This is a genomic window from Kitasatospora sp. NPDC059160, from assembly GCF_042755465.1.
Lineage (GTDB): Bacteria > Actinomycetota > Actinomycetes > Streptomycetales > Streptomycetaceae > Kitasatospora.
This window is the reverse complement of sequence record NZ_JBHZCN010000004.1, coordinates 1-57,184: the sequence shown is the minus strand read 5'-3', so window position 1 is coordinate 57,184 and position 57,184 is coordinate 1. Positions and strand designations below refer to the sequence as shown.

Here is a 57,184-nt window from a genome sequence, read left to right as displayed (position 1 = left end):
CTGCTTGAACGACTCGATCGCGCCGGTCAGGGCGTCGACGGTGCCGTCGGCCAGCAGGCCGGTCTCGACGATGCCGGCGAGCAGGTCCTTGTGCTGCAGGCGGACGAAGTCGAGGAACTCGCGCTCGAAGCGGCGGATCTCCGCGACCGGGACGTCGTCCAGCTTGCCGGTGGTGCCGGCCCAGATGGAGACGACCTGCTCCTCGACCGGGAACGGCTGGTACTGGCCCTGCTTGAGCAGCTCGACCATGCGCGCACCGCGCTCCAGCTGGGCCTTGGAGGCCGCGTCCAGGTCTGAGCCGAAGCCGGCGAAGGCCTCCAGCTCACGGTACTGGGCGAGGTCCAGGCGCAGACGGCCGGCGACCGAGCGCATGGCCTTGATCTGGGCGGAGCCACCGACGCGGGAGACCGAGATGCCGACGTTCACGGCCGGGCGGATGCCGGCGTTGAACAGGTCGGACTCCAGGAAGCACTGGCCGTCGGTGATGGAGATGACGTTGGTCGGGATGTACGCCGAGACGTCGTTGGCCTTGGTCTCGATGATCGGCAGACCGGTCATCGAGCCGCCGCCGAGGGCGTCGTTCAGCTTCGCGCAGCGCTCCAGCAGGCGGGAGTGCAGGTAGAAGACGTCACCCGGGTAGGCCTCGCGCCCCGGCGGGCGGCGCAGCAGCAGGGAGACGGAACGGTAGGCCTCGGCCTGCTTCGACAGGTCGTCGAAGATGATCAGGACGTGCTTGCCGTCGTACATCCACTCCTGGCCGATGGCCGAACCGGTGTACGGCGCCAGGTACTTGAAGCCGGCCGGGTCGGACGCGGGAGCGGCCACGATGGTGGTGTACTCCAGCGCGCCGGCCTCCTCCAGGGCGCCGCGGACGGACGCGATGGTGGAGCCCTTCTGGCCCACGGCGACGTAGATGCAGCGGACCTGCTTCTCCGGGTCGCCCGAGCGCCAGTTGTCGCGCTGGTTGATGATCGTGTCGACGGCCACCGCGGTCTTGCCGGTCTGGCGGTCACCGATGATCAGCTGACGCTGGCCACGGCCGATCGGGGTCATCGCGTCGATGGCCTTGATACCGGTCTGCAGCGGCTGCTTGACCGACTTGCGGGCCATGACGCCGGGGGCCTGCAGCTCAAGGGCGCGACGGCCGCTGGCGGCGATCTCGCCGAGGCCGTCGATCGGGTTGCCCAGCGGGTCCACGACGCGGCCGAGGTAGCCGTCGCCGACCGGAACCGAGAGGACCTCGCCGGTGCGGCGCACGGTCTGGCCCTCTTCGATACCGCCGAACTCACCGAGGACGACGACACCGATCTCGCGGGTGTCGAGGTTCAGCGCGAGGCCGAGCGTGCCGTCCTCGAACTTCAGCAGCTCGTTCGCCATGACCGAGGGCAGGCCCTCGACATGCGCGATGCCGTCCGCCGCGTCAGTGACCGTGCCGACCTCTTCCACAGAAGCGGCGTCCGGCTGGTACGACTGGACAAAGTCGGCCAGCGCGTCCCGGATCTCCTCCGGACGGATCGTAAGCTCCGCCATCAGGCTTCCCTGCTCTCCTAGTTTGCGATCCTCGGCCCGCCGTTGAGGGCCGGCCGCAAGTACTCGACTCTCGGCCGGGTCGTATGAACCGGCCGTACGTTTTGCCGACTCCTTGGGGAGCCGGTTTCCCGACCGAGGGTCGGATGTGCTGCTCGGTCCTGCTCAGCCTTCGAGCGACTGGCGAGCGCCTTCGAGGCGGCTCGACACGGTGCCGTCGATGATCTCGTCGCCGATCTGCACCCGGACACCACCGACGACCTCGGGGTCGACGTCGATGTTCAGGTGGACCTGGCGGCCGTACATCCGGCCCAGAGCACCGCTGAGACGCTCCTTCTGGGTGTCCGACAGCGGCACCGCGCTGGTGACCAGGGCCACCATGCGGCCGCGACGCGCGGAGGCGAGCTTCGAGTAGGACTCGAGGCCCTGCTCCAGGCTACGACCACGCGGCGCGTTGACGAGGGCGGTGACCAGCCGCACGGTGCCCGCGTTGGCGCGGCCGCCGAGCAGCTTGTTGATCAGCGCGGTCTTCGCGACGGCGCCGGCCTTCGGCTCGGTGAGCGCGGCGCGCAGCTCGTGCGAGCCGCTCACCACCCGGCCGAAGCGGAACAGCTCGTCCTCGACGTCGTCCAGGGTGCCGGCCTTGTCCGCGGCGATGACCTCGGCGTAGGCGGCGAGCTCCTCGGTCGCGTCCACCAGGTCACGCGCACCCGACCAGCGGGACCGGACCAGGCCGGAGACCAGGTCGACGGTCTCGCCCGAGACCTGACCGGTCAGCAGCGAGGTGACCAGCTGGGCCTTGTCCTGACCCGACCGGGACGGGTCGGTCAGGACGCGGCGCAGCGACACCTCGCGGTCCAGCACGACCGTGACGGCGGCGAGCTCCTCGGCCAGCTTCGCCGCGTCCACCGAGGTGGAGTCGGTCAGGCTGTCCAGGTTCTTCCGGCCGGCGGCGAGCGCCTCGCGGCTGGCGCCGATCACTTGGCCGCGCCCTGAGCCACGGTGGCCTTGGCCTCGAGCTCGTTCAGGAAGCGGTCGATCACGCCGCTCTGCCGGGCGTTGTCCTCGAGGGACTCGCCGACGATGCGGGAAGCCAGCTGGGTGGCCAGCGAACCCACGTCCTGACGCAGGGCGGCAGTCGCCTGCTTCTTGTCGGCCTCGATCTGGGCGTGGCCGGCGGCGACGATGGCCTCGCGCTGACGCTGGCCCTCCTCGCGCATCTCGGTGAGCTGGGCGGCGCCCTGCTCGCGAGCCTGCTCGACGATGCGGGCGGCCTCGTGGCGCGCCTCGGCGAGCTCGGCGCGGTACTGCTCAAGCAGGGCCTGGGCCTCGGCCTGAGCGGCCTCGGCACGCTCCATGCCGCCTTCGATGGCGTCCCGACGCTCCGACAGCACCTTCTCGATGCTGGGGAGGAGCTTCTTGCCGAGCAGACCGAAGACGATGAAGAAGCAGAGCAGGCCGATGATGACCTCGGGCCACGCGGGAAGCAGGGGGTTCATCTTCTCCCCCTCCTCCGCGAGGTTAGCCACGAAACTCATATCTGGACCTTCCTCGAAAGGGTCTAACGGCGGGGAATTACTTGCCGGCGCCGAAGACGAACGGCATGACGATGCCGATGAGGGCGAGCGCCTCGGTCAGCGCGAAGCCGATGAACATGTTGGAGCGGATCAGGCCGGCAGCCTCGGGCTGACGGGCCATGGCCTGGACACCGTTACCGAAGATGAGACCAACACCGATGCCGGGGCCGATCGCGGCGAGGCCGTAACCGATCGAGGCGACGGAACCGTAGACCTCAGCGAGGTTCTGCATTTCAGCTTGTCCTTTGCGGGGTGGTGGACCGGTGGTGGTTGGCCACCGGGCGTTCGGGAGGGGAAGCAGCCGGGGCTGCGAGGCTCAGTGCGCTTCTTCCAGGGCACCGGCGATGTAGCTGCTGGCCAGCATCACGAAGATGTAGGCCTGCAGGAACTGCACCAGCAGCTCGAAGGCGGTGAGGCCGACGGCGACCACGAAGGAGGCCGAGCCGTACAGCGCGCCCAGGGTCGGGCTGAGCAGGTACCAGGAGGCGACGGAGAACATCACGACCAGCAGGTGGCCCGCGAACATGTTCGCGAAGGCTCGGACCGCCAGGGTGAAGGGGCGCACGAAGATGTTCGAGAAGAACTCGATCGGGACCAGGATGAACATGACCCAGCCGGGGATGCCCGACGGCCAGCAGAGGTTCTTCAGACCGCCGACGAAGCCGTGCTTCTTGAAGGTCAGCGTCATGTAGGTGATCCACACGACCGCGGCCAGGCCCGCGGGGAAGGCGATCGACGCCGTCACCGGGAACTGCGCGAACGGGATGATCGACATGATGTTCATCAACCAGACGAAGAAGAACATCGAGACCAGCATCGGAACGTACTTCTCGCCGTTCTTGCCGATCGTCTCCATCACGATGGAGCGCTTGACGAAGTCGTAACCGATCTCGCCGACCAGCTGCAGCTTGCCGGGGACCAGTCGCGGCTTGGCGAAGGCGGCCCAGAAGAACACGACGACCAGCAGCGCGACGATGATCGACAGCAGCATCGGCTTGTTGAAGTCGATGCCGCCGACCGAGAAGATCGGCTTGAACTGGAACTCGTTCAGACCCGGGGCCGGGAAGCCGCAGCCAGCGTCCCCGAAGTGGCAACTGCCTGAGGCGAGGGACGTGAGTTCAGCACTCACCACGGACTCCTTCGTCGTGACGCATGGTTACGGCAACCTCGGTGTGTCGGCGTGGCCTGCGACCACGGAGCGGCACTGGAACTTGATGGGTATCTCGCCGACCCCGCACGACGGCGCGCTGCGCTGCTGCGGGATCATCGAAGACTGCGCGGGTCCGGGGGGCGATCAGTCCGCGATCCGGACAGACCAGGCCTCTTCCCGTACTCCGTTGTTGCGACGGACGATAGCAGCCCGTCAGTGCGGCATAAACACCGCCCCCCTCGTTGGGGGGACAGTTGGGCCTCGTCACTGTTGACGACCCTTGTCGGAGGGCTTGTCACCCTTGCTTTCCGAGGCGTGAGGGTCGACGTAGAACATCTTGGCCTTGAGTGCGCCGCGCACCTGGAAGCCGGTGAAGATCAGCACGCAGCCGATCAGCGTGAACGCGAAGGTCTGCCGGTTGAAGAGGTCGGTGTCCTTGAAGACCGCCAGGACGATGCCGACCAGCAGGATCTGGGTGGTGTACACCAGCAGCGCCGCGGCCATCATGATCTGCGGGTTCGACCTGGTCAGCCGGTCGAGCGCGATCTGGCCGGAGCTGAAGAAGGCCAGGACGAGCAGGGCGCCGAAGAGGGCGCCGAGCAGGCCCTTCCCACCGGCGACGGCGAAGGAGATCGCCATGGCGATGATCCCGGCGACCGCAGTGGGAATCGCGGCGCCTCGGAGGACCCGGGCGTCGGGGGACGGCATGTCGGCAGCTCCGGCGGCATGTCGATGTGGCGGGGGACGGGCACAGATGGTGGCGGGGTGACACCGGACCGAGTGGCCGCCGCCGGACCGCCCGCGGTGAGCGGCGGATCCGTCGAAGGAGACCGACCAGGGACGGAAGTCCTCCACCTGTCAGGTCTTTCGGCGCGTTCTCGGTACTCGTGAACGGTATCACAAACTATTTGATGAGAGCTTTACCATGAATGTGTGGCTCCTGTCACACCGATGGCGCAACGAATCCGCCGTACGGGTGAGCCCATTTGACGGATCGTCAACTTCGGTGTCACCGGCGGCCGGTGGCCTTGTGGTGGTCGGCGGACGCGGAGGACCCGTGGCCCGCTTCACCCAGAAGTTGCTTGTCCTTCGCCGACAGTTCGGCCATCGGGGCGGACGACGAGCGCCGCCGGTACCGCGGCGGGACGAAGGACTGCACCGCCCGGGGCGCCCGCGGCCGGAACCGCGGCGTCAGCAGGACCACCAGGCCGACCAGGCAGAGCCCGGCGAGGGTCAGCACCACCGTGCGGCCGGTCTTGGTCACCGAGAAGGCGACCGTGCCGAAGGCGATCAGCGCGGCCCAGAAGTACATGATCAGCACGGCCCGGCTGTGCGAGTGCCCGACCTGGAGCAGCCGGTGGTGCAGGTGGCGCTTGTCGGCGGCGAACGGGGACTGGCCGGCCCAGGTGCGGCGCACCACCGCGAGCAGCAGGTCGGCCAGCGGCAGCGCGATGACCGTCAGCGGCAGCAGCAGCGGGATGTAGATCGGCACCAGGGTGTGCACGGTGGCGGTCTGCGAACCGGTCTCGCTGTTGATCAGGTCCGGGTCGACCCGGCCGGTGATCGAGATCGCGGCGACGGCCAGCATCAGGCCGAGCATCATCGAGCCGGAGTCGCCCATGAAGATCCGCGCGGGGTGCATGTTGTGCGCCAGGAAGCCCAGGCACATGCCGATCAGCAGCACGCTGAACAGCACGGCGGGGGCCGCGTCGGAGATCGTGTAGCCGTACCAGAGCCGGTAGCTGTACAGGAAGAAGGCCATCGCGGCGATGCAGACCATGCCGCCCGCCAGGCCGTCCAGCCCGTCGATGAAGTTCACCGCGTTGACCATGACGACGACCAGGGTGACCGAGATGACCATGCCCTGGGTCGGGCTCACCGCGACCGAACCGACGCCGGGCACCGGGAGGCTGATCACCGTGACGCCCTGCCAGACCATCACGCCGGCGGCGATCATCTGGCCGCCCAGCTTGACCAGGGCGTCCACGCCCCACTTGTCGTCCAGCACCCCCAGCAGGAACATGATCCCGGCGCCGGACAGCAGCGCGCGGATGTCACTGCCCCCGTTGAACACCTTGCTCAGGTTGTCCAGCTGGGAGGCGACCAGGATGCCCGCGCACAGTCCGCCGAACATCGCGATGCCGCCGAGCCGCGGAGTGGGCTCGCGGTGCACGTCGCGGGCGCGGACCGGGGGCATCGCGCCCGCCGCGATGGCGAACTTCCGGACCGGACCGGTCAACAGGTAGGTGACGGCAGCGGTGCAGAACAGCACCAGCAGATACTCACGCACCACTGGCCTCCTGCATCACTGTCGAACGGGGAGGTACCGAAGGTACTCCCCTGCCTTCCCGGGGTTCGAGGTGCGTCGCCACGGCACACACCTTATTGAGTCGGACGCCCGTGACGTGCATCGCGGTTCGCTCTCCCGGGTAGGAGATCCGAATACCTGTGGACCCGCGGGCCTCAGACTCCCCCGGCGAAGGCCGCCGCCAGCTCCCGGACCCGCGCCGCGACCGGCCCCGGGGCCTCCCCGGCGAGCAGCCGGGCGATCAGGGCGGCGATCGCGGTCAGCTCCGCCTCCCCCATCCCCTGGCTGGTCACGGTGCCCGTGCCCAGCCTGATCCCGGAGGTGTCGGCGGCCGGCGCCGGGTCGTACGGCAGTGCGCACTTGCCGAGCAGCAACCCGGCCGCCGCGCAGCGCCGTTCGGCCTCCGCGCCGGTCACGCCGAGCGGGCTGACGTCGGCGGTCACCAGGTGGGTGTCGGTACCGCCCGTCAGAGGGCGCATTCCGGCCTCTGCGAGCCCCCTGGCGAGCGCCTGCGCCCCGGACACCGCCCGCTGGGCGTACGCCCGGTAGGCGGGCGTCCCGGCCTCCGCGAGGGCCACCGCCTTGCCGGCCACCTCGTTCATCGCCGCGCCGCCCTGGCTGAACGGGAACACCGCCCGGTCGATCCGCTCGGCCAGCTCCGCGGTGGACAGCAGCAGACCGCCGCGCGGGCCGCGCAGCAGCTTGTGGGTGGCGGCCACCGTGACGTCCGCGTACGGCACCGGGGAGGGCGCCACACCGGCCGCGACCAGGCCGGTGGTCTGCGCGACGGAGGCGATCAGATAGGCGTCCACCTCGTCGGCGATCTCCCGGAAGGCCGCCCAGTCCGGGTGCCGGGGGTGGGAGATCGAGCCCGCCACGACGGCCTTCGGGCGGTGCCGCCGGGCCAGCTCGCGCACCTGGTCGAGGTCGATCAGGCCGTCGTCCGCGCGCACGCCGTAGCCGGTGAACTCGAACCAGCGGCCGGAGAAGTTGGCCCGCGAGCCGCAGCTGAGGTGGCCGCCGTGCTCCAGCGACATCGCCAGCACCCCGTCACCGGGCCGCAGCAGCGCCGCGTAGGCCGCGAGCATCGCCGAAGTCGCCGAGCGGGGCTGGACGTTGGCGTGCGGCGCGGCGAACAGCGCGCGGGCCCGGTCGATCGCCAGCAGCTCCGCGGCGTCCGCCAGCGCGCAGCCGGTGTGGTGCCGGCGGCCGGGGTAGCCCTCGGCGTACTTGTCGATCAGCGGCCCGGTCAGCGCCGCCAGCACGGCGGGCGAGGTGAGGTTCTCCCCCGCCAGCAGCTGGATCGTTTCGGCGCGCCGCTCGGACTCGGCGGCCAGCAGGTCGGCGATCTGCGGATCCGCCCGGTGCAGCGCCTCGGACGCCCACGGGCGCCCCGTCGTCGTGGTCGGGCCGGTCGCGGCATCGGTGACGGTCATGGCAGGGCTCCCGGGCGCGGCAGGGACGGTGCCCCCAGCGTAGGACCGCCGCCCCCGTACGGCCCGCCGAGAAGGGGCCGTTCGGGCCCGCTATCTGGCGCTCGGCTCGCCTCCGGGCCGCTCTCACCCGGTGCCGACGGTCGGCGCTCCAATGCCCCTCTCCCCCAGCCTTCGGCCGGGGGTACCCCCATCTCGGGGCCTCCTCGCTTCTCCCTTTCGGCACCGGCGCGGCCCTTCGGCTCGCTCGCGCGGCTCGCTCGCGCGGCTCGCTCGGGCGCGTCAGCGCGGCGCGGGCACACCCGTCAGCGCGGTGACCACCGGGTCGACCGCGTGGAATATCTCCTCGCCGCAGTTGCGGAACATGCCGATCGGAGCGCCGTACGGGTCGTCCACCTCGTCGGACTCCGGGGTCGCGGCCAGCAGCCAGCCGCGCAGCGCGGCGGCGGCCCGCACCAGGGCGCGGGCCCGCTCGGTGACGTCGGCGCCGCGGCGCGGGTCGGGCAGGGTGCCCGGGTCGATCGTCCGGACCAGCCGGGTGAACTCCTTCATCGTGAAGGTGCGCAGGCCCGCCTCGTGGCCCATCGAGATCACCTGGGCGCGGTGGTCCAGGGTCGCGGTCAGCACCAGGTCGGCCTCGACCACGTGCTCGTCCAGCAGCTCCCGGCCGGTGAAGCCACCGCTGTCGGCGCCGTACTCGTCGAGCACGGTCGCCGCGTGGTCCTCCATCGGCGCCCCCACGTGGCCCCAGGTGCCGGCGCTCTCCACCAGGATCCGCCCGGCCACCCGGGGACTCAGCCGGGTGTCCAGCTCACGCCGGGTGAGCCGCTCGGCTATCGGCGAGCGGCAGATGTTCCCCGTACAGACGAACAGGATCCGGAAGTGGTCCAGCGGCCTGGGACCCACGCTCAGGTACGGCGCTATGCCGGGCCCGTCATGGAGCGAGGCGGTGGGTGTCAACTTCCGGCCTCCAGGTCGGGGACGACCTCCCTCAGCTGCTCGATGCTGATCGCCCCGGCCCGCAGGAGCACGGGCACCTTGCCGGTCACGTCGACGATGGACGAGGCGGTGGCGTGGTCGGCCCTGCCGCCGTCCAGGTAGACCGAGATCGCGTCGCCCAGCTGGGCCTGCGCCTCGTCACAGGTCGCCGGGGACGGGCCGCCGGTCTTGTTGGCGCTGGAGACCGCGAGCGGGCCCGTGCTGTTCAGCAGCTCGATGGCGACCGGGTGCAGCGGCATCCGGACCGCGACGGTGCCGCGGGTCTCGCCGAGGTCCCAGCGCAGCGAGGGCTGGTGCTTGGCGACCAGGGTGAGGCCGCCGGGCCAGAACGCGTCGACCAGTTCCCAGGCCTGCTCGGAGAAGTCGGTGACCAGGCCGTGCAGGGTGGTCGGCGAGCCGACCAGGACGGGCGAGGGCATGTTGCGGCCACGGCCCTTGGCGGCCAGCAGCTCGCCGACGGCCTCCGGGGAGAAGGCGTCCGCACCGACCCCGTACAGGGTGTCGGTGGGCAGCACGACGAGTTCGCCGCGGCGGATGGCCGATGCGGCCTCCCGCAGGCCGGTGGGGCGGTCCCCGGCGTCGGCACAGTCGTAGCGGCGGCTCATCGGTGCGGTCCCCTTCCGGAAAGGCTCATGACGTTCACGGCGAGCTTCACAGCGCGGCCCTGCGGGCGGTCGTGCTGTGCTCGATCGTTCACAACCCGACCCTTCGGGCGGTTGTGCTCTGCTCGATCGTTCACAACCCGACCCTTCGGGCGGTTGTGAAGCGCGGTCGGTTGTTCAGGTCGCGGTGGTCGGCGGTGTCCGTCCACCCGCGTTCCTCGTTGAAGATCCACGGCACCTGGCCGCCCTGCTGGTCGGCGTGCTCGATCACCACCGCGCCGCCCGGGCGCAGCAGCCGGGCGGCCACCCGCTCGATGCCGCGGATGGTGTCCAGGCCGTCCTCGCCGGAGAACAGGGACATCTGCGGGTCGTGGTCGCGGGCCTCCGGCGCGACGTACTCCCACTCGGTGAGCGGGATGTACGGCGGGTTGGAGATCACCAGGTCGAAGCGGCCGTCCCAGGAGCGGTCGTCCTCGAAGGCCTTGGTGGCGTCACCGGCGTGCAGGGTGACCCGGGCGCGGTCCGGGCTGGCCTCGATGTTGCGCCGGGTGTACTCCAGCGCCCCCTCGTCCAGCTCGAAGGCGTGCACGGTCGAGCGCGGCAGCTCCTGGGCCAGGGCGAGCGCGATGGCGCCGGAGCCGGAGCACAGGTCGACCACCAGCGGCTCGGCGACGTCCATGTCGCGCACGGCGTCTATGGCCCACTCGACGACCGTCTCGGTCTCCGGCCGGGGCACGAACACCCCGGGGCCGACCGCCAGTTCGAGGTAGCGGAAGAACGCCCGCCCGGTGATGTGCTGCAGCGGCTCGCGGGCCTCGCGGCGCGAGACCGCCTCCCAGTAGCGGGCGTCGAAGTCGGCGTCCTGCACGGTGTGCAGCTGGCTGCGCTTGACGTTGTGGACGTAGGCGGCGAGTTCCTCCGCGTCGAAGCGCGGCGACGGCACGCCGGCCGCGGCCAACCGCTGGGTGGCCTGGGCCACCTCGGCGAGCAGCAGGTTCATCCGTACGACCTCATGTTTCTGCGCTCCGGCTCCGGTCTTGCGTCGGGCCGGGGCGCGCCGGTCTCAGTTCTCTTGGGCCGCGGCGAGCTTGGCCGCCGCGTCCTTGTCGACACAGGACTGGATCACGGCGTTCAGGTCGCCGTCCAGGACCTGGTCCAGGTTGTACGACTTGAACCCCGTGCGGTGGTCCGAGATGCGGTTCTCCGGGTAGTTGTACGTCCGGATCCGCTCGGAGCGGTCCACCGTGCGGACCTGGCTGCGACGCGCGTCCGAGGCCTCCCGCTCGGCCTCCTCCTGCGCGGCGGCCAGCAGCCGCGAACGCAGGATGCGCATCGCCTGCTCCTTGTTCTGCAGCTGGCTCTTCTCGTTCTGGCAGGACGCCACGATACCGGTCGGCAGGTGGGTGATCCGGACCGCCGAGTCGGTGGTGTTGACCGACTGGCCGCCGGGGCCGGAGGAGCGGTAGACGTCGATCCGCAGGTCGTTCGCGACGATCTCGACCTCGACCTCCTCCGCCTCGGGGGTGACCAGCACGCCCGCCGCGGAGGTGTGGATGCGGCCCTGCGACTCGGTGGCGGGGACGCGCTGCACGCGGTGCACGCCGCCCTCGTACTTCAACCGGGCCCAGACGCCCTGGCCGGGCTCGCTGTTGCCCTTGGTCTTCACGGCGACCGAGACGTCCTTGTAGCCGCCGAGGTCGGACTCGTTGGAGTCGATGATCTCGGTCTTCCAGCCGATCCGCTCGGCGTAGCGCAGGTACATCCGGAGCAGGTCGCCGGCGAACAGCGCGGACTCCTCGCCGCCCTCACCCGCCTTGATCTCCAGGATGACGTCCTTGTCGTCGCTCGGGTCGCGCGGGACGAGCAGCAGCCGCAGTTCCTCGGTCAGCTCGTCGCGGCGCGCCTCGGACTCCTTCACCTCGGAGAGGAACTCCGGCTCCTCGGCGGCGAGTTCGCGCGCGGCCTCGATGTCCTCGCCGGCCTGCTTCCACTGCCGGTAGACCCGGGTGATCGGGGTCAGCTCGGCGTACCGCTTGGCCAGCTTGCGGGCGTTGTTCTGGTCCGCGTGGACGGACGGGTCGGCCAGCCTCGTTTCGAGGTCGGCGTGCTCGACGAGGAGCTCTTCGACTGCCTCGAACATGGGGTGGCCTTCTTCCCGGTGACTCGGATCGTGCGGAGGGCGGAACGGGGCGGAGCTGTGCGGTACGCGCTGGGACGCGAACGGCGCCGGCCCCCAGCGCCCCCGACAACGAGTACGGGGGCACCGGGAACCGGCGCCGAGGGAGCGCTAGGCCTTCGCGCTGTGCTGCTTGCCGAAGCGGGCCTCGAAGCGGGCCACGCGGCCGCCGGTGTCGAGGATCTTCTGCTTGCCGGTGTAGAACGGGTGGCACTGCGAGCAGACCTCGGCGCGGATCACGCCACTGGTCTCGGTCGAGCGGGTGGTGAACTCGGCGCCGCAGGTGCAGGTCACGTTGGTGACCACGTACTCCGGGTGAACGTTGGGCTTCAAGGGGTTCTCCTAGTTTTCGGGAGGGCACCGGGTCGGCGACTGGAGTGCCGCACGTGAACCGGGACCGACGGACCAGTCTGCCAGGACCGGCCGCATCTTCCCAAACCGGGGCCCGCCGCGGCTTATTCCGGGGGACATTCCGGACGCTTCGCACCGGCCTCCCGGAGGGTGGCGCAGGCGCGCGGGCCGGCGGCTCAGCGGACGGCGGAGGCCTTCGCGGTGGGCTGCACGGACGACTTCACGGACGGCTTCACGGACGGCCCGGCGGCGCCCGCCGCCGGGGCCGTGGGGGCCGCCTGGGCGGGGTTCTCCGGCTGGGCCGAGACGACCGCCTGCGGGAGGGGCTGGTCGGCCTTGAGCGCCGCCCAGACGTTCCCGGCCTGCGGCTGCTGCTCGACCACCCGGTTGGGGTCGCTGGGCGCGGTCACCACCGGCAGGGTGACCATGGACAGCTGGTCCGGCCCGATCCCCTTGAGCTCCTGCACCAGCCCGACCAGGGAGTTCACCGAACCGAGCGCGGAGTCGGTGGTGACGCTCTTGGTCATGGTGTCGCCGATCGACCACAGCTTGACCGGGTTGGAGAACAGTCCGATCCCGCCGGCCTGCTGGAGCAGCGACTTGACCATCTGCTTCTGCAGCTCGATCCGGCCGAGGTCGCTGCCGTCGCCGACGCCGTGCCGGGTGCGCACGAAGGCCAGCGCCTGCTGCCCGTCCAGGTGGTGCTCGCCGGCCGGCAGGTCGAGCCCGCTGTCCTTGTCGTGGATGGCCACCGTGGTGGTCACGGTGGCCCCGCCTATCGCGTCCACGACCCGGGCGAAGCCGGCGAAGTCCACCTGGAGGTAGTGGTCCATCCGCAGCCCGGTGAGCTGCTCGGTGGTCTTGACGGCGCAGGTCGCGCCGCCCGCCTCGAAGGCGCTGTTGTACATCGCGCGCTTGGCCGCCGGGACGGCCTTGCCGGCGCCGTCGGTGCACTGCGGGCGGTCGACCAGGGTGTCGCGCGGGATCGAGACGATCGAGGCCCTGGAGTGGTCCTGGTAGACGTGGACCACCATCGCGGTGTCGGACCGGGCGGAGTCGCCGGTGTCCCCGCCGGCCAGGTCGCCGTTCTCGCCGACCCGCGAGTCGGAGCCCAGCACCAGGATGTTGAAGGAGCCGTCGGTGGCGGCCGGGGGCCGCGCCTCGCCGAGGCGGGAGTCGATGTCGACGCTCTTGATGTTGCCGTTGAGCTTCAGGTACGCGTACGCCCCCGCGCCGCCGCCGGCGACGACGAGCGCGGCGACCGCGCAGGCGGACCACCGCAGGACCTTGCGGCGGCGACTCGGGACCCTCTTGTGCTCGGCCATACGGTCCAGAGTAAATCGGACAAGAAGATCAAATAGTCCCAAGCTGTCCCAACTCTGGAACAAAGCGGCCCTGAACGCACGGAACCCCGGACCGCTCGCGCGATCCGGGGTTCCGTGCTGCAGCGGAGTCCGCCTACGGTCAGTCGCCCGAACCGGGGGTGGTCTTGGCGATCTGCATCAGGAACTCGGCGTTGCTCTTGGTCTGCTTCATCTTGTCCAGGAGCAGCTCGATCGCCTGCTGCGAGTCGAGCGCGTGCAGCACCCGGCGCAGCTTCCAGACGATGGCCAGCTCCTCGCTGCCGAGCAGGATCTCCTCCTTGCGGGTGCTGGAGGCGTCCACGTCGACGGCCGGGAAGATGCGCTTGTCCGAGAGCTTCCGGTCGAGCTTGAGCTCCATGTTGCCGGTGCCCTTGAACTCCTCGAAGATCACCTCGTCCATCCGCGAGCCGGTCTCGACCAGCGCGGTGGCCAGGATGGTCAGCGAGCCGCCGTTCTCGATGTTGCGCGCGGCACCGAAGAACTTCTTCGGCGGGTACAGCGCGGTCGAGTCGACACCACCGGACAGGATGCGGCCGGAGGCCGGCGCCGCCAGGTTGTAGGCGCGGCCCAGGCGGGTGATCGAGTCCAGCAGGATGACCACGTCGTGGCCCAGCTCGACCAGGCGCTTGGCGCGCTCGATGGCCAGCTCGGCGACGGTGGTGTGGTCCTCGGCCGGGCGGTCGAAGGTCGAGGAGATGACCTCGCCCTTGACCGACCGCTGCATGTCGGTGACCTCTTCCGGACGCTCGTCGACCAGGACGACCATCAGGTGGCACTCGGGGTTGTTGTGGGTGATCGCGTTGGCGACCGCCTGGAGCACCATGGTCTTGCCGGTCTTCGGCGGCGCGACGATCAGACCGCGCTGGCCCTTGCCGATCGGCGACACCAGGTCGATGATCCGGGTGGTCAGCACGCCCGGGTCGGTCTCCAGGCGCAGCCGCTCCTGCGGGTACAGCGGGGTGAGCTTGTTGAACTCGGGGCGGCCGCGGCCGGTCTCCGGGTCCATGCCGTTGACGGAGTCCAGCCGCACCATGGCGTTGAACTTCTCGCGGCGCTCGCCCTCGCGCGGCTGGCGCACGGCACCGGTGATGGCGTCACCCTTGCGCAGGCCGTTCTTGCGGACCTGGGCGAGCGAGACGTAGACGTCGTTCTGGCCCGGCAGGTAGCCGGAGGTGCGCACGAAGGCGTAGTTGTCGAGGATGTCGAGGATGCCCGCGACCGGGATCAGGACGTCGTCGTCGCCGATCTGCGTGTCGACCGCCGGACCGGCCTCGAAGCCGTCACGGCCGCGACGGCCCCGACGGTCGCGGTAACGGCCCCGACGGCCGCGACGGCCGTCGCCGAACTCGTCGTCGTCGTAGCCGCCCTGCTGGACCTGCGGCTGCTGGGCCTGCTGGCCCTGGCCGCCCTCGCGGCGCTGCTGGCCGTCGCCCTGGGCCTGCTGCTGGCCCTGCTGGCCCTGGCGGTCGGTGCGCTCGCGGCGGTTGCGGCGGTCGCGACGCGACTCGCGGCCGTCGGCGTCCTGCCCGGCCTGGGCCTCGCCGGCGTCCTGACGCTCGGTGCGCTCGGTGCGCTCCGTACGCTCGGTGCGCTCGCCGCCGTCCCGGCGGTCACGGCGCTCGCGGCGGTCGCGACGGGTCTCGCGACCCTCCTCGCGGCCCTCGAAGGCGCGGGTCTCGGCCGGACGGTCGGCCTGCTTGGGCTCGGCCACGGCGACGGTGGCGGCCTCGGCGACGGCCTCCGCGGCCGCGACGGGCGCGGTCGGGGCGCCGGCGGCCGAGGTGGCGCGGCGGCGGGTGCGCTCGGCACGGGCCGGCGCGGCGGTCTCGGCGGCGGCCTGGACCGGGATCTCGATCTGGGCCTGCGGCTCGGCGGCCGGGGCCGCGGCAGCGGCGGCCTTGGTGCGGCGGGCCGGCTTCTCGGCCGGGGCCTCGGCGTCCGCCTTGGCGGCGGTGCGCTTGGCGGCCGGGGCGCCACCGGCGGCGAGCAGCGGGTCCCCGCCGCTCTTCTCCTTGATGGTCTCGATCAGCTGGCTCTTGCGCATGCGTCCGGTACCGGTGATGCCCAGGTCCGCGGCGAGCTTCTGCAGCTCGGCGAGGACCATGCCGTCCAGGCCAGCGGCGGCACTGCGGCGGCGGCGAGCCGGGGCAGCGGGGGCGGCGGTCGCGTCCGACGCTTCGGCGTCCGGGCGCGCGCCCATCAGATCGGTGGAGTCGCTCACTAAGGGTCCTTCCCTGGAGCGGACGTCGGCCTGTCTGGCTCGGCGACCGGTTGTGCTGTCCTGACCAACGCTCGACTGCGTCGGTCCGAGGCGGTGATCCCTCGAATGGCGGGAGCCCGTCGAGGGAGAGCTGCGAGGTGCGGTGCGTGAAGCACGGTGGTGCTGAGGTGGCGCGTGGGCCGGTCGTGTGTCGACCTCCCCAGAGGGCGTTGCGCCCACGCTGCCTGCGAATCCCGGGCCCCCGTCGCGTGACGGTGGCCCGCGCTCCGCCCGTCCTGGCCCCTAGTGGGAGGCCGCGGGTGGGAGTCAGGTGCCGTCACGGCTTCGGGATGCGACCGCTTGTCGCGCAGGCAGGCTGCGTACGCGCTGCGGTGGGCTCCCGGAGAATCGTCGCCCCGGACCTCGCGGCGGTTCCACGGCAGTGGAACGCTGGGATCGGGACGCGGCGCACCTAGCCCCGGAGGGCACCTGGTGCAGCAATGAGGTTAACACTACCGACCCCCTCAGACATTCCCCGACCTCGAGCTTGCCAATCGTGTCCGGACGGCCCGGCTCTGCACCGGGCCGAACCGGCAGCTCAGACGCCCAGTGGGAGCACGGTGGCCCCGGTGCGGTCGACGTCGAGCCGGTGCGCGGCGAACGCCGGGTCGCCGCCGTGGCCGTGGTGCCCGGCGAAGGAGAGCACCTTGTCGACGCCCGCCTCGTCGGTGAGCGCCAGCACGGTCGGGCCGGCCCCGGAGATGACCGCGGGGACGCCCTCCGCGCGCAGCGCGCCGACCAGCGCGGCGCTGTCCGGCATGGCGGAGGAGCGGTAGTCCTGGTGCAGCCGGTCCTCGGTGGCGGCGAGGAGCAGTTCGGGGCGCCTGGTCAGGGCCTCCACCAGCAGGCCGGAGCGGCCCGCGTTGACGGCGGCGTCGGCCAGCGGGACGGTCTTGGGCAGCAGGCCGCGGGCGGTCTCGGTGAGCACCTCGCCGGCCGGCACGAACACCACCGGGACGACCTGCGCGGAGGGCTCCAGGGCGACCGCCTTGGCCGACTCCTCGTCGGTCCAGGCGATGGTGAAGTTGCCGCGCAGGCAGGCCGCGACGTTGTCCGGGTGGCCCTCCAGCTCGGAGGCGAGGGCCAGCAGCGCGTCGTCGTCCAGCGCGGACGGGCCGCCGATGGTGACGGCGCGGGCGGCCACGATCCCGGCGCAGATGGCGGCCGAGGAGGAGCCCAGGCCACGGCCGTGCGGTATCCGGTTGGCACAGACCACTTCGAGGCCGCGCGGCTGGCCGCCGAGCCGGTCGAAGGCGGCCCGCATCGAGCGGACCAGCAGGTGGCGCTCGTCCCGCGGCAGCGTCTGCGCGCCCTCGCCGGCGATGTCGACGGAGAGGCCGGAGTCGGAGACCCGGACGACGACGTCGTCGTACAGGCCCAGCGCGAGCCCGAAGGCATCGAAGCCCGGGCCGAGGTTGGCGCTGGTCGCGGGAACCCGGACCCGGACGGCGGCGGCACGGAACGCAGGACCGGCCATGCGGTGGACTCTCCTGGGGAAATCGGGCGGCGCGGAGCGCGTCGTCGGTGCGAGGTGGGGAAAGGGCCGCGGCCTCTCGGGCCTGGCGGTCGCTGTCGTCGGCGCGGCCCGTACCAGGACGGGCCCGGGGCATGTGCCACACGGCCGGTCCCAGAGTATCGAAGAGAGGTTCCCCAGTGGTACACCCCGTGGGCCTTCGATCTGGTGTGTTGCCGGTTCTGGCCGGAATGCGCACCCCCCCGCGGTCAGGGAGTGGGGTGGAATCGGATCGGAATGCGCAGCGGAATTGACACAAAAGTGTCACCGGAGAACTGTGACGGGCCGACCCCCGAAAGGGTCGGCCCGTCGAACTGTCAGGCCCCGCCGTCAGTCCAGCAGTCCGAGCCGCTGGGCCGCGGCCTCCGGGTCGACCGGGACGACCTGCGGCTGCGGCGCGCCGGCCACCGCCCAGTCCGGGTCCTTGAGGCCGTTGCCGGTCACCGTGCAGACGATCCGCTGGCCCGGGTCGACCAGGCCGGCCTCCGCCTTGGCCAGCAGGCCGGCCACCGAGGCGGCCGAGGCGGGCTCCACGAAGACGCCCTCCTGCGCGGCCAACAGCCGGTAGGCGGCGAGGATCTGACGATCCGTCACCTTGTCGATGAGGCCGCCGGACTCGTCCCGCGCGGCGAGCGCGAAGTCCCAGGAGGCCGGGTTGCCGATCCGGATCGCGGTGGCGATGGTCTGCGGCTTGAGGACGGGCGCGCCGTCCACGATCGGGGCCGAGCCGGCGGCCTGGAAGCCCCACATCCGCGGGGTGCGGGCGGCCATCCCGTCGGCGGCGTACTCCCGGTAGCCCTTCCAGTAGGCGGTGATGTTGCCCGCGTTGCCGACCGGCAGGACGTGGATGTCCGGGGCGTCGCCGAGCATGTCGACGATCTCGAAGGCCGCCGTCTTCTGGCCCTCGATCCGCACCGGGTTCACCGAGTTGACCAGCGCCACCGGGTACTTCTCGGACAGTTCGCGGGCGAGCGTCAGGCAGTCGTCGAAGTTCCCGTCGACCTGGAGGATCTTGGCGCCGTGCACCAGCGCCTGGCCCATCTTGCCCAGGGCGATCTTGCCCTGCGGGACGAGCACGGCGGAGACCATCCCGGCCCGCACCGCGTAGGCGGCGGCGGAGGCCGAGGTGTTGCCGGTGGAGGCGCAGATGACGGCCTGGGCGCCCTCCTCCTTGGCCTTGGAGATGGCCATCGTCATCCCGCGGTCCTTGAAGGAACCGGTCGGGTTGGCGCCCTCGACCTTGAGGTAGACCTCGCAGCCGGTGCGCTCGGAGAGCACCTGGGCCGGTACCAGGGGCGTGCCGCCCTCCAGCAGGGTGACCACCGGGGTGGCCGCGGTGACCGGCAGGCGGTCCCGGTACTCCTCGATCAGGCCGCGCCACTGGTGGGTGTGCGCGCCTCGGACGACGTTCTCGGCAACGGCGTTCATGGCTGGTTCCTTATTCCCCTTCGACCCGCATGATGCTGGCCACGTCCCGCACGCTGTCCAGCGCGCGGAGCTTGTCGACCGTCGCCGACAGCGCGGCGTCGGTGGCACGGTGGGTGACCACGACGAGCGAGGCGTCGCCGTCGCGGCCCTGCTGGCGCACGGTGTCGATGGAGACGCCGTGCTCGGCGAAGACGGACGCGACCTGGGCGAGCACGCCCGCCCGGTCGTCCACGTCCAGGCTGACGTGGTAGCGGGTGACCACCTCGTCCATCGGCTTGGCGGGCAGCTGCGTGTACACGGAGTCACCGGGACCGGTGGACCCGGCCAGCTTGTTGCGGCAGACCGCGACCAGGTCGCCGAGCACCGCGGAGGCGGTCGGCGAGCCGCCCGCGCCCGGGCCGTAGAACATCAGCCGGCCGGCCGCCTCGGCCTCGACGAACACCGCGTTGTACGCCTCGCGGACGGACGCCAGCGGGTGCGAGAGCGGGATCATCGCCGGGTGGACCCGCGCGGTGACGGACGCGCCGTCGGCGGCCCGCTCGCAGATCGCCAGCAGCTTGACCACGCAGCCCATCGCCTTGGCGGAGGCGATGTCGGCGGCGGTCACCTCGGTGATGCCCTCGCGGTAGACGTCCGCCGCGGTGACCTCGGTGTGGAACGCGATCCCGGCCAGGATGGCGGCCTTGGCGGCGGCGTCGAAGCCCTCGACGTCGGCCGTCGGGTCCGCCTCGGCGTAGCCGAGCGCGGTGGCCTCCTCCAGCGCCTCCGAGTAGCCGGCGCCGGTGGTGTCCATCTTGTCGAGGATGAAGTTGGTGGTGCCGTTGACGATGCCCAGCACCCGGTTGACCTTGTCCCCCGCGAGGGACTCGCGCAGCGGGCGCAGCAGCGGGATCGCGCCCGCCACCGCGGCCTCGTAGTACAGGTCCACGCCGGCCGCGGCGGCCGCCGCGTGCAGCTCGGTGCCGTCCTTGGCGAGCAGCGCCTTGTTGGCGCTGACCACCGAGGCGCCCTTCGCGAAGGCGGACAGGATCAGCGATTTGGACGGCTCGATGCCGCCCACCACCTCGACCACGACGTCGATGTCACCGCGGCCCACCAGGGCCTCGGCGTCGGTGGTGATCAGGTGCTCGGGCACCCCGGGGCGCACCCGGCCGGCCCGGCGGACCGCGATCCCGGCGAGCTCGACCGGGGCACCGATGCGAGCGGCGAGGTCGTCGGCCGTCGTCGTCATGATGCGCGCCACCTCGGAGCCCACCACACCACAACCCAGCAACGCCACCTTCAGCGGGCGCGTACGCATCATCCGACTCCGCTCTGCATTCTTCGTGCTTCGGTATTTCCGGCGGTTTTCAGGGGCCGCCGGTCACTTCGGTCCGTACCAGTCTCGGGGACTTTCCGCACGGATCTACGGTCGTTCCATGATCTGAGACGAGAATTTCGTCATCCGATATCCAGGCGCAGGAGATCCTCCTCCGTCTCGCGCCGGACGATCACCCGGGCCGCGCCGTCCTTGACGGCGAGCACCGGAGGCCTGAGGGCGTGGTTGTAGTTGCTCGCCATCGAGCGGCAGTAGGCGCCGGTGGCGGGCACCGCGATCAGGTCGCCCGCGGCCAGGTCGGACGGCAGGAAGGCGTCCCGGACGACGATGTCGCCGGACTCGCAGTGCTTTCCGACCACCCGCACCAGCATCGGCTCGGCGTCGCTGGTGCGCGACACCAGCGCCACCGAGTACTCGGCGTCGTACAGCGCGGTGCGGATGTTGTCGGACATCCCGCCGTCCACGCTGACGTAGGTGCGCAGGCCCTCCAGCGGCTTGACCGTGCCGACCTCGTACAGCGTGAACGCCGTCGGGCCGACGATCGCCCGGCCCGGCTCCACGCTCAGCCGGGGGGCGTTCAGGTCGGCGGCGGCGCACTCCCGGCGGACGATCTCGGCCAGCGCGGCGGCGATCTCGGCCGGCTCGCGCGGGTCGTCCTCGCTGGTGTAGGCGATGCCCAGGCCGCCGCCCAGGTCGATCTCGGGCAGCTCGACGCCGTGCTCGTCCCGGATCCCGGCCAGCAGGCCGACCACCCGGCGGGCGGCGACCTCGAAGCCCGCCATGTCGAAGATCTGCGAGCCGATGTGCGAGTGGATGCCGCGCAGCTCCAGGCTGTCGTGGCCGAGCACCCGGCGCACCGCCTCGGCGGCCGCTCCCCCGGTGAGGGACAGGCCGAACTTCTGGTCCTCGTGTGCCGTGGCGATGAACTCGTGGGTGTGCGCCTCGACGCCGACGGTGATCCGGATCAGCACCTGCTGGCGCACGCCCTGGCGGGCGGCGATCGCGGCCAGCCGCTCGATCTCCTCGTAGGAGTCGACCACGATGTGCCCGACGCCGGTCTTCACGGCGTGCTCCAGCTCGTCCACCGACTTGTTGTTGCCGTGCAGCGCGATCCGCTCCGCCGGCATCCCGGCGGCCAGCGCCACCGCCAACTCCCCGGCGCTGCACACGTCGAGGTTGAGGCCCTCCTCGTGCAGCCAGCGCACGACCGCCTTGGAGAGGAAGGCCTTGCCGGCGTAGTAGACGTCCGCGTCGGCGCCGAAGGCGTCCCGCCAGGCGCGGGCCCGGCTGCGGAAGTCCTCCTCGTCCAGCACGTAGGCCGGGGTGCCGAACTCGGCCGCCAGCCGCTTGACGTCGATCCCGCCGACGGTGGCCACGCCCTCGGCGTCGCGGGCGACGGTGCGCGACCAGACCTTGGGGTCGAGCGCGTTCAGATCGGCCGGCGGGGCCTGGTAGTGGCCCTCGGGCAGGACATCACCGTGACGGGGGCCTGCGGGGTGTGCGGAGCGACTCATGTCCAAAGTCCTTCGAGACCTATGGCGAGGGGCGGCGACGGTCCTCGTTGACCGTCAGCCGCCCCCGCTGTGCGCTTGGGGGTGGTGCTTACATCCGCTCGGGCGCCGTCACGCCCAGGAGCGTGAGGCCGTTGGCGAGCACGGTGCGCGTCGCCTCGACCAGCCAGAGGCGGGCCCGGTGCGTGTCGTTGAGCTCCTCGTCGCCCTTGGGCAGGAACATGCAGTTCTCGTACAGGCGGTGGTACTTGCCCGCGAGCTTCTCCAGGTAGACGGCGACGCGGTGCGGCTCGCGCAGCTCGCCGGCCGTGGCCAGCACGCGCGGGAACTCGGCGAGGTGGCCGAGCACGTCGGACTCCCACTCGGTGGCGAGCAGCTCGGGTTTGAACTGCTCGGCCGTGCCCTTGTCCACGCCCAGCTCGGCCGCCTTGCGGGCGACACCGCACATCCGGGTGTGGGCGTACTGGACGTAGTAGACCGGGTTCTCGTTGGTCTGGCTGGTCAGGATGTTGATGTCGAGCGTGATCGTCGAGTCCGTGGAGGAGCGCGCCAGGGTGTAGCGGGCGGCGTCGACGCCGATCCAGTCGACCACGTCGTCGATCGTGATGATGTTGCCGGCCCGCTTGGACATGCGGACCTCTTCGCCGTCGCGAAGCATCTTCACGAACTGGCCGATCTTCACCTCGATGTTGTGGTTCATGTCGTCGCCCGCGCAGGCCGCGATGGCCTTGAGGCGGTTGACGTAGCCGTGGTGGTCGGCGCCCAGCATGTAGAGCGCGACCTCGGCGCCGCGGTCCCGCTTGGACAGGTAGTACGCGGCGTCGGCGGCGAAGTAGGTCTTGTCGCCGTCGGCCTTGATCAGGACGCGGTCCTTGTCGTCACCGAAGTCGGTGGTGCGCAGGAAGACCGCGCCGTCCTGGTCGAAGACGTGGCCCTGCTCGCGCAGCCGCTCGATGGCCTTCTCGACGGCGCCCGAGTCGTGCAGCGTCTTCTCCGAGAACCACACGTCGAAGTGGGTGCCGAACTCGTCCATCGAGCGCTTGATCTCGGCGACCATGAGCTTGAGGCCCTCGGTGCGGAAGACCTCCAGCTGCTCGGCCTCGGGCAGGTCGAGCACGCCCGGGACCGCGTCGGTGAGCGCCTTGGCGATGTCGACGATGTACTCGCCGACGTAGCCGCCCTCGGGCACCTCGCGGCCGTTCGCGGCGGCCTGGAGCGAGGCGGCGAACTTGCTGATCTGCACGCCGGCGTCGTTGAGGTAGTACTCGGTGGTGACGTCGGCGCCGGAGGCCCGCAGCACGCGCGCCAGCGAGTCGCCGACGGCCGCCCAGCGGACGCCGCCGATGTGGATCGGGCCGGTCGGGTTGGCGGAGACGAACTCCAGGTTGATCTTGAGGCCCTTGAGGGCCTCGTTGCGGCCGTAGGCCTCGCCCGCCTCGACGACGGTGCGGGCGAGCGCACCGGCGGTGGCGGTGTCCAGGGTGATGTTCAGGAAGCCCGGACCGGCGATGTCGACCTTGGCGACGCCGGTGATCCCTCGCAGGCGCTCGGCCAGGGCCTCGGCAACGGCTCGCGGCGGCTTGCCGGCCGCCTTGGCGAGCTGGAGGGCCACGTTCGTCGCGTAGTCGCCGTGGTCCCGGTTCTTGGGCCGCTCGACCGTCACGTGCTCGGGCACGGCGACGGCCAGCTCGCCCGCCTCGACGGCGGAGCTCACTGCGGCCTGGATTGCCTGGGAAAGGTCTGCGGGGGTCACGACGCCAAGCGTAGGCGAGACGGGGTACCCGCCCGCCACCCGGTTTGCCGGTTGAGACGCCGCGGGACGGCGCCCCCTGGGGTGTCAGCCGCGATCCGCACGCCCTGTTCGCTCAGGGCGAAACCCGGCGGGCCGTTCCACGGCCGGCATCAGGCGCCGGACCAGGGCCACCAGGTCGGCGGGGTCGAAGGGCTTGCCGAGGTAGCCGTCCACCCCGACCGCCTCCCCCAGATCGAGGTCCGCCGGGGTGCAGGCGCTCACGATCGCGATCGGCAGCCCGCTGGTGTCCGGGGTCGCGCGCAGCCGGGCCGCCGTCCGCAGGCCGTCCAGCCGCGGCATCACCACGTCCAGCGTCACCACGTCGGGCTTCACCCGGCGGACGACCTCCAGGCACTCGGCGCCGTCGGCGGCGGTCACCACCTCGAAGCCCTCGAGCTCCAGGTTGACCCTGATCAGCTGGCGGATCACCTCGCTGTCGTCCACCACGAGGACCCGCCCGGACACGACCGACACCTCACCGAGGGTATCGGCGGCCCCGCCGCCCCGTCCGGCCTTTGGACACTTCCGCCCGCCGGGCGGCCGCCCGGCGCCCCGACGATCTTTCCGGAAACCCGTGCACGGACCCTGCTGGAAGCCTGGTAGTGTTCATCCCGTCGGAACGCGCGAGTGACCGACAGGCCAACCGGCCCCCGTAGCTCAGGGGATAGAGCACCGCCCTCCGGAGGCGGGTGCGTAGGTTCGAATCCTACCGGGGGCACTTCGCAGGAAGTGCAATCGAGGCCCAGATCAGTGGAGTTGATCCACGGATCTGGGCCTTCGTCATGTCCGGGCGCGGACGCCCGGGACGGGGTGCCGACGGGCCCGGGCCCCGGGGGGAGGGGCCCGGACCCGTCGGGTCAGGGGGCGCTGCCCTCGACCTGGGTGTACAGGGTCGCGATGGTGTGGTCGAAGTAGGCGCTGTACGAGGTGTCGTCGCTGTCGCCGCCCTGCTGGTAGCCGCCGATTGCGCCGACCACGTCCCCGGTCGCGGTGTTGATCCAGGGGCCGCCGCTGGTGCCGGACGGGTACGCCGGGCAGTCGATCACCCGCTGGTAGGCGCTCTGCTGGGCGGTGGTGTTGGTGCAGAGGCTGGGCGTCTCGGCGCCGGCCGGGTAGCCGTAGAGGCGGACGGTCGCGCCGAAGGACTCGTCGGTGCCGAGCTTGTTGCCGCCGACCACGTCCTCGACGTTGCGGCCGTTGCTGGGGGCGGTCTCCAGGATCGCGAAGTCCTCGTCCACGTCGCCGTTCTGGGACCAGCCGCTCGCCGTGTGGACCGCCGTCACCTGCCAGGTGCCGTACGGCGCGGAGCCGTCCCGGTAGCCGGGGGCGAAGGTCACCCCGCCGGGACTGCTGACGCAGTGCGCGGCGGTCAGCAGCAGGTTGCCGGTGGCGCTGTGCAGCACGCTGGCGGTGCAGAAGTGGTTGCCGGGCCCGACCGGGCCGCTGAACAGCGCGCCGACGGTGGAGGACTCCCGGTCGTCGGCGGGGGCGGCGGCGGTCCTGCCGAGCGCGGCGCTGCGCACGTCGGGTGCGGCGGACGTGGTCGGGGCGGGGGCCGTCGGGGTGTCCGTGGCGGTCGGCGTCCCGGTGGGCGTCGGGGTGTCCGTCGGGGTCGGGGTCGCGCTCGGGGTGGTGTCCGCGGCCGGGCCGGGCGAGGCCGGCGCCGCGGTGGCGGTGGCCGGCTCCGGGACGACGGCCCGGGTGCTGCGGGCCACCTTCCCGGCGGCCGTCGCGTCGGACAGGCTGAACCCGTGCGTCCCGGCCAGCACGGCAGCCACCACGAGGGCCGCCAGCGCGGTGAACAGCGAGGGGGCGAGCAGACGGTGACGGCGCGACCTCTCGCGGCTGTGCTGGCCCATTCCTGACTCCCCTGCCCTGGTCGGTGGCGCCTCGTTCGGTCAATGACTATGGCGCCCCAGCCTGGAAGCCTCGTTACCGTCGGCTTGGAGCTCGATGAGAAAAGCGCCCACCGGAGCAGGAGCGTAACCGGAACGGGCCCTGCGATGAAGGCGGTGGACGTCGAAGACCGTGGACGTCGAAGGGCGGTGGACCTCGCGGCACGGCGGCGCCCCCTCGCTCCCCCGGCGGTGGCCGGGGAGCGAGGGGGCGCGGGGGTTGCGGTGCGCCGCCGCGGTCAGTCGGCCGGTGGCCGGTCGGACCCCGCCTCCGCGCGGACCTCCGTCGCCGGCTTCACGTTGGCCTTCACGTCGGCCATCGCCGCGGCCCGCGGGCTCGGCCGGCCGTCCACGGCAGCCGGTGCGGCGGCCGCCGCCTCCACGCCGCCCGGGACGGCGGTCGCCTCGGCGGGCGCCGGCCGGTGGTCGATCATCAGGAAGGCGACCAGGGCGGCCAGCAGCAGCACGCCCATCGCGACCCAGGTCGCGACCACGTAGCCGTGCACCGCACCCTGGGCCCGCACCAGCGGATCGCTCGTGATCCGGGTGGCCAGGTACGTCGCGGTGGCGCTGGCGGCGATCGTGTTCAGCAGCGCCGTGCCGAGCGAACCGCCCACCTGCTGGGCCGAGTTGATGGTGGCCGAGGCCGCACCGGCCTCGTGCGGGGCGACCCCGAGGGTGGCCAGGCTCATCGCCGGCATGAACACCAGGCCCATGCCGAAGCCGATCAGCAGCACCGAGGGCAGCACCATGGCGGCCCACGGGCTGTCCACCTTCATCTGGGTCAGCCAGGCCATGCCGCCCGCGGCCAGCAGCAGCCCGGGGGTGATCAGGTTCCGGGACGGCACCCGGGTCATCAGCCGGGCCGCGACGCCGGTCGAGCTCAGGATGATGGCCGCCGTCATGGGCAGGAAGGAGACGCCCGAGACCACCGGCGAGAAGTGCTTGATGGCCTGCATGTAGTAGGTCAGGAACAGGAACAGGCCGAACATGCCGACCATGGCCAGGCCCACCGAGAGGGCGCCGCCGCCGCGGTTGCGCTCGGCCACGATGTGGATCGGCAGCAGCGGGTGCGCGGAGCGCTTCTCGACCAGGACGAACACCCCGAGCAGCGCCACGCCCAGCAGCAGCGAGCCGATCACCAGACCGTCGCTCCAGCCCCGGGTGACGGCCTCGGAGGTGCCGAACACGATGGCCAGCAGGCCGCCGCAGCCGAGCAGCGCCCCGGGCAGGTCCAGCTTGATCCGGCGGCCCTTCTCGACGTGGTCGCGGTGGAGCACCCGGAAGGCCGCGAAGGCGGTCACCACGGCGATCGGGGTGTTCACGAACAGGCACCAGCGCCAGTCCAGGTACTCGGTGAGCAGCCCGCCGGCGATGAAGCCGATCGCGGCGCCGCCACCGGCGATCGCGCCGAAGATGCCGAAGGCCGTACTGCGTTCCTTCGGATCGGAGAAGGTGGTGGAGAGCAGGCCCAGCGCGGACGGGGCGAGCAGGGCGCCGAACGCGCCCTGGAGGGCGCGGGCGCCGAACAGCATGGCCGGGTCGACCGCCGCGCCGCCGAGGGCGGAGGCGAGGGCGAAGCCCAGCAGGCCGACGATGAACACGCGCTTGCGGCCGAAGAGGTCGCCCAGCCGGCCGCCGAGCAGCAGCAGGCCGCCGAAGGCGAGGGTGTAGGCGGTGATCACCCATTGCCGGTTCGCGTCGGTGATGCCCAGGTCCCGTTGGGCCGACGGCAGCGCGATGTTCACGATGGTGATGTCGAGGACGATCATGAGCTGGGCGATGGCGATGACCGTCAGCGCCCACCAGCGGCGACTGTCGGCGGTCCCATGACCGATGGCGGCGGGTTGAGCAGACACTGGTCGAGCCTTCCGGAGGGGGTACGGAGAGGTCACGCAGTCGCCTTCCAGCCAAACGCCGACCTCGGCGAATGGCAAGGAAAAACCTCACCAAATCGACCTTTGTCGGACAAAAGGACCAGGACCCCGGGACTCGCGACCGAGTCCCGGGGTCCTGGTCCCCACCACGCGCCCCGGCGCGCCGACGGCTCCGCCCAGGGCGCCGACGGCCCCGCTCAGAGCGCCGAGAGCTCCGCGACCAGGTCGTCCAGCCCCAGCGAGCCCTGCGAGAGCGCCGCCATGTGCCAGGCCTTGAGGTCGAACTCCTCGCCGCGCGCCTCGTGCGCCGCCCGCGCCGCCGCCCGGCCCCGGAGCCAGGCCCGCTCGCCCAGCTTGTAGCCGATCGCCTGGCCGGGCATGCCCAGGTAGCGGACCAGCTCGCTGTCCAGGAAGTCGGCGGACAGGCCGCAGTACCGGCCGAAGAACTCCCGCCCGTGCTCCGGGCTCACCGGCTCGCCCGGCCGGTACGGGGAGTCCGCCGGGAAGTCCAGGCCGACGTGCATGCCGATGTCGACGATGACCCGCAGCGCCCGCATCATCTGGGCGTTGAGGAAGCCCAGCCGGTGGCCCGGGTCGGTGAGGTAGCCGAGCTCGTCCATCAGGCGCTCGGCGTACAGCGCCCAGCCCTCCAGGTTGGCGCTCACCCCGCCGAGGCTCACCTGGTAGCTGGAGAGCCGGTCGGCGACGTACACCCACTGCGCGAGCTGGAGGTGGTGGCCGGGGACGCCCTCGTGGTACCAGGTCGACACCAGGTCCCAGACCGGGAAGCGCTCCTCGCCGAGGACCGGCAGCCAGGTCCGGCCGGGACGGCTGAAGTCCAGGGCGGGCTGGGTGTAGTACGGCGCGGCGGCGCTGCCGGGCGGGGCGATCCGCGACTCGACCCGGGTGACCGGCTCGGCCAGGTCGAAGTGGGTGCCCTGGAGGTCCCGGATGGCCTGGTCCATCAGGCCCTGGAGGTACTCCCGGGCGGCCTCGGCGCCCTCGATCGCCGGGCCGTCCGTCTCCAGCCACTTCATCGCGGCCATCGGGCCGACGCCCGGGCGGACCTTCTCGGCCTCGGCCTCCATCTGGGCGAGCAGGTCGTGGAACTCGCTCCAGGCCCACGCGTACGCCTCGTCCAGGTCCAGGTCCGCGCCCGTCCAGTAGCGCACCCAGCGGGCGTAGCGCTCCCGTCCGGCGGTGTCCGGGGTGCCGGCGGCGGCCGGGCCGTACACGTCGCGCAGCCAGTCGCGCAGCGCGGCCAGCGCCTCGGCGGCGGCCACCGCGTGCACGGACAGCTCGGCCCGCACACTCTCCGGGGCGTCCTGGACGAACTCGCCGAACCAGCCGCCCGGGACGTCCCCGGCCAGCCACTCGCCGAACTGGCCGACCACCGTCCCGACCTGGCGCGGGCCGGACAGCAGCCCGCGCTCGATGCCCTCGGTCAGCGTCCGCCGGTACTGCTCCAGCGCCAGCGGGACGCGGGCCAGGCGGCGGCCGATCAGCTGCCACTCGGCCTCGGTGTCGGTGGCCATCAGGGTGAAGGCCTCCCGGGTGTTGTGCACCGGGGAGCCGAGGTTGCGCACCGCGCGGTAGTCCTCCCCGGCGTCGTGCACGGCGAGTTCGGCGGTCAGCCGCTCGCGCAGCAGGCGGGCGCAGCGGCGCTCGGCCTCGTCGTCGGCGGCGCCGGCCCGCTCGGCCTCGTCCAGCCGGGCCAGGGTGCGGCGGGCGAGGTCGGCGATCCGCTCGGCGCCGTCCGGGGAGAGGTCGGGCAGCCGGTCGTCCTCGGGGTTGAGGCCGAGGTAGACGGCGGTCAGCGGGTCGAGGTCGGCCAGCGCCTGGACGTAACCGTCGGCGATGCGGCGGGGAGTGTCGCCGCCGGTGGTGATCAGTTCTTCAACCATTCGGACATCATCGCGGTGCCCGGGCCGAATGCAAGCCCCCGTCATCGACCGTTGACCGGCTGGGGTCAGGGCTCTGACACAGGGTGAGCGGGCCAAACACCCGTTCGGAGAGATCCGGTACGTGACAGGTCCCGATCGGCACGACGCCCATTACGCTGACGGCCATGGAAGCCCGCCCCACCTCGGCAACCGACCCGGCCGCCCCCGGACCGCGCCCGCGCCGCTCCGGCTACCGGCGGCTGCCGGTCGAACAGCGGCGCGAGCAGCTGATCGCGGTCGCCCTGGAGCTGTTCGCCGTCCGACCGCCCGAGGAGGTCAGCCTGGACGACGTCGCCGAGGCCGCCGGCGCCTCCCGGCCGCTGGTCTACCGCTACTTCGCGGGCGGCAAGCAGCAGTTGTACGAGGCCGCGCTGCGCACCGCGGCGGACGAGCTGACCGGCCGGTTCGCCGTCCCGTCGACCGGGCGGCCGTCCGAGCAGCTGGCCGCCGCGCTGGACGGCTACTTCGCCTTCGTGGCCGAGCACGACGCGGGCTACTCGGCGCTGCTGCGCGGCGGTTCGGTGGTGGAGACGGCCCGGACCACGGCCATCGTGGACGACGTCCGGCGGGCGGCGCTCCGGCGGACCCTGCGGCACCTGGGCGTACGGGAGGCCGGGCCGCGGCTGACCCTGCTGGTGCGCTCCTGGATCGCGGTCGTCGAGGGCGCGTCGCTGAGCTGGCTGGACGAGGGGCGCGCGCTACCGGTGGAGGGACTGCGGGACTGGCTGGTGGACCAGTTCACGGCAATGGCGGCGGCGACGGCGCTGCACGATCCGCAGACGGCGGAGGTGCTGGCGGGGCTGCTCGCGCTGGAGGGGCCGCGGGCGGAACGGGCCGAGCGGCTGCGGGCGGTGCTGGGCGGAACTCCCCCGGACGGGGCCTGAGGGCCTCCCGACCCCCGTGCCAAGGGTCGGGCGGCGCACGCCCTACGCCTTGCCGAGCACCTGGCGCTGCCGGCCGAGGCCGTCGATCTCGATCTCGACGACGTCGCCCGGGGCCAGGAACGGCGTGCCCGGGTGGCCCAGGGTGACCCCGGCCGGGGTGCCGGTGACCATCACGTCGCCGGGCTCCAGCACCATGAACTGGCTCGCGTAGCGGACGAGTTCCAGCACCGGGAAGACCATCTCCGCGGTGCTGCCGTGCTGCCGCCGCTCGCCGTTGACCCAGAGCCGCAGCGTCAGGGCCTGCGGGTCGGCCACCTCGTCGGCGGTGACCAGCCAGGGCCCGAGCGGGGTGAAGGTCTCCGCCGACTTGCCCTTGTCCCACTGGCCGCCGCGCTCGAACTGGAACGCCCGCTCGGTGACGTCGTTGGCGATCGTGTAGCCGGCGATCACGGCGGCGGCCTCGGCGTGCGAGTCCAGGTAGCGGGCGGTGCGGCCGATCACGATCGCCAGCTCGGCCTCGTAGTCGGTCTTCTCACCGCCGCGCGGCACCAACACCTCGTCGTAGGGGCCGACCACGGTGGAGCTCGGCTTGAGGAAGATCACCGGCTCGTCCGGGATCGCGGCCCCGGCCTCGGCCGCGTGGTCGCGGTAGTTGAGCCCGATGCCGACCACCTTGCCCGGCCGGGCCACCGGCGCACCCACCCGCAGGCCGGCCAGGTCCACCACCGGCAACGCGCCGGCGGCCACCTCCCGGGCCAGCTCGGCGGTGTCCAGCCCGGCCAGGAAGGCCCCGTCGAGGTCGCGGGCCCGCCCGGAGAGGTCGTACGCGGTGCCGTCCTGGCCCAGCACGACCGGGCGCTCGGCGCCCGGGGGTCCGACGCGGAGGAGCTTCATCGATCCGTCACCAGCCTTTCGTCGCAGCTCACCGGGGCGGCGCGGACACCGCTCCCGAGTCTGGCAACGAGGTATATCAACGGCCCGGGCCGGTGGACCAGACCGTCCCGATGGGCGGATTCCCATCAAATCGCACGAAGGCACGGGGGCCCGAATAGGTGGCCCGTACGGTTGACAGCCCTCCCGGTCCGGCGGATCCGCCGGACCGGGAAGCACGCCCAGGGCGAACGTCCGTGTGCCGAGGCGCCGCAGGGCGCAGGATCCGGGCATGGAGATCACCCGGGTACGCGACGAGTTGCACATGATCACCCTGGAGTTCGGCACCGCCTACCTCTGGCAGGACGACCACGGACCGACCCTGATCGACACCGGCATCGCCGGGTCGGCGGACGGCATCGAGAAGGCGATCCGCACCATCGGACCGGAGCCGACGGCCGTACGCCGGATCGTGCTCACCCACCACCACGAGGACCACACCGGCTCCGCCGCCGAACTGGCCCGCCGCTGGTCCGCCGAGGTGGTGGCGCACCGGCTGGAGGCGCCGGTGGTACGGCGCGAGCAGCCCGCGGTGCCGCCCGTGCTCAGCCCCTTCGAGCAGCAGCTGTGGGACGGGCTGCCGCCGATCCCGCCGGCCGAGCCCTGTCCGGTGCACCGCGAGGTCGAGGACGGGGACGTGCTGGACATCGGCGGCGGCGCCGTGGTCGTGCACGTGCCCGGGCACACCGACGGCAGCATCGCCCTGCACCTGCCCGGGCCCGGGGTGCTGTTCACCGGGGACCTGGTGTCCAACGTCCGGGGGCGGACCGGGCCGGGGGTGTTCCACACCGACCCGGCACTGGCCCTCGCCTCCTTCCACCGGCTCGCCGCACTGCCGGTGGAGACCGCCGTCTTCGGGCACGGCGACCCGATCGCCGCCGGTGCCTCAGCCGCGCTGCGCGCCGCCGCCGAGCAGCACCCGCAGGTCTAGCGACGGCCCCTGGCCCGGGCCGAGCCGCTCGGCCTCCCCCCGCCAGTGCGCGAGGTCGCGCCGCAGGTCGGCCCGGGCCTCCGGGGCGGTGCCGGGCTGCTCGGCCAGCGCCTCCAGCAGGGCGACGGCGGCGGCCCGGCGGCCGGCCCGGGCCAGCCAGAGGGCCAGGTCGTGGCAGGTGCGCAGGGTGCGCGGGTCGGCCGGGCCGCAGGTCCGGGCGAAGTCGGGGACGAGCTGGAGCAGCATGTCCACCGCGTCCCCGGGCCGGCCCTCGGCGCCGTGCTGCCAGGCCTGGTCGGCCCGCCGGCGCAGCTGCTCCGGGCTCGGCCCCGGCCCCCGCACCCCGGGGCGGACGGCCCGCAGCCGCTCCAGCACCTCGGCGGCGTCGGCGGGCCGGTCCGCGGGCCGCTTGGCGAGCAGCCGGGCGACCAGCTCGGCCAGCGCCGGGTCCGTGCCGCGTACCCGGGGCGGGGTCTCGTCCATGTGCTTGCGCATGTACTCGTACGGCGAGTCGGCGCGGAACGGCCGCCGGCCGGTGCTGACCTCGTACAGCATCACGCCGAAGGCGTAGAGGTCGGCCCGGCCGTCCACGGTCCCGCCGGACCAGCACTCGGGCGCCAGGTACGGGACGGTGCCGACCACGCTGCCGGTGGAGGTGAGCCCGACCGACTGGGTGAGCAGCCGGGCGATGCCGAAGTCCAGCACCTTGGCCCGGCCCCCGCCGTCCAGGATCATGACGTTCTCCGGCTTGATGTCCCGGTGGATCACCCCGCTGCGGTGCGCGACGTCGAGCGCCTCGCAGACCTGGGTCATCCAGGCCAGCGCCAGTCCGTGCTCCGGCTGTCCGTCCCTGAGCACCGCGGACAGCGGGCGGCCGCGGACCAGCTCCATCACCAGGTAGTGGACCTCCCCCTCGACACCGGCGACCCGGCCGTAGTCGTGCACCGTGACGATGTGCGGATGGGACAGGTTCCCGGCCAGCTTGGCCTCGCGGACGAACCGGCCGACGGCCTCCTGGTCGGCCGCGTGCTCGGCCAGCAGCAGCTTGACCGCGACCGGCCGGTCCAGCACGGTGTCGGTCGCCCGCCAGACCACGCCGAAGCCGCCCTTGCCCAGCCACTCCTCCAGTCGGAAGCGACCGCCGAGCACCTCACCCTTGCGCATGCCCTCCCCCAACGTGCCCCCGCCCGAACGGCGTTCGCCGCCGGAGGGGTCACCATAGCGGCGGGCGGGGACGAACGGGTGAACGACGGAGGCCCCGGTGTCACAGCTCGGTCCGGCGTGGTGTCAGGCCTTGGGCCGCCCCGCTGTCACGCCTTGGGCTTGGGCAGGCCCACCGGGTTGATCTCGGAGGTCTGGACGGCCTCGTTCTCCAGGCCCCAGCGCTTGAGCACCTGCCCGTACGTCCCGTTCCTGATCAGCTCGTTGATCGCGCTGTTGAGCGCCTTGACCAGGCCGTTGTCCTTGTGGGTGGTGGCCGCGATCTTGCCGAGGACGTCCGCGCCGCCGCCCGAGTAGGTGCCGACCACCTCGGTCTCGCCGGTCTGCACGGCGTGGAAGGCCAGGCTGGGGTTGGGGCCGGTGTAGACGTCGATCCGGCCGGAGGAGAGCGCCAGGTAGTACTCGGTGCCGGAGAAGTACTTGATGTCGATCGGCTTGAGGCCGTTGCGGACGTCCTCCTCGCTCCAGGAGATCAGCAGTTTCTCCTGGTTGGTGCCGGTGGCGACGCCGACGGACCGGCCGGCCAGGTCCTTGGCACCGGTGACCTTGATCCCGCTGCCCTTCTTGGTCTCGAAGCCGAGGACGTCCAGCCGGTAGGTGGCGAAGTCGTACTTCTCCTTGCGCTCCTCGGTGACGGTGATGTTGGACAGGCCGGCGTCGTACTTGCCGCTGTCCAGGCCGACGAAGATGTTCTCCCAGGAGACCGGGTTGAACTCGACCTTGAGGCCGAGCACGTCGCCGATGAGCGAGGCGATGTCCGGTTCGATGCCGATGATCGTCTTGTCGTCGTTGGCGTAGAAGTCCAGCGGCGGGGTGGTGCCGATCGAGTCGACGACCTTCAAGGTGCCTCTCTTCCGGATCTCCTCCGGGACCAGCGCCGCGATCGCGTCGACCTTGGCCGTCGAGACCCGGTTCTGCTGCGGCGACAGGTTCACCACGGTGCCGTTCGGCGCCGTGCTGCCCTTGGCCGGGGCGAGTTCCGCCGAGGCGCCGTTCGCGCCGCTGCCGCAGCCGGCCAGGACGAGGGCGGCGGCGAGCGAGCCGGCGGCGGTCACGAGGGCGCGACGGGGTAGGGACATGGCGGAACTCCTGCTCGGGTGAAGGGGGTTCGGGGAGAGGGGGCGGTAGCGGACGGCGGGGTGGGCAGCGGGGGTGCTACAGCACCTTGGCCAGGAAGGCCCGGGTGCGCTCCTGCCGCGGACGGTCCAGGACCTCGGCGGGCGGGCCCTGCTCGACCACCACACCGCCGTCCATGAAGACCACGGTGTCGGCGACCTCGCGGGCGAAGCCGATCTCGTGGGTGACCACGATCATCGTGGTGCCGCTGCGGGCGAGGTCCTTGATGACGTCCAGCACCTCGCCGACCAGTTCGGGGTCGAGCGCCGAGGTCGGCTCGTCGAACAGCAGCACCTTGGGCTCCAGGGCCAGCGCCCGGGCGATCGCCACCCGCTGCTGCTGGCCGCCGGACAGCTGCCGGGGGTAGGCGGCGGCCTTGTCCGCCAGGCCGACCCGCTCCAGCAGCGCCAGCGCCGCCGCCCGGGCCTCGGCCCGCGGGCGGCCCAGGGCGGCGATCGGCGCCTCGACCAGGTTCTCCAGCACGGTCAGGTGCGGGAACAGGTTGAAGTTCTGGAACACGAAGCCGATGCCGGTGCGCTGGCGCAGCACCTCGCGCTCCTTGAGCTCGTACAGCCGGTCGCCGGAGCGCCGGTAGCCGATCAGCTCGCCGTCGATGGCGACGTGGCCGCGGTCCAGCTTCTCCAGGTGGTTGATCGCCCGCAGCAGGGTGGACTTGCCGGAGCCGGACGGGCCGAGCACCACGGTGACCGAGCCGGCCGGGACGTCCAGGTCGACCCCGCGCAGCACCTCCAGCCGGCCGAAGCTCTTGTGCAGGCCGCGGACCTGGACCATCGGGGCGGCCCCGGCCGGGTCGGCGCGGTCGGCCGCAGGGGTCGGGTCGGCCTCGGTCGGCGTGGTCACGGGGTCCCTCCGGGGGTGCGGGCGTCGGTACGGGTGGGCAGGGTACGGAGGAAGGCCCGCAGGCGGTGCAGCGGGCCGGGCGGCGGGGTGCGCCGGGAGCCGCGGGCGAAGTAGCGCTCGACGTAGTACTGGCCGACCGACAGCACCGTGGTCAGCACCACGTACCAGACGGTGGCCACCATCAGCAGCGGCACCACCCGGCCGGTCCGGCCGTAGATCACCTGGGCCTGGTAGAACAGCTCGCCGATGGCCATCACGTAGACCACCGAGGTGCCCTTGAGCAGCGAGATCACCTCGTTGGCGGCGGCCGGCAGGATGCCCCGCATGGCCTGCGGCAGCACGATCCGCCAGGCCTGCCGCCAGCGCGGGATGCCGAGCGCGGCGGCGGCCTCGCGCTGGCCGGCCTCCACCGCGATGATGCCGCCGCGGATGATCTCGGCGGCGAACGCGGCCTGGTGCAGCCCGAGGCCGAGCACCGCGGCGCCGAGCGCGCCGAGCACCCCGACCGTCTCGAACTCGCCGAAGGTCGGGCCGAACGGGATGCCGAAGCCGAACCGCTTGTAGAGGTAGGAGAGGTTGAACCAGAACACCAGCTGGACGATCAGCGGGATCGAGCGGAACACCCAGACGTACGCCCAGGCGATGGTCCGCAGCACCGCGCTGCGGGACAGCCGCATCCCGGCCACCACGGCGCCGAGCACGAAGCCCAGCACGGTGCCGTAGGCGGTGAGTTCGAGGGTGCGGCCGATCGCCTGGAGGATGGTGTCGGCGGTGAAGTAGAGGCGGAAGGTGGCCCAGTCCCAGCCGGGGTTGGTGGCCAGGCCGTGCAGGAACTGGAGCAGGACGACGAGGGCGGCCGCCCCGGCCGCCCAGCGCCACGGGTGCCGGGCGGGCACGGTCCGCAGGCCGGCCAGCTCGGCGGCGTCGAGGCCGGTCGCGGGGCCCGGACCGGTCGCGGGGTCGGGGCCGGGGGCGGCCGCGGGTCTCGGCGGGGACGGCGGTGCCGGGGTACTGGTGGTCATCGGAGGACTCCTTCGACAGGGCCTGCGGTCACGGGTGTTCGGGCGGGCTGATCTGCGACTCCTTGATCGCCGAGTCGGCGAGCCCCCACTTGCGGAGGATCCGCTCGTACGTCCCGTCCTTGATCAGCTGGTTGACCGCCGCCTGGAAGGCCGGGGTGAGCGGGGAGCCCTTCTTGAAGGCGAAGCCGACGTCCAGGCGGTGGAACTCGTTGAGGAAGCGCACCCCGGCGGCCTCCTGCGCGGCCTGGTGGCGCAGTCCGTTGATGGTGGACATCTCGACGTCCACCCGGCCCTGCTGGAGGCCGGTCAGCAGGGCGCCGCCCTCGCTGAACGCCTTCACCTCGTACGGCTTCTTCCCGGCGTCGGTGCAGACGTTCTTCTTGTTGTTGAGCGTGGTCTCGAAGGTGGTGCCGGCGCCGGTGCCGATGGTCAGCCCGCAGAGCTGGGCCAGGTCGGTGACCGGCTGGACCGACGTGTTGTCCTTCTGCACCGCGAAGCCCTGGCCGTCGTCGATGTAGGTGACGAAGTCGATGGTCTTCAAGCGGGCGGTGGTGACCCCGAAGTTGCCGGTGCCGACGTCGAACTTGCCGCTGTCCAGGGCGGGCAGGATGGTCTCGAAGGCGGCGTCCTGGCGCTGCACGGTCAGGCCGAGGACCTTGGCGACGGCGTCGGTGAAGTCCACGTCGACCCCGACCGGCTTCTTGGTGGTCTGGTCGGCGTAGTAGGCGCTCGGCGGGGTGCCGAAGGACGAACCGAACTTCACCACCCCGGACCTGCGCACCTCCTCGGGCAGCAGCGCGGCGGCGGCCTCCGACCTGCCCACGCCGGAGACGACGTCCTCGGTGGCGGTGGCGGCCGGTCCGCCCGCCCCGGCCGCGCCCGCGATCTTCGGGTCCGAGCCGCACGCGGCCAGGGCCAGGACCGGCAGCAGCGCGGTGGTCGCGAGGAAGCGGCGGCGGACGGTGGTGGTTCTCACGGGGGGCCTTTCAGTGGGACGGGACCAGCACGGGCAGGGGCTTCTCGAAGGGGAGCGGGCCGATGGTCAGGGGATCGGCCGTGACGTCGAACAGCGGGGTGTAGCCGGCCGCCAGGTAGAGGCCCTTGGCCTCGGGCTGGCGCGGGCCGGTGGTGAGGTGGATCCGGCGGTAGCCGGCGGCCGCGGCGGTCCGCTCCAGTTCGGCGAGCACCCGGCGGGCCAGGCCCCGGCGGCGGTGCGCGGAGTGGGTCCACATCCGCTTCACCTCGGCGGTCCGCTCGTCGTAGCGCTTGTACGCGCCGCCGGCCACCGGCTCGCCGTCCTCCAGCAGGAGCAGCAGCACTCCGTGCGGCTCGGCGAAGGCGTCGTCCGGGTAGCGGGTCATCTCCTGGTGGGCCTCGGGGCCGTAGCGGGTGACGTACTCGTGGGTGAGCTCGCGCAGCAGCGGTGCCACCAGCGGGTCCGCCAGGGTGACCCGGCGGAACTCCCACCCCGGAGCCGGGCTCACGCCTGCACCGCGATCAGCTGGTGCCGGTCCCGCTCGGCGCGGGCCGCCGCCTCGGCCTCGGCCTCCGCCCTGGCCGCGTCGCGCTTGGCGACCTCCTCGCGGACGATCGGGATCACGTACCGGCCGAAGTCGATCGCGTCGTCCAGCAGGTCGTAGCCGCGCGCGGAGAGGATGTCCACGCCGAGGTCGTAGTAGTCCAGCAGCGCCTGGGCGACCGTCTCCGGGGTGCCGACCAGCGCGTTGGAGTTGCCGGCCCCGCCGGTGGCCGCGGCGGTCGGGGTCCACAGCGCGCGGTCGTAGCGCTCGCCGGCCTCGGCGATCTCGATCAGCCGCTGCGACCCGGTGTTCTCCGGGGCCCCGCCGACCGGGCGGCGCCTGGTCACCGGCTCCCCGCTCTCCCGGCGGGCCCGGATGGCGGCCACCGTGCGGTGCGCCTTCTCCCAGGCCAGTTCCTCGGTGGGCGCGATGATCGGCCGGAACGCCACCTGGATCCGCGGCAGGTCGCTCCGCCCGGCGGCCCGGGCCGCCTCCCGCACCCGCTCGATCTGCTCGGCGGTGCGGGCCAGCGGCTCGCCCCACAGGCAGTAGATGTCGGCCTCGGCCCCGCCGGCCGCGTAGGCGGCGTCCGAGGAGCCGCCGAAGGAGACCGCCGGGCGCGGCTGCTGGACCGGGAAGACGTCGGAGACGAAGTCGTGGAAGCGGTAGTGCGGGCCCTCGTGGTCGAAGGGCTCCCGGCTGGTCCAGGCCTTCTTCACGATGCCGATGTACTCGCGGGTGCGCTCGTAGCGCTGGTCCTTGGTGAGGAAGTCGCCCTCGCGCTGCTGCTCGTGGTCGGTGCCGCCGGTGATGAAGTGGACGGTCAGCCGGCCCTCGCTGACCTGGTCGAGGGTCGCGAAGGTCTTGGCGGCGAAGGTCGGGTAGGACACGTTCGGCCGGTGGGCGAGCAGGATCTGCAGCTTGTCGAGGCGCGAGGCGAGGAAGGCCGCCGCCGCCGCGGGCTCCGGGGAGCCGGAGCCGTACGCGAAGAGCACCCGGTCCCAGCCGTGGTCCTCGTGCGCCCGGGCCAGCCGCAGGGTGTAGTCGCGGTCGAAGGCGGCGGTGGTGCGCGGGTTGGTCTCCGAACCGTCGCCGGTGGCGGCGATGCCGAGGAATTCGACGGGCATGGCGGAACCTTTCGGGTGACTGACTCCGGCGGGCTGCGGGTGGGCAGGCCGGAGGCGGCCGCGGCGGGGCGCGGCCGTCGGGCGCGGGGCGGTGGAGCGGGCATGCGGTGGCGCGGACGCGGGAGGAGGAGCGCGGGAGGAGGAGCGCAGGAGGAGGACGGACGCGAGCGGAACTGCCGGAGCGCAGAACGAGGGCGGTGGAGGCGAGGCGGCAGCGTGCGCCTGACGATCCGTCAACTACCGCGACGGACCATGGTTCCCGGCCCGCGACGGGGCACACCGAGGGAGGTCTCCCCGAAGGGATTCAGGGCCGGACGGGCGGCCCGCTGCCGGGTCAGCCGCGACACGCCGCGGACCACACCCGACCGAAGTCGATGTGGTCGCGGGTGACCAGGGGCTGCTCGGCGTACATGGCCTCAAGTTGAGCAGTCGGCCGAGTGGTACGTCAACCGTGCATCATTGCCGCACTGTTGCGATCTCCTGTCGCTTCTCCCCCCACCCCCGGGCGGCCCCGACCGCGCCCCGGCCGGCCCCCGATCACCCTTGACAGCCGTCGATCGCGCATGCGTACGATCGACGCGGAGTGCAGTGCGCTGCGCCGGACGCGTTGAGGGACGCGGGCCGGTGCCCGAGGGCCCGTACGTGATCACACCCGTACCTCTCCCCGCCCGCACTCCGCCCAGGAGCCGCCGCCATGGCCACCCCGCAGGACGTCCTGCCCGCCCCCGCCCCCGCACCGGTCCCCGCACCCGCACCCGCCCTCACCGGGAGCCCGCCACCACCCCCCGAGGCCCGGATCGTCGCCCGCCGCAGGCCCGGGCAGTGGATCGCCGCGGCCGTCGCCCTGCTGCTGGCCGCGATGGCGGTCGGCTCGGTGGTCCGCAACAAGGCCTTCCAGTGGGACGTGGTCGCCGAGTGGTTCACCGCCCGGTCCGTCCTCGACGGCCTGACCCTCACCCTGTGGCTGACCGCCGTCACCCTCGCCCTCGGCTTCGTCCTCGGCACCGTCCTCGCCACCATGCGGCTGTCCACCAACCCGGTGCTGCGCACGCTCAGTTGGGGCTACATCTGGATCTTCCGCTCCACCCCGCCGCTGGTGCAGCTGCTGTTCTTCTTCAACATCGGCGCGCTCTACCCGACGCTCGGCCTCGGCATCCCCTTCGGCCCCGAGTTCGTCACGGTCAAGACCGTCAACCTGATCGGCCCCACCCTGACCGCCGTCATCGGCCTCACCCTGCTGGAGAGCGCGTACGCCGCCGAGGTGATCCGCGGCGGCATCCTGTCCGTCGACCGCGGCCAGCTGGAGGCGGCCGCCGCGCTCGGGCTCGGCCGGTGGCGGGTGCTGCGCCGGATCGTGGTGCCGCAGGCGATGCGCGCGATCGTGCCGAGCGCCGGGAACATGCTGATCGGGGCGCTCAAGGGCACCAGCATCGTCAGCGTGCTGGCCGTCTCCGACCTGCTCTACTCGGTGCAACTGGTCTACCTGCAGTCCTACCAGGTCATCCCGATGCTGATGGTCGCCACCCTCTGGTACCTGGTGGTCACCACCGTGCTGTCGATCGGCCAGTACTACGTCGAACGCCACTTCGCCAGGGGCGCCAGCCGGGACGGCCTGCCGCCCACCCCGCTGCAGCGCGCCCGCGCCGCCCTCGCCCGGGTGGTCCGGGCATGACGACGACGCTCGTGATCGTCGGCGCCGGGCCGCGCGGCACCGGACTGCTGGAGCGGATCGCCGCCAACGCGGCCGAACTCCTGCCCGCCGACCGGCCGTTGGAGATCCACCTGGTCGACCCGTACCCGCCCGGCGCGGGCCGGATCTGGCGCCACGACCAGTCCCCGCTGCTGCGGATGAACTCGATGGCCGAGGACGTCACCATGTTCACCGACGAGCGCTCCACCGTCGAGGGCCCGGTCCGCCCCGGCCCCTCACTGGCCGAATGGGCCCTGCGGCAACGGGAGTTCGCGCCCTACCGGGAGATCGCCGACCCGGCCGTACGGGCCGAGCTGAGCACCCTGGCGCCCACCGACTTCCCCACCCGGCGCGCCCAGAGCGCCTACCTGGACTGGGTGTTCCGCCGCGCCGTCGCCGACCTGCCGGCCCACGTCACGGTCACCGTCCACCGGGCCACCGTCCGGCGGATCGACGGACCGGCCGACGGCCCGCAGACCGTCCACCTGGACGGCACCACCCTCACCGCCGACCACGTCACCCTCACCCTCGGCCACCTCGACTCCGCCCCGCACCCCCGGTACGCCGAGGACGCCGCCTTCGCCGCCCGGCACGGCCGCTTCCACCTGCCACCCGCCTACTCCGCCGACGTCGAGGCCGAGTTGGCCCGGATCGCCCCCGGCGAGCAGGTGGCACTGCGCGGCTTCGGCCTGGCCTCCGTCGACCTGGTCGCGATGCTCACCGAGGGGCGCGGCGGCCGCTTCGAACCCACCGGGGACGGGCCCGCCCTGCGCTACCTCCCGTCCGGCCGCGAACCGGTGCTGCACCTGGGCTCCCGGCGCGGCGTGCCCTACCACTCCAAGACCGACTACCGGCTCCAGGGGCCGCCCGCCCCGCTCCCCCGGTACTTCGACGCGGCCGCCGTGGACGCCCTGCTCGCCACCGGCCGACCGCTGCGGCTGCGCCGTGACGTCTGGCCGTCGATGGCCAAGGAGGTCGGCTTCGGGCACTACCACGAGCTGTTCCACGCCCACCCGGAGCGCACCGCGCTGCCCTGGACCGCCTTCCTCGCCCGGTACGACCGGCACGACTGGTACTCCCCCGAACTGGCCGCACTCGTCGCCGAGGCCGTCCCCGACCCGGCCGACCGGATCGACTTCGAACGGCTCGACCACCCGCTGGCCGGGCTCGAACTCGGCTCCGCCGAGGAGCTCCAGACCCACCTGCGCGCCTACGTCACCGCCGACGCCGACCGCCGCGCCGACCCGGCCCACAGCGCCGACCTGGGCGCCTTCCTTGCCCTGCTGTCGCTGTTCGGCCAGCTCCCCCGGATCCTCGCCTCCGGCCGGCTCACCGCCCGCTCGGTCGCCGAGGACGTCGACGAGTGGTTCTTCGGCTACTTCAGCTTCCTCGCCTCCGGCCCGCCCGGCTTCCGGCTTCGCCAGCTGCTCGCGCTCTCCGAGGCCGGGGTGGTGCACTTCCTCGGCGCGGGCGTGCGGATCGAGCGGGACGAGGCCACCGGCACCTGGCGGGCCTCCGGCGCCACCGTGCCCGGCCACACCGTCACCGCCACCGCACTGGTCGAGGCGTACCTGCCCAAGCACGCGCTGGCCCGCACCCTCGACCCGGTGCTGGACTCGCTGCACCGCACCGGGCGGGTCGCGGAGGAGGTGGTGAGCGACGCGGAGCACACCCACCGCTCCGGGCTGGTCACCATCGACCCCGCCGACAGCCGGCTGATCGACCCGGCCCTGGACGGCGCCCCGCACCCGCGCCGCACCGCGCTCGGCCCGCACACCAGCCTCCGGGCGGCCGCCGCCTTCGCCCGGCCCCGCACCAACGCCCCGGGCTTCCGCCAGAACGACGCCGCCGCCCGGGCCCTGCTCCGCGCCCTGGCCGCACTCCCGGCGGCGGCCCTGGTGGGGTGAGACCCGGGGGGCGGAGCGGTGGCCGGTCCCCGGGGGGAGTCAGGGGTTCAGGGGTTCAGGGGTTCAGGGGTTCAGGGGTTCAGGGGTTCAGGGGTTCAGGGGTTCAGGGGTTCAGGGGCCGAGGATCTCCGCCACCAGGTCCTCGTCCGTGACGAAGGGCGGCGCGGCGATCACCCGTTCCCCGGCCCCCTTGACGCCCGTCCCGCGCTCCAGCTCGCGCACCAGCTCCGGGACGGGCTCCTGGCCGGCCTTCCGGATCCACCCGACCAGCCCCAGCACCCGGTCGCGGTCGATCCGCGCCCGCCAGGCCCGGGCGAGCCGGTTCGGCCCGCGGTGGGACCGGGCCCGCTGCCGGTACTCCGCCAGGTCCAGCCGGGCCTGGGTACACCGCCGGTCGGTCGGGCCGAAGGCCTCGACCAGCTGGGGCAGCAGCTCCTCCAGCCGGGCCGCCGCGCCCGCGAAGTCGCCCCGCCCGGCCTGGCAGGCCGCGAGGTCGGACCCGGCCTGGAGGACGAGCGGACCGCGCGGGCCCTGGGCCGACCTCAGCGCGGGCAGCAGCGCGCTGAGCAGCCGGATCGCGGTGACCGGGCGGCCGCACTCCCGGACCAGTGCGGTCAGCGCGTACCGCGCGTCCAGGGTGACCGGATCGATCGGCCCGGACGCCGAGGTCAAGTCCTCGATCAGGCCCTCCAGTTGCCGGACCCCCTCGGCCTGGCGGCCGGACCTGCCGAGGCACCGCGCGAGGTCCCGCCGAGCGGCGACCACCTCCGGATCGGCCCCGCCGAGCGCCCGTACGGCGGCCTCCACCACCGGTCGCAGCTGGTGCGCGGCCAGCGCGGGACGCTCGTCCCGCGCCGTGCGCACGACCCGCTCCAGCCGGGCCCGGACGACCGCCGCGTCCTCGACCGGCACGGGCGGTTCGACGGGGCGCCCGATCTGCCGGGGCGCCGGGTACAGCAGCGCGGGCCGCCCCACCGGCCGGAGCCTCGGCTCCCGGGCCGGAGCACGCCGCCGGACGGGCGCGGACCGCTTCACCGGCGCCGCTCTCGGGGCGGCCGGCTCCGGGGCGGCCGACTCCAGGACAGTCGGGTCCGGGACCGTCGGTTCCGGGACAGTCGGTTCCGGGACAGCCGACTCAGCCCCGACCCGGTCGACCGGTGTCGCCGTCGGCGGCAGCTCCCGGCCCTCCGCGAGGTCCGCGAAGCACCGGGCGACCGTCCGGGCGTCGGCCGGCCGCTCCGCCGGGTCCTTCGCCAGCAACCGGCCCAACAGCTCGGGGAGCCGGAGCGGCAGACCGTACTTCACCGGATCCACCGCCGGGGGCGGCTCGTTGAGGTGCTGGTACATCAGCACCGGCGTCGAGTCCCCGGTGAACAGCCGCTTCCCGGTGAAGAGTTCGACCAGGACGCAGCCCAGCGCGTAGAGGTCCGCCCGCCCGTCCACCCGGCCGCCGGTCCACCGCTCCGGCGCCATGTACGGCGGGCTGCCGATCACCGTTCCGACGGTGGTCAACCCGCTGGCCCCGACGTCCAGTTGGGCGATGCCGAAGTCCAGCACCTTGGGCAGGCCGTCCTCGGTGATCATCACGTTGTCCGGCTTGATGTCCCGGTGGACCATCCCCGCGTCGTGCGCGGCCGCCAGCGCCTCGCAGATCTGCCGGGCCCAGCGCAGGCCCACCTGCGGATCCGGCCGGCCCTCCCGGATCACCTGGGTCAGGGTGCGGCCGGTGAGCAGCTCCATCACCAGGTAGGTGACCTGCTGCTCGTCGGCCTCGCCGTGGCCGAGGTCGTGCACCGTGACGATGTGCGGGTGCGACAGGTTGCCCGCCGCCGAGGCCTCCCGGGCGAACCGCAGCGCGGCCTTCGCCTGGTCGCCGTCGTCGTGCCGGATGACCTTGACCGCCACCGGCCGCCCGACCCGGGTGTCCTGAGCCCGCCAGACCACCCCGAACCCGCCCTGGCCGAGCTTCTCCTGGAGCTCGTACCGGTCGTCGAGGACGTCACCGACCCGCACCTGCCCTCCCCCCATCGGCTGTGTACCCACCGACTCTAGCGAGCGGCCCGGGCAGCGTCCCGCCCCGCCCTCAGGGGCCGAAGATCTCCTCCACAACGTCCTCGTCCGAGACGTGGTCCGGCGCCTCGAACACCAGGTCGGCGACGCCCTTGAGGCCGATGCCCCGCTCCAGCGCGCCGACGCAGGCGGCCGCCTCCTCGTCGGTGCCGAAGTCCCACACCCGCAGCCGCCGGACCAGCACCAGGGCCTCGATCGGGCTCATCCGCGGCGCCCGGCGGCGGTGGCCGCCGCCCTTGCGGCCGGTCTGCGCCAGCCGCTGCTGGTAGCCGGCCAGGTCCTGCCAGGCCTGGACGGTGCTCGGGTGGTGGTCGCCCAGGGCCCGGGCCAGTTCGGGCAGCAGCCCGTGCAAGTGCACCACCGCGCCCTGGAGGTCGCCCCGGTTGGCCTGGTGGACGGCGAGGTCGTGCCGGGCCTTGAGGACCCGGCCGTCCTGCGGGCCCCAGACCGCGGCCAGGTCGGGCAGCAGTTCGCGCAGCAGCCGGACCGCGGTGACCGCCGAACCGCTCTCGCCGATGCACCAGGCGAGGTGGTAGCGGGCTCCGAGGGTGTCCGGGTCGGTCGGGCCGAGCGCGGAGCGCATGTCGGCCACCACGCTGGAGAGCAGCCGGATCGCGCCGTCCAGGTCCCCGGTCCGGCTGAGGTACCAGGTGAAGTCCCGCCAGGCGCCCAGAGTGTCCCGGTCGGCCGCGCCGAGCGCGGTGACGCTCTCCTGGGCGACCGCCTGCAGCAGGATCGCCGACTCGCCCGCCGTCGCGGCCCGGTACGCGGCCGCCCGGCGCTCGCGCAGCCCGGCCCGGACGGCGTCCTCGGACACGGGGGCCGCGACCACCGGCGGGGTGGTCAGCGGGGACAGCACGGAGGGCGCCGCGGGAATCGCGGGAGCCGCGGGCGGCACCGAAGGCGGCGAAGGCACCGAAGGCACGGGCCGCGCCGGCGGTACGACCGGCGGCACCGCGGGCGGCACGGCCGGAGCAGCGGGCACAGCAGGAGCGACGGGCACGGCAGGGGAAACGGGCACGGCAGGGGAAACGGGCACAGCAGGGGCGACGGGCGCAGCAGGCGTGGCCAGCTCGGCGAGCCGCCGCTCGACCGTCCGGGCGTCGGCCGGCCGCTCCGCCGGCTCCTTCGCCAGCAGCTCCGCGACCAGCCCGGCCACCTGCGGCGGCAGCCCGAACCGGGCCGGGTCGAGGGCCGGGGGCGGCTCGTTGAGGTGCTGGTACATCAGCACCGGCGTCGAGTCCCCGCCGAACGGCCTTGCCCCGGTGAAGAGTTCGACCAGGACGCAGCCCAGCGCGTAGAGGTCCGCCCGCCCGTCCACCCGGCCGCCGGTCCACCGCTCCGGCGCCATGTAGGCGGGGCTGCCGACGATCGTGCCGGTGGTGGTCAGCCCGCCGGCTCCGGTGTCCAGCTGGGCGATGCCGAAGTCCAGCACCTTGAGGTGCCCGGCGTCGGTGATCATCACGTTGTCCGGCTTGATGTCCCGGTGCACCATGCCCGCGTCGTGCGCGGCCGCCAGGGCCCCGCAGATCTCCCGCCCCCAGCGCAGGCTGAGCGCGGGCTCGGGCGGTCCGGCCCGGAGCACCTCGGTCAGGGTGCGGCCGGTGAGCAGCTCCATCACCAGGAAGGTGACCTGCTGGTCGCCGAGTTCGCTCTGCCCCAGGTCGTGCACGGTGACGATGTGCGGGTGCGAGAGGTTCCCGGCCGCGCAGGCCTCCCGGACGAAGCGCAGTGCGGCCTTCGCCCGGTCGCCGCCGTGGTGCCCGATGACCTTGACCGCCACCGGCCGCCGCATCCGGGTGTCCTGGGCCCGCCAGACCACTCCGAACCCGCCCTGGCCGAGCTTCTCCTGCAGCTCGTACCGGCCGTCCAGAACGTCCCCGACTCGCACGCGCCCTCCCCCTCCCGTGGTGACGCCCAGACTCTACCGACGGCCCTCCCCACCCGACGGCCCTCCCCACCCGACGGCCCAGGTGGAAGGATGGGGAGGAGCCCCGCGACGGTGCGACGGCTCCACCCGTACAGCCCGAGGAGCGCAGTCATGGCCAAGCAGGCCCCGCAGAGCGACCCGGCGCAGGACGCCCCCGAGGTGTCCGCGCCCCAGCACGCGGCCGCCGGCCTGCCCGCCGTCGGTCACAGCCTGCGGATGGCCGCCGAGCAGATGGGCGCCCGGCGCACCCTCGCCACCCTGCGCAAGGTCAACCAGCCGGACGGCTTCGACTGCCCCGGCTGCGCCTGGCCGGAGCCGGGGAAGACGCACACCGCCGAGTTCTGCGAGAACGGCGCCAAGGCCGTCGCCGAGGAGGCCACCGAGCGCCGGATCCGGGCCGAGTTCTTCGCCGCCCACCCGGTCGCCGACCTGGCCGACCGCTCCGGCTACTGGCTGGGCCAGCAGGGCCGGCTCACCGAGCCGATGCTGCTGGACGAGGGCGCCACCCACTACACCCCGGTCTCCTGGGACGACGCCTTCGCGCTGATCGCCGAGGAGCTGCGCGCCCTGGACACCCCGGACGGCGCCGCCTTCTACACCTCCGGCCGCACCAGCAACGAGGCCGCCTTCGCGTACCAGCTGTTCGCCCGCCGGCTCGGCACCAACAACCTGCCGGACTGCTCCAACATGTGCCACGAGTCGTCCGGTTCGGCGCTCACCGAGACGCTCGGCGTCGGCAAGGGCAGCGTCAGCCTCAAGGACCTCTACCAGGCCGACCTGATCATCGTGGCCGGCCAGAACCCGGGCACCAACCACCCCCGGATGCTCTCCGCGCTGGAGCGCGCCAAGCGGGCCGGCGCCACCGTGGTGAGCGTCAACCCGCTGCCGGAGGCGGGCCTGGAACGGTTCAAGAACCCGCAGAACGCCCGCGGCCTGGTCGGCCACGGCACCAAGCTGACCGACCTCTTCCTGCAGATCCGCCTCGGCGGCGACCTGGCGCTGTTCCGCGCGCTCAACCGGATGATCCTGGAGGCGGACGGCGTCGACCGCGCCTTCGTCGCCGAACACTGCCACGGTTTCGAGGAGTTCGAGGAGCAGGCCGGGAAGACGGACCGCGACGAGGTGCTCGCGGCGACCGGTCTGCCCTGGGAGCAGATCGAGGAGCTCGGCCGGCTGGTGCTGGCCTCGAAGAAGATCATCGTCTGCTGGGCGATGGGCCTCACCCAGCACAAGCACGCGGTGCCGACCATCCGCGAGGTGGTCAACTTCCTGCTGCTGCGCGGCAACGTGGGCCGCCCGGGCGCCGGGGTCTGCCCCGTGCGCGGGCACAGCAACGTCCAGGGCGACCGCACCATGGGCATCTTCGAGCGGCCCGCCAAGGCCTTCCTCGACGCGCTGGAGAACGAGTTCGGCTTCGAGCCGCCGCGCGCGCACGGCCTCGACTCGGTGGACACCATCCGCGCGATGCGCGACGGCAAGGTCAAGGTGTTCTTCGCGATGGGCGGCAACTTCGTCGCCGCGACCCCGGACACCGAGGTCACCGAGGCCGCGATGCGCCGCTGCCGGCTGACCGTCCACGTCTCCACCAAGCTCAACCGCTCGCACGTGGTGACCGGCGCCCGCGCCCTGATCCTGCCCACCCTGGGCCGCACCGACCGGGACGTCACCGCCGCCGGCGCCCAGTTCGTCAGCGTCGAGGACTCGATGGGCCAGGTCCACTCCTCGCGCGGCGGACTGCGCCCGCCCGCGCCGGGACTGCTCTCCGAGACGGCGATCGTCTGCCGCCTCGCCCGCGCCGTCCTCGGCCCGCGGGACACCCTGCCGTGGGAGGACTTCGCGACCGACTACGACACCCTGCGCGCCCGGATCGCCCGGGTGGTGCCGGGCTTCGAGGACTTCAACGAGAAGGTCCGCCGCCCCGGCGGCTTCACCCTCCCGCACGGCCCCCGGGACACCCGCACCTTCCCCACCGCCACCGGGAAGGCCAACTTCACGGTCAACCCGCTGACCGCCCCCGAGGTCCCGCCGGGCCGGCTGCTGCTGCAGACCCTGCGCTCGCACGACCAGTACAACACCACGATCTACGGCCTGGACGACCGCTACCGCGGGATCAAGGGCGGCCGCCGCGTCGTCCTGGTCAACCCGGCGGACGCCGCCGAACTCGACCTCGCCGAGGGCCGGTACGTCGACCTGGTCAGCGAGTGGACGGACGGCACCGAACGCCGCGCCCCGCACTTCCGGGTCGTCCACTACCCCGTCGCCCGCGGCGGCGCGGCGGCCTACTACCCCGAGACCAACGTGCTGGTGCCGCTCGACTCCACGGCCGACATCAGCAACACCCCGACCTCCAAGGCCGTGGTGATCCGCTTCGAGCCCGACACCGGCGCGGCCGGGTAGGGCCCTTCCCCCGGCCCGGCACGGAGGAGGCCGCCCGGCGTCCTGGGACGCGGGGCGGCCTCCTCCGTTCCGGGCCGTGCGCGGTCAGTGCAGCAGGCCGCCCAGCGGCAGCGTCGCGCTGGGGCTGCCCGGCGCGGGGGCGCTCGCCGAGCCGGTGCCGCTCGGGCTGCCGGTGCCGGAGGGCGTCCCGGTGCCGGTTGGGGTGCCCGTCGGGGTCGGGGTGGGCTTGTCGCTCGGCGTCTGGGTCGGCGTGCCCGTCGGCGTCTGGGTCGGGGTGCCGGTGGGCGTCCCGGTCGGCGTGCCCGGGTCGGTCGGCGTCTGGGTCGGGGTGCCGGTGCCGGACGGCGTTCCGGTCGGCGTGCCGGTGCCGCCCGGGGTGGGCGTGGCCGGGGTGCCGCCGGGGGCCGGCGGGGCCGGGGTCTGGTTGGCCGGGCTCGGCGCGATCGGGGTGACGGTGTCCCAGCCCTTCGGCAGGTCCGGCACCTTCCAGGCGCCGCCGGCGTCGTCGGACGCGCCGTCCGGGTCGGGGCGGACGGCGCCGAGGATCGCCATCGAGCCGACCGGCGAGACCTTGATGAACGCACCCGGCCGCGGCGCCTGGACGACGAGTCCGCCGCCGATGTACATCGCGACGTGCGAGGCGTCCTGGAAGTAGACCACCAGGTCGCCGGGCCGCAGCTGGTTCAGCGGGACGTGCGGCAGCTGCGCCCACTGCTCCTGGCTGGTGCGCGGGATCGGCTTGCCGGCGTGCAGCCAGGCCTGCGAGGTGAGGCCGGAGCAGTCGTAGGAGTCCGGGCCGGTGCCGCCCCACAGGTACGGCTTGCCGAGCTGGGCGAGCGCGAAGGCGACGGCGCCGCGGCCGGCCAGCGAGGGGGTGCGTTCGCCCTTGCCGAGGGCCCCGGAGGCGAGGAAGGCGAGCTGGGCCTCGTCGGCCTTGGCCTTCTCCAGCTGTTCGAGTTCGGTGCGCTGGGCGCCGGTGAGCGAGGAGACCAGCTGTTCGACCGAGGCGAGGTCGGCCGTGACCTTGGCCTTGGCGGCGTCCTGCTGGACGACCAGCGCCTGCGAGGTCTTGAGGGCTTCCTCGGTCTGCTTCTTCAAGCCGTCGAGCGCGTCCCGGTCGGCCTTCAGCTTGTCCAGGAACTCGGACTGCGAGCGGCTGGCCGCGGCGAGCAGCTCGGCGATGGTGACGGCCTCGTACGGGTCCTTGGAGAGCAGCAGCTCGGCGTAGGCGGAGGAGGCGCCGTTGCGGTACTGGGCGGCGGCGAGCTGGGAGGCGATGTCCGTCCCGGCGTCGACCTGCTTCTGCTGCTTGTCGAGCTTGCCCTGGAGGTCGGTGAGCGTGGTCTGCTGCTCGGTGACCTTGGCGACCGCGCCGTTGTACTGCTCGGTGGCGGCCTCGGCGCTCTGGTAGAGCCCGTGCAGCTGGTCGAGCAGCGGGCCGAGGGTGGCCTTGGCCGCGGCGAGCGGGTCGGCTCCGGGGGCGACGGCGATGCCGGCGCCCGGGTCGGGTGCGGCGTACGCGGCCTGGGCGGCGACCGGCAGCGCGAGGGCGGCGGCCGCGAGGACGGCTCCGCACCTCAGGGCGGCCCGCACCCAGGGGCGCACTCCTGACGTCTCCGTGCGCTGTGCAGCCCCGCCCATGGGTGGTCCTCCCCGCCCTTGCCCTGCCCTGCCCCGGTGGCGCCGTCCGCGGGCTCCCCGGGGACGATCCCGCAGATCCTCCCACGGGTTACTCGCCGGAAACAGGGCGCACGCGGACCAGGAGGTTAATTCTCGATTGATCCGTCGATCCGCACGGCCGTTGTGAGACAGGTCTCAGCAAACGGGGGCGAAACAGGACGTTCTCCGCTAATGTCCAGCTCAGCGCGGCCCAGGTCATCCCTCCGAAAGCTCCCGGACACCGGTGGGCCACCAGCGGAACCACGATTCCCGGCTCAGTTCACCTTCCGTTTACCCAGCAGACCTACGGTCGCGACGTCATCAACGTCCGTGCGACAACTACGACGATTGTTTGGGTATGGAACACATCTCGTTCCTGGTAGCCGTTGTGATCATCACGGCGCTCGCCTTCGACTTCACCAACGGGTTCCACGACACCGCCAACGCGTCCGCCACCGCGATCGCGACCGGGGCCCTTCGTCCGAAGGTCGCGGTCACCATCGCGGCCCTGCTGAACTTCGCAGGCGCGTTCCTGTCGGTGAAGGTCGCCACCACCATCTCCGGTGGCATCGTCAACGAGAAGGCCGGCATCCACCCCGAGGTGATCTTCGCCGCCCTGGCGGGCGCGATCCTCTGGAACCTGCTGACCTGGCTGCGCGGCCTGCCGTCCAGCTCCTCGCACGCCCTGTACGGCGGCCTGATCGGCGCCACGATCGTCGGCGTCGGGATGAACGGCGTCAACTTCGACACCGTGATCACCAAGATCATCATCCCGGCGGTCGCCTCCCCCCTGGTCGCCGGCCTCGCCTCCTGGGGCGCCACCAAGCTGGCCTACGCGATCACCCGCAAGGGCAACGGCGCCGCGACCGACAAGGGCTTCAAGACCGGCCAGATCTTCTCCTCCTCGCTGATCTCGCTGGCGCACGGCACCAACGACGCCCAGAAGACGATGGGCATCATCACCCTGACCCTGGTCTCGGTCGGCGCCATGCCGCACGGCGCGCTGCCCCCCACCTGGGTGATCGTCTCGGCGGGCGCCGCGATCGCGCTCGGCACCTACATGGGCGGCTGGCGGATCATCCGCTCGATGGGCAAGGGCCTGGCGGACATCAAGCCGCTGCAGGGCTTCGCCTCCGAGTCGGCCGTCTCCACCGTCATCCTGACCTCCTCGCACATGGGCTTCGGCCTCTCCACCACCCAGGTCTGCACCGGCGGCATCATGGGCGCCGGCCTCGGCGGCCCGAAGCCGGAGCTGCGCTGGAGCCTGGTCCGCCGCATGGTCTACACCTGGGGCCTGACCCTGCCGGCCGCCGGCCTGGTCGCCGGCGGGGCCGCCGCGCTGGCCCGCCAGGGCGCCTGGGGCGTCGCCCTGGTCGGTGCCGTGCTGGTGGCCGGTTCGGCCACGATGTGGATGATCTCCCGCCGCCAGCCGGTCGGCGCGGACAACGTCAACGACGTCCCCGAGGTCACCCCGGTCGAGGTCGCCACCACCCCGGCCACCGCCGCCCCCACCCCCGCCTCGACCACGGTCGCGGCCTGAGCGCCGTCGATCGAGGAGCCTTCACCATGCACATCAAGTGGAACGCCCTGGCCCAGACCGCCGGCATCAGCTTCGGCGTCACCGTCGCCGTGGTCGCCGTCTTCGCCCTCGGCATCCTGGCACTGTCCCGCCGGGAGGCCGCGCTGAGCTCCCGTGAGGCGGGCGGTCAGGCGGCCGGCGGCGGCAGGCCGGTCCTGCTGGCCGGCGCGTACGCCTGCTTCGCGCTCTGCGCCTGCGCCGTGGTCTACGGCCTGGTGCTGATCGCGGCGCCGTAAGGCGTCATAGCACCGAGCAACGCCGACGGGCCGGGGAGAGTCGAACTCTCCCCGGCCCGTCGGCGTTCGCGCCCGCGCGTTCCCCGTCCCCGGTCAGCTCTCCTGGGTGGTCCGCAGCGCGGTCTCCCGGATGAACAGCACGGTGACGAAGGCCAGCGCCGCGAAGGGCGCGGCCCACAGGAAGACCGTGCCGACGCCGTGGCCGAAGGCGTCGGTGACCAGCGGCAGGATCGGGGCCGGCAGCTTCGCCAGGTCCGGGATGCCGCCGCCGGAGGCCGCGGCCCCGGCCGGGATGTGCGCCGCGGCGAGGTTCTCGGCCAGGTAGTGGCCGACCTTGTTGGACATCAGCGCGCCCAGCGCGGAGACGCCCATCGCGCCGCCCATGGTGCGGAAGAAGGTGACGACGGAGCTGGCCGCGCCGAGCTCGTGCCGGGGCACCGTGTTCTGCACCGCGAGCACCAGGTTCTGGCTGGTCAGGCCGAGGCCGATGCCGGTGAGCGCCATGTAGAGGGAGAGCAGCCCGTAGTCGGTGTCGGCCCGGGCGGTGCCGAGCAGGCCGAAGCCGATCGCGAGCAGCGCGGTGCCGGCGACCAGGTAGGCCTTCCACTTGCCGTACTTGGTGATCAGCCGGCCGGCCACCGCGGAGGAGACCGCCAGGCCGATGATCATCGGCAGCGTCATCAGGCCGGCCGTCGTCGGGGACTTGTCCCGGGCCAGCTGGAAGTACTGGCTGAGGAAGGTGGTCGCGCCGTACATCCCGACGCCGACCAGCACGCTCGCGATCGCGGCCAGGGTGACGGTGCGGTACTTGAACAGCGACGGCGGGATGACCGGCTCGGCGGCGCGGCGCTCGACCACGACGGCCAGCGCGGCCAGCAGCAGGCCGCCGCCGACCATGGCCGCGGTCTGCCAGGACAGCCACGGGTAGTCGGTGCCGGCCAGCGTGATCCAGATCATCAGCAGGCTGACGGCGCCGGTGATGACCAGCGCGCCCAGGTAGTCGATCTTCGCCGGGCGCTTGACCACCGGCAGCTTGAGGGTGCGCTGCACCACCAGGATCGCGGCCAGCGCGAACGGGATGCCGACGTAGAAGCACCAGCGCCAGCCGAGCCAGGAGGTGTCGACGATGACGCCGCCGATCAGCGGGCCGCCGATGGTGGCGAGGGCGAACACCGCGCCGAAGTAGCCGCTGTACCGGCCGCGCTCGCGCGGCGGGACCATCGCGGCCAGGCAGATCTGGCCGAGCGCGACGACGCCGCCGGCGCCGATGCCCTGGAGGGCTCGGCAGGCGATCAGTTCGCCGGTGTTCTGCGAGAGCCCGGCCAGCGCGGAGGTGGCGATGTAGATCAGCAGGGCGATCTGGAGCAGCAGCTTCTTGCTGGCCAGGTCGGAGAGCTTGCCCCAGATCGGGGTGGAGGCGGTCAGCGTGAGCAGGGCCGCGGTGATCACCCAGGTGTAGGCGGACTGGCCGCCGTGCAGGTCGGTGAGGATGTGCGGCAGGGCGTTGGAGACGACGGTCGACGAGAGCACGGCCACGAACAGGCCGAGCAGCAGGCCGGACAGCGCCTCCATCACCTGCCGGTGGGTCATCGGGCGGTCGTCGTCGACGGCGGCTGCGGCTCCGGTCGAGGCCTGGGCGGTCACGGTCATCTGGGTCCTTCGCGCGGGAAAATTCGTTGCCTTAAGCAACCATACGACCGATAGTTGAGTAAGGCAACCTTCTTCAAGTCCAAGTAAAGCCCCGCCCGACGTGAGAGTTCCGCCACTCCCCCGCGGCCCGTCAGGCCCCCGCTCCGACCCGACGCCCCGTCACCACCAGGCGTTCCTCGTCCGCCACGGCGTCGGCACCGCCCGGCGACCGTGGCCGAGAACCGGCGAGGGAGGTAGGACAAGCGAGTTAGTTCATGGTATTAAGTATCCGTTTTCCGCCGATACGCAAGGAGATGTGGATGACCGCCCCGGGGCAGGGATTCGTCGCCGAACTGAAGGGCGCGGTCACACCGCGTGCGGCACTGCTGGTGATCGGCGTGCTGCTGCTGCAGCTCGGGTTCATCACCTCGTACGTCGGGGCGCTGCACCACCCGGCCCCGCACCAGCTGTCGATCGCGGTGGTCGCCCCGCCGCAGGTCACGCCCAAGCTGGTCCAGGCCCTGGAGTCGGTGCCGGACGAGGCGGTCAAGCCGGTCACCGCGCCGGACGCCGAGACGGCGACCCAGCAGATCAAGGACCAGAAGATCTACGCCGCGCTGGTCGTGAACCCGACCGGCACCGAGGACACCCTGCTGACCGCCGGCGCCCGCGGCACCTCGGCCGCCAAGGCCGCCGAGAGCATCACCACCGCGCTGGACAAGTCCCAGGGCCGCACCGTCAAGGTCGAGGACGTCGTGCCGCTCGCCAAGGGCGACACCAACGGCCTGACCGCCTTCTACCTGGTCATCGGCTGGTGCGTCGGCGGCTACCTGGTCGCCTCCATCCTCGGCATCAGCGCCGGCTCCAAGCCGGCCAACCTCCACCGCCTGCTGATCCGCCTCGGCGTCCTCGCGCTGTACTCGGTCGGCGCCGGCCTCGGCGGCACGGTCATCGCCGGGCCGGTCCTGGACGCGATGCCCGGATCGATCCTGTCGCTGACCGCCATCGGCGCCCTGGTGGTGTTCACCGTCGGCGCCTTCACCATGGCCCTGCAGTGCCTGTTCGGCATCATCGGCATCGGCCTCGCGGTGCTGGTCTTCGTGGTGCTCGGCAACCCGAGCGCCGGCGGCGTCTACCCGGCCCCGATGATGCCGCCGTTCTGGCGGGCGATCGGCTCGCTGATCCCCAACGGCGCCGGCACCAGCGCCACCAAGTCGATCGCCTACTTCGGCTCCACCAACCTGGGCATGCCGATCCTGGTCCTGGTGGTCTGGGCGCTGGTCGGCATCGCCGTCGCCTTCCTGGCCGTCCTGCGCACCCCGCGCGAGGCCGGGCGCGAGCTCGACGCCGAGGCCCCCGCCGCGGCCTGAGCCGCCGCTCCCCCGCGTACCACCGGGCCCCTCGCCGCGATCGCGGCGGGGGGCCCGGTCCGCTCCTGCGGGTCCGTGCCTCAGCCGCCCGTGAGCGGCCCCGGGTCGGCGACGATCGCGCGCACCACGCCCACCGCCGCCCCCAGCAGCGGCCCGCGCCGGCCGAGCCGGGACACCGTCAGCCGGTCCTGCGCCCAGGGCCGCACCGTCACCCGGGCCGCCAGCTCGTGCCGCATCGCCGGCAGCAGCCAGGGTGCCAGCCGGGCGTAGCCGCCGCCCAGCACCACCTCGGCCGGGTCCAGCAGGTTGACCGCCCCGGCGGCGGCGATGCCGAGCGCGGCACCGGCCCCGGCCAGCGCCGCCCGGACCGGCTCGTCCCCGGCGCCGGCGCGTTCGGCGAGCAGCGTCACCCAGTCCCCGCGCACCCCGGCCAGCCCCGCCGCCCGCAGCACCGCCGCCTCGCCCGCGTACTGCTCCAGGCAGCCGTGCGACCCGCAGGCGCAGCGCCGCCCCTCCGGGTGGACGGGCACGTGGCCCAGCTCGCCCGCGTAGCCGCGCGCCCCGCGCAGCAGCCGGCCGCCGACCACCACGGCGGCGCCGACGCCGGCCTCGGCGGAGACGTAGAGGAAGTCCTCCGGGCCCTCGCCCAGCCAGCGTTCGGCCAGGCCGCCGAGGTTGGCCTCGTTGTCCGCGTCGACCGGCAGCTCGGCCAGGCCGTCGCCGACCACGCGCAGCGCCGGGCGCAGTTCGGCGGCCAGCGGGACGTCCTGCCAGCCGAGGTTGGCGGCCCGCTGGAGCACCCCGCCGCTGCCGACCAGCCCGGGCACGGCCAGGGTCAGCCCGGCCGGGCGCAGGCCGGACTCGGCGACGGCCGAACGCACCAGCCGGGCCAGGTCGGCCATCACCGCGGCGGGTTCCCGGCCGTGGTTGGCGCTCTCCTCGCGCCGCCAGGCCCGGACCTCGCCGCGCAGGTCGACCACGCAGACGCCGAGGTGGCGGACCCCGATCTCGGCGCCGAGGCCGCCGGGCCCGAGCGGGTTGAGGCCGAGCGCGGTGCCGGGGCGGCCGACCTTGCCGCTGGGGGCGGCCGGGCCCTCCTCGACGACCAGGCCGGCCGAGATCAGCTGTTCGGCGAGCGAGGAGACCGCGGCCCTGGTCAGCCCGGTTCCGGCGGCCACCTCGGCGCGCGAGCGGGGGCCGCGCGCGATCAGGCCGAGCACCAGGGCCAGGTTGGCCCGGCGCATCCCCTGCTGACTGGCGGGCCCGGTCCGGACGCCGTCCGGCTCCCCGCGCATAACCTCACCTCACGGTCGTAGGGCGTGTCTTGTGGATCTTGTCGGATGGGCCGCGGCGTCGGGGTGCGTGCATCGCAAGGCGGAGGAGGGAGGCGATGCGGAGCATCGGGCGACCGACGACAACGCGGCGAGGTGCGTGCCCTGGCGTCGCGGACCCGGCAGGGATCCGCAAGACACGCCCTATGGCACATCCCGTGGCATCTCGGGTGCAGCGTAACCGGGTTCCGGCTCCGCGTGCGCCCGGGCGGCGGGGCTGGTGAAGACCCAGCGCCGCATCGCCCAGAAGCGGAACAGCATGGCGACGAAGGTGCCGACCACCATCCCGCTGAGGAAGTCGGCGACCTCCTGCTGGAACGGGTCGACGTACGGTTCGCGCAGGTCGAGGGCGTACCGGGAGAGCGCCAGCGGGATGTCGTTGACGCCGATCGCCACCGCGCTGACCAGGAAGAACAGCAGGGCCTCCGGTCGGCGCCCGTCCGTCCGGAAGGCCCAGCGGCGGTTGAGCACGTAGGAGACGACGGTGGCGATCACCGTCGCCACCGTCAGGGCCACCACCGGCTGGTGCTGCAGGACGGTGAACTTGAGCTCGACGTCGATCACCGTGGTGAGGACGAAGCAGCCGCTGCCGACCGTCAGGAACTTCACCAGCCGGCGGTGCCGCACCAGGAACGGCCGCAGCCGCGCCGGCACCCGGGCCAGGACGCGCTGCGTGGGGGACGGCATCTCCGCAGTGTGGCACGCGGCGGGGCCCGGGCGCCCGCTCCCCCCGACCCCCCCCCCCCACCC

At 72.8% G+C, this 57,184-nt stretch carries 46 protein-coding genes and 1 tRNA gene (1 of these 47 cut by a window edge); 9 read left to right on the top strand and 38 right to left on the bottom strand.

The window, feature by feature from the left end; translation table 11 throughout:
* From atpA to ACFXOZ_RS02560, 21 genes are all read right to left on the bottom strand, one after another.
* On the bottom strand, positions 1 to 1,530 hold the 5' portion of the coding sequence (gene atpA / locus ACFXOZ_RS02660) for a F0F1 ATP synthase subunit alpha (protein WP_375892972.1). 45 nt of this gene lie to the left of the window's left edge; only the first 1,530 of its 1,575 coding nucleotides appear in the window; it begins with the start codon at positions 1,528 to 1,530; its stop codon lies off the left edge, out of view.
* 162 nt (positions 1,531 to 1,692) lie between these two features.
* Positions 1,693 to 2,508, bottom strand: a complete 816-nt coding sequence (locus tag ACFXOZ_RS02655; protein WP_380522011.1) for a F0F1 ATP synthase subunit delta — start codon at positions 2,506 to 2,508, stop codon at positions 1,693 to 1,695.
* A complete protein-coding gene (locus tag ACFXOZ_RS02650; RefSeq protein WP_375892975.1) occupies positions 2,505 to 3,065 on the bottom strand; it encodes a F0F1 ATP synthase subunit B in 561 nt (186 codons plus the stop codon). The genes ACFXOZ_RS02655 and ACFXOZ_RS02650 overlap by 4 nt, the downstream gene beginning before the upstream one ends.
* 37 nt (positions 3,066 to 3,102) lie before the next feature.
* The gene (gene atpE / locus ACFXOZ_RS02645) at positions 3,103 to 3,336 is read right to left on the bottom strand and encodes an ATP synthase F0 subunit C (protein WP_350504378.1); all 234 of its coding nucleotides are present in this window, start codon (positions 3,334 to 3,336) and stop codon (positions 3,103 to 3,105) included.
* A gap of 84 nt (positions 3,337 to 3,420) precedes the next feature.
* A complete protein-coding gene (atpB, locus tag ACFXOZ_RS02640; RefSeq protein WP_375892976.1) occupies positions 3,421 to 4,233 on the bottom strand; it encodes a F0F1 ATP synthase subunit A in 813 nt (270 codons plus the stop codon).
* Between the two features lie 285 nt (positions 4,234 to 4,518).
* On the bottom strand, positions 4,519 to 4,962 hold the full coding sequence (locus ACFXOZ_RS02635) for a hypothetical protein (RefSeq protein ID WP_375892977.1): 444 nt from the start codon (positions 4,960 to 4,962) through the stop codon (positions 4,519 to 4,521).
* A 301-nt stretch (positions 4,963 to 5,263) separates the two neighbouring features.
* A complete protein-coding gene (locus ACFXOZ_RS02630) occupies positions 5,264 to 6,544 on the bottom strand; it encodes an MraY family glycosyltransferase (RefSeq protein ID WP_375892979.1) in 1,281 nt (426 codons plus the stop codon).
* A gap of 173 nt (positions 6,545 to 6,717) precedes the next feature.
* Positions 6,718 to 7,998, bottom strand: a complete 1,281-nt coding sequence (gene glyA / locus ACFXOZ_RS02625) for a serine hydroxymethyltransferase (protein WP_380522015.1) — start codon at positions 7,996 to 7,998, stop codon at positions 6,718 to 6,720.
* A 279-nt stretch (positions 7,999 to 8,277) separates the two neighbouring features.
* Positions 8,278 to 8,919 (bottom strand): protein-tyrosine-phosphatase, encoded by a 642-nt coding sequence (locus ACFXOZ_RS02620; protein ID WP_360233710.1) that lies wholly within the window; start codon positions 8,917 to 8,919, stop codon positions 8,278 to 8,280.
* Positions 8,920 to 8,951: 32 nt separating this feature from the next.
* Positions 8,952 to 9,599 carry an L-threonylcarbamoyladenylate synthase gene (locus tag ACFXOZ_RS02615; RefSeq protein WP_380586786.1) on the bottom strand — a complete coding sequence of 216 codons (648 nt, stop codon included), beginning with the start codon at positions 9,597 to 9,599 and terminating at the stop codon, positions 8,952 to 8,954.
* A 130-nt stretch (positions 9,600 to 9,729) separates the two neighbouring features.
* Positions 9,730 to 10,596 (bottom strand): peptide chain release factor N(5)-glutamine methyltransferase, encoded by an 867-nt coding sequence (prmC, locus tag ACFXOZ_RS02610; protein ID WP_375892984.1) that lies wholly within the window; start codon positions 10,594 to 10,596, stop codon positions 9,730 to 9,732.
* Positions 10,597 to 10,659: 63 nt separating this feature from the next.
* Positions 10,660 to 11,736, bottom strand: coding sequence for a peptide chain release factor 1 (gene prfA, locus ACFXOZ_RS02605; protein WP_375892986.1), 1,077 nt, complete (start codon positions 11,734 to 11,736; stop codon positions 10,660 to 10,662).
* A gap of 147 nt (positions 11,737 to 11,883) precedes the next feature.
* The gene (rpmE, locus tag ACFXOZ_RS02600) at positions 11,884 to 12,105 is read right to left on the bottom strand and encodes a 50S ribosomal protein L31 (RefSeq protein ID WP_327680707.1); all 222 of its coding nucleotides are present in this window, start codon (positions 12,103 to 12,105) and stop codon (positions 11,884 to 11,886) included.
* Between the two features lie 194 nt (positions 12,106 to 12,299).
* Positions 12,300 to 13,448, bottom strand: a complete 1,149-nt coding sequence (locus ACFXOZ_RS02595) for an LCP family protein (RefSeq protein ID WP_380586784.1) — start codon at positions 13,446 to 13,448, stop codon at positions 12,300 to 12,302.
* A gap of 139 nt (positions 13,449 to 13,587) precedes the next feature.
* A complete protein-coding gene (gene rho, locus ACFXOZ_RS02590; protein ID WP_380586782.1) occupies positions 13,588 to 15,708 on the bottom strand; it encodes a transcription termination factor Rho in 2,121 nt (706 codons plus the stop codon).
* Positions 15,709 to 16,285: 577 nt separating this feature from the next.
* The gene (thrB, locus tag ACFXOZ_RS02585; RefSeq protein WP_375892992.1) at positions 16,286 to 17,224 is read right to left on the bottom strand and encodes a homoserine kinase; all 939 of its coding nucleotides are present in this window, start codon (positions 17,222 to 17,224) and stop codon (positions 16,286 to 16,288) included.
* Positions 17,225 to 17,590: 366 nt separating this feature from the next.
* Entirely contained in the window at positions 17,591 to 18,688 is a 1,098-nt protein-coding gene (thrC, locus tag ACFXOZ_RS02580; protein WP_375892994.1) for a threonine synthase, read from the bottom strand.
* Positions 18,689 to 18,698: 10 nt separating this feature from the next.
* Positions 18,699 to 19,991, bottom strand: coding sequence for a homoserine dehydrogenase (locus ACFXOZ_RS02575; protein ID WP_380522025.1), 1,293 nt, complete (start codon positions 19,989 to 19,991; stop codon positions 18,699 to 18,701).
* A 137-nt stretch (positions 19,992 to 20,128) separates the two neighbouring features.
* Positions 20,129 to 21,520 carry a diaminopimelate decarboxylase gene (gene lysA / locus ACFXOZ_RS02570; protein WP_375892997.1) on the bottom strand — a complete coding sequence of 464 codons (1,392 nt, stop codon included), beginning with the start codon at positions 21,518 to 21,520 and terminating at the stop codon, positions 20,129 to 20,131.
* Between the two features lie 88 nt (positions 21,521 to 21,608).
* Positions 21,609 to 23,270 carry an arginine--tRNA ligase gene (argS, locus tag ACFXOZ_RS02565; protein WP_375892999.1) on the bottom strand — a complete coding sequence of 554 codons (1,662 nt, stop codon included), beginning with the start codon at positions 23,268 to 23,270 and terminating at the stop codon, positions 21,609 to 21,611.
* A gap of 84 nt (positions 23,271 to 23,354) precedes the next feature.
* A complete protein-coding gene (locus ACFXOZ_RS02560; RefSeq protein ID WP_380586879.1) occupies positions 23,355 to 23,774 on the bottom strand; it encodes a response regulator in 420 nt (139 codons plus the stop codon).
* Between the two features lie 181 nt (positions 23,775 to 23,955).
* On the opposite strand from ACFXOZ_RS02560, the gene ACFXOZ_RS02555 reads away from it, so the two are divergent.
* Positions 23,956 to 24,027: transfer RNA gene (locus tag ACFXOZ_RS02555), tRNA-Arg, on the top strand.
* 139 nt (positions 24,028 to 24,166) lie between these two features.
* Here the strand turns inward: ACFXOZ_RS02555 and ACFXOZ_RS02550 are convergent.
* From ACFXOZ_RS02550 to ACFXOZ_RS02540, 3 genes are all read right to left on the bottom strand, one after another.
* The gene (locus tag ACFXOZ_RS02550; protein ID WP_375893000.1) at positions 24,167 to 25,168 is read right to left on the bottom strand and encodes a trypsin-like serine peptidase; all 1,002 of its coding nucleotides are present in this window, start codon (positions 25,166 to 25,168) and stop codon (positions 24,167 to 24,169) included.
* 275 nt (positions 25,169 to 25,443) lie between these two features.
* Positions 25,444 to 27,063, bottom strand: coding sequence for an MFS transporter (locus ACFXOZ_RS02545; RefSeq protein WP_380586778.1), 1,620 nt, complete (start codon positions 27,061 to 27,063; stop codon positions 25,444 to 25,446).
* A 215-nt stretch (positions 27,064 to 27,278) separates the two neighbouring features.
* Positions 27,279 to 28,985: a DUF885 domain-containing protein gene (locus ACFXOZ_RS02540; RefSeq protein ID WP_375893004.1), complete on the bottom strand. Its 1,707-nt coding sequence runs from the start codon at positions 28,983 to 28,985 to the stop codon at positions 27,279 to 27,281.
* A 164-nt stretch (positions 28,986 to 29,149) separates the two neighbouring features.
* On the opposite strand from ACFXOZ_RS02540, the gene ACFXOZ_RS02535 reads away from it, so the two are divergent.
* A complete protein-coding gene (locus ACFXOZ_RS02535) occupies positions 29,150 to 29,908 on the top strand; it encodes a TetR/AcrR family transcriptional regulator (RefSeq protein ID WP_375893006.1) in 759 nt (252 codons plus the stop codon).
* A gap of 42 nt (positions 29,909 to 29,950) precedes the next feature.
* On the opposite strand, the gene ACFXOZ_RS02530 is transcribed toward ACFXOZ_RS02535, so the two are convergent.
* On the bottom strand, positions 29,951 to 30,802 hold the full coding sequence (locus ACFXOZ_RS02530; RefSeq protein WP_375893008.1) for a fumarylacetoacetate hydrolase family protein: 852 nt from the start codon (positions 30,800 to 30,802) through the stop codon (positions 29,951 to 29,953).
* A gap of 268 nt (positions 30,803 to 31,070) precedes the next feature.
* Between ACFXOZ_RS02530 and ACFXOZ_RS02525 the strand changes: the two genes are divergently transcribed.
* A complete protein-coding gene (locus tag ACFXOZ_RS02525) occupies positions 31,071 to 31,769 on the top strand; it encodes an MBL fold metallo-hydrolase (RefSeq protein ID WP_380522032.1) in 699 nt (232 codons plus the stop codon).
* On the opposite strand, the gene ACFXOZ_RS02520 is transcribed toward ACFXOZ_RS02525, so the two are convergent.
* The 7 genes from ACFXOZ_RS02520 to ACFXOZ_RS02490 all read right to left on the bottom strand — a co-directional run bounded on the left by ACFXOZ_RS02520 (position 31,725) and on the right by ACFXOZ_RS02490 (position 38,636).
* Entirely contained in the window at positions 31,725 to 32,933 is a 1,209-nt protein-coding gene (locus ACFXOZ_RS02520) for a serine/threonine-protein kinase (RefSeq protein ID WP_380522034.1), read from the bottom strand. The genes ACFXOZ_RS02525 and ACFXOZ_RS02520 overlap by 45 nt on opposite strands.
* Positions 32,934 to 33,079: 146 nt before the next feature.
* Positions 33,080 to 34,069, bottom strand: coding sequence for a transporter substrate-binding domain-containing protein (locus tag ACFXOZ_RS02515; RefSeq protein ID WP_380522036.1), 990 nt, complete (start codon positions 34,067 to 34,069; stop codon positions 33,080 to 33,082).
* 76 nt (positions 34,070 to 34,145) lie between these two features.
* Positions 34,146 to 34,898, bottom strand: coding sequence for an amino acid ABC transporter ATP-binding protein (locus ACFXOZ_RS02510; RefSeq protein WP_360233704.1), 753 nt, complete (start codon positions 34,896 to 34,898; stop codon positions 34,146 to 34,148).
* 65 nt (positions 34,899 to 34,963) lie between these two features.
* Positions 34,964 to 35,989 (bottom strand): amino acid ABC transporter permease, encoded by a 1,026-nt coding sequence (locus ACFXOZ_RS02505; RefSeq protein ID WP_380586774.1) that lies wholly within the window; start codon positions 35,987 to 35,989, stop codon positions 34,964 to 34,966.
* A 28-nt stretch (positions 35,990 to 36,017) separates the two neighbouring features.
* On the bottom strand, positions 36,018 to 36,965 hold the full coding sequence (locus tag ACFXOZ_RS02500; protein WP_380586771.1) for an ABC transporter substrate-binding protein: 948 nt from the start codon (positions 36,963 to 36,965) through the stop codon (positions 36,018 to 36,020).
* Positions 36,966 to 36,975: 10 nt separating this feature from the next.
* The gene (locus ACFXOZ_RS02495) at positions 36,976 to 37,473 is read right to left on the bottom strand and encodes a GNAT family N-acetyltransferase (RefSeq protein WP_380586769.1); all 498 of its coding nucleotides are present in this window, start codon (positions 37,471 to 37,473) and stop codon (positions 36,976 to 36,978) included.
* Positions 37,470 to 38,636: an LLM class flavin-dependent oxidoreductase gene (locus tag ACFXOZ_RS02490; protein WP_380586766.1), complete on the bottom strand. Its 1,167-nt coding sequence runs from the start codon at positions 38,634 to 38,636 to the stop codon at positions 37,470 to 37,472. Before ACFXOZ_RS02490 ends, ACFXOZ_RS02495 begins: the two co-directional genes overlap by 4 nt.
* A gap of 694 nt (positions 38,637 to 39,330) precedes the next feature.
* On the opposite strand from ACFXOZ_RS02490, the gene ACFXOZ_RS02485 reads away from it, so the two are divergent.
* A complete protein-coding gene (locus ACFXOZ_RS02485) occupies positions 39,331 to 40,308 on the top strand; it encodes an amino acid ABC transporter permease (protein ID WP_380586763.1) in 978 nt (325 codons plus the stop codon).
* The gene (locus ACFXOZ_RS02480; RefSeq protein ID WP_380586760.1) at positions 40,305 to 42,233 is read left to right on the top strand and encodes an FAD/NAD(P)-binding protein; all 1,929 of its coding nucleotides are present in this window, start codon (positions 40,305 to 40,307) and stop codon (positions 42,231 to 42,233) included. Before ACFXOZ_RS02485 ends, ACFXOZ_RS02480 begins: the two co-directional genes overlap by 4 nt.
* Positions 42,234 to 42,344: 111 nt before the next feature.
* Here the strand turns inward: ACFXOZ_RS02480 and ACFXOZ_RS02475 are convergent, their stop codons facing one another.
* Entirely contained in the window at positions 42,345 to 44,246 is a 1,902-nt protein-coding gene (locus tag ACFXOZ_RS02475) for a protein kinase (RefSeq protein WP_380586757.1), read from the bottom strand.
* 70 nt (positions 44,247 to 44,316) lie between these two features.
* Positions 44,317 to 46,194, bottom strand: coding sequence for a protein kinase (locus ACFXOZ_RS02470; protein WP_380586754.1), 1,878 nt, complete (start codon positions 46,192 to 46,194; stop codon positions 44,317 to 44,319).
* 150 nt (positions 46,195 to 46,344) lie between these two features.
* Here ACFXOZ_RS02470 and ACFXOZ_RS02465 point away from each other — a divergent pair, with 150 nt between their 5' ends.
* Positions 46,345 to 48,630 carry an FdhF/YdeP family oxidoreductase gene (locus tag ACFXOZ_RS02465; RefSeq protein WP_380522055.1) on the top strand — a complete coding sequence of 762 codons (2,286 nt, stop codon included), beginning with the start codon at positions 46,345 to 46,347 and terminating at the stop codon, positions 48,628 to 48,630.
* An 84-nt stretch (positions 48,631 to 48,714) separates the two neighbouring features.
* On the opposite strand, the gene ACFXOZ_RS02460 is transcribed toward ACFXOZ_RS02465, so the two are convergent.
* Entirely contained in the window at positions 48,715 to 50,271 is a 1,557-nt protein-coding gene (locus ACFXOZ_RS02460) for an NlpC/P60 family protein (RefSeq protein ID WP_375893028.1), read from the bottom strand.
* A 376-nt stretch (positions 50,272 to 50,647) separates the two neighbouring features.
* Here ACFXOZ_RS02460 and ACFXOZ_RS02455 point away from each other — a divergent pair, with 376 nt between their 5' ends.
* Positions 50,648 to 51,829, top strand: a complete 1,182-nt coding sequence (locus tag ACFXOZ_RS02455) for an anion permease (protein WP_380586750.1) — start codon at positions 50,648 to 50,650, stop codon at positions 51,827 to 51,829.
* A 26-nt stretch (positions 51,830 to 51,855) separates the two neighbouring features.
* On the top strand, positions 51,856 to 52,104 hold the full coding sequence (locus ACFXOZ_RS02450) for a hypothetical protein (protein WP_380586747.1): 249 nt from the start codon (positions 51,856 to 51,858) through the stop codon (positions 52,102 to 52,104).
* A gap of 93 nt (positions 52,105 to 52,197) precedes the next feature.
* Here the strand turns inward: ACFXOZ_RS02450 and ACFXOZ_RS02445 are convergent, their stop codons facing one another.
* Positions 52,198 to 53,754: an MDR family MFS transporter gene (locus tag ACFXOZ_RS02445; RefSeq protein ID WP_380586744.1), complete on the bottom strand. Its 1,557-nt coding sequence runs from the start codon at positions 53,752 to 53,754 to the stop codon at positions 52,198 to 52,200.
* 299 nt (positions 53,755 to 54,053) lie between these two features.
* Between ACFXOZ_RS02445 and ACFXOZ_RS02440 the strand changes: the two genes are divergently transcribed.
* Positions 54,054 to 55,103, top strand: a complete 1,050-nt coding sequence (locus ACFXOZ_RS02440) for an ABC transporter permease (protein ID WP_375893035.1) — start codon at positions 54,054 to 54,056, stop codon at positions 55,101 to 55,103.
* An 80-nt stretch (positions 55,104 to 55,183) separates the two neighbouring features.
* Here ACFXOZ_RS02440 and ACFXOZ_RS02435 read toward each other — a convergent pair whose 3' ends face one another.
* The gene (locus ACFXOZ_RS02435) at positions 55,184 to 56,398 is read right to left on the bottom strand and encodes an ROK family protein (RefSeq protein WP_375893036.1); all 1,215 of its coding nucleotides are present in this window, start codon (positions 56,396 to 56,398) and stop codon (positions 55,184 to 55,186) included.
* A gap of 180 nt (positions 56,399 to 56,578) precedes the next feature.
* Positions 56,579 to 57,121, bottom strand: a complete 543-nt coding sequence (locus tag ACFXOZ_RS02430) for a GtrA family protein (protein WP_375893038.1) — start codon at positions 57,119 to 57,121, stop codon at positions 56,579 to 56,581.
* Positions 57,122 to 57,184: the final 63 nt, after the last annotated feature.

Excerpts from the sequence above, each read along its gene's own strand:
- ACFXOZ_RS02650 (WP_375892975.1), bottom strand. The coding sequence starts at position 3,065 with ATGAGTTTCGTGGCTAACCTCGCGGAGGAGGGGGAGAAGATGAACCCC.
- atpE (WP_350504378.1), bottom strand. The coding sequence starts at position 3,336 with ATGCAGAACCTCGCTGAGGTCTACGGTTCCGTCGCCTCGATCGGTTAC.
- ACFXOZ_RS02635 (WP_375892977.1), bottom strand. The coding sequence starts at position 4,962 with ATGCCGTCCCCCGACGCCCGGGTCCTCCGAGGCGCCGCGATTCCCACT.
- glyA (WP_380522015.1), bottom strand. The coding sequence starts at position 7,998 with ATGACCGTCACCGATGCCGCGACCGGCCCGACCACGACGACGGGGCGC.
- ACFXOZ_RS02615 (WP_380586786.1), bottom strand. The coding sequence starts at position 9,599 with ATGAGCCGCCGCTACGACTGTGCCGACGCCGGGGACCGCCCCACCGGC.
- prmC (WP_375892984.1), bottom strand. The coding sequence starts at position 10,596 with ATGAACCTGCTGCTCGCCGAGGTGGCCCAGGCCACCCAGCGGTTGGCC.
- prfA (WP_375892986.1), bottom strand. The coding sequence starts at position 11,736 with ATGTTCGAGGCAGTCGAAGAGCTCCTCGTCGAGCACGCCGACCTCGAA.
- ACFXOZ_RS02595 (WP_380586784.1), bottom strand. The coding sequence starts at position 13,448 with ATGGCCGAGCACAAGAGGGTCCCGAGTCGCCGCCGCAAGGTCCTGCGG.
- thrB (WP_375892992.1), bottom strand. The coding sequence starts at position 17,224 with ATGGCCGGTCCTGCGTTCCGTGCCGCCGCCGTCCGGGTCCGGGTTCCC.
- thrC (WP_375892994.1), bottom strand. The coding sequence starts at position 18,688 with ATGAACGCCGTTGCCGAGAACGTCGTCCGAGGCGCGCACACCCACCAG.
- ACFXOZ_RS02575 (WP_380522025.1), bottom strand. The coding sequence starts at position 19,991 with ATGATGCGTACGCGCCCGCTGAAGGTGGCGTTGCTGGGTTGTGGTGTG.
- lysA (WP_375892997.1), bottom strand. The coding sequence starts at position 21,520 with ATGAGTCGCTCCGCACACCCCGCAGGCCCCCGTCACGGTGATGTCCTG.
- ACFXOZ_RS02550 (WP_375893000.1), bottom strand. The coding sequence starts at position 25,168 with ATGGGCCAGCACAGCCGCGAGAGGTCGCGCCGTCACCGTCTGCTCGCC.
- ACFXOZ_RS02540 (WP_375893004.1), bottom strand. The coding sequence starts at position 28,985 with ATGGTTGAAGAACTGATCACCACCGGCGGCGACACTCCCCGCCGCATC.
- ACFXOZ_RS02535 (WP_375893006.1), top strand. The coding sequence starts at position 29,150 with ATGGAAGCCCGCCCCACCTCGGCAACCGACCCGGCCGCCCCCGGACCG.
- ACFXOZ_RS02530 (WP_375893008.1), bottom strand. The coding sequence starts at position 30,802 with ATGAAGCTCCTCCGCGTCGGACCCCCGGGCGCCGAGCGCCCGGTCGTG.
- ACFXOZ_RS02525 (WP_380522032.1), top strand. The coding sequence starts at position 31,071 with ATGGAGATCACCCGGGTACGCGACGAGTTGCACATGATCACCCTGGAG.
- ACFXOZ_RS02520 (WP_380522034.1), bottom strand. The coding sequence starts at position 32,933 with ATGCGCAAGGGTGAGGTGCTCGGCGGTCGCTTCCGACTGGAGGAGTGG.
- ACFXOZ_RS02515 (WP_380522036.1), bottom strand. The coding sequence starts at position 34,069 with ATGTCCCTACCCCGTCGCGCCCTCGTGACCGCCGCCGGCTCGCTCGCC.
- ACFXOZ_RS02510 (WP_360233704.1), bottom strand. The coding sequence starts at position 34,898 with ATGGTCCAGGTCCGCGGCCTGCACAAGAGCTTCGGCCGGCTGGAGGTG.
- ACFXOZ_RS02505 (WP_380586774.1), bottom strand. The coding sequence starts at position 35,989 with ATGACCACCAGTACCCCGGCACCGCCGTCCCCGCCGAGACCCGCGGCC.
- ACFXOZ_RS02490 (WP_380586766.1), bottom strand. The coding sequence starts at position 38,636 with ATGCCCGTCGAATTCCTCGGCATCGCCGCCACCGGCGACGGTTCGGAG.
- ACFXOZ_RS02485 (WP_380586763.1), top strand. The coding sequence starts at position 39,331 with ATGGCCACCCCGCAGGACGTCCTGCCCGCCCCCGCCCCCGCACCGGTC.
- ACFXOZ_RS02480 (WP_380586760.1), top strand. The coding sequence starts at position 40,305 with ATGACGACGACGCTCGTGATCGTCGGCGCCGGGCCGCGCGGCACCGGA.
- ACFXOZ_RS02465 (WP_380522055.1), top strand. The coding sequence starts at position 46,345 with ATGGCCAAGCAGGCCCCGCAGAGCGACCCGGCGCAGGACGCCCCCGAG.
- ACFXOZ_RS02460 (WP_375893028.1), bottom strand. The coding sequence starts at position 50,271 with ATGGGCGGGGCTGCACAGCGCACGGAGACGTCAGGAGTGCGCCCCTGG.
- ACFXOZ_RS02455 (WP_380586750.1), top strand. The coding sequence starts at position 50,648 with ATGGAACACATCTCGTTCCTGGTAGCCGTTGTGATCATCACGGCGCTC.
- ACFXOZ_RS02450 (WP_380586747.1), top strand. The coding sequence starts at position 51,856 with ATGCACATCAAGTGGAACGCCCTGGCCCAGACCGCCGGCATCAGCTTC.
- ACFXOZ_RS02445 (WP_380586744.1), bottom strand. The coding sequence starts at position 53,754 with ATGACCGTGACCGCCCAGGCCTCGACCGGAGCCGCAGCCGCCGTCGAC.
- ACFXOZ_RS02440 (WP_375893035.1), top strand. The coding sequence starts at position 54,054 with ATGACCGCCCCGGGGCAGGGATTCGTCGCCGAACTGAAGGGCGCGGTC.
- ACFXOZ_RS02435 (WP_375893036.1), bottom strand. The coding sequence starts at position 56,398 with ATGCGCGGGGAGCCGGACGGCGTCCGGACCGGGCCCGCCAGTCAGCAG.
- ACFXOZ_RS02430 (WP_375893038.1), bottom strand. The coding sequence starts at position 57,121 with ATGCCGTCCCCCACGCAGCGCGTCCTGGCCCGGGTGCCGGCGCGGCTG.